Here is a 56713-nt window from a genome sequence, read left to right on the forward strand (position 1 = left end):
TCACCGCACCGTCGCCGACTCCTATGAACGGCTCGCCGCCGCGACCGCAGACCCGAACGAAGACTTCGCCCGGCTTAGATTGCTCCAAGCCGAAATCGGCATGCGGACTGATCGGCTGGTTGAGGCTGCAAGGTCATGCAAGCAGCCTCCGACGCAACCTCGCTAATTTTTGGACGAAGCAACGATGAGTGAACCTACCGGCGGTGACGATCCAAAGAACTTTGGCTTTATCCGACGTTACTCGCTCGTCGCATGTATGACGGTGGGCGCTGTCGGATTCCTCGGCGGGCTGGTTTTCATTCTTCCCGATGAGCGTGCGATCCTATCGGGGTTTTTTATGCTGGCGTCAGCGGTGGCTTTCGGTTCCGCGGCAATTGCGAGTCGTATCAGGTGGCCGATCACTATGACTGACGAATCTCCGGCAGTTGAAGAAAAGCGTTCGACGGCGTCAAAATTCTCGATTCGCGCCTGCTTGGTCGTTGGCACACTGTCCGTAGTGATAGGCATCACAATGCTATCCGCCAATCCAGCCATTTTCTCCGGTCAGTTAATCGCTAGCGCGCTGTGTTTTTGTGCTGCCCCTCTCGCATTTGGCCTCGTGGCAATTGCGACCCGGCTCAATTAATCCCTTAAGCAATAATCTCCCGGATCGGCTCCACGTGCTCCACGCCCACTAGCTTCTGATCGAGGCCGCTATAAAAGTAGCTGAGATGGTTGGGATCAAGGCCGAGCTGGTGTAGGACCGTGGCGTGCATGTGCTTGACGTGCAGCGGATTATCGACGGCCGCGGCTCCTAACTCGTCGGTGGTGCCGAAGCTCATGCCGCCCTTGATCCCACCCCCGGCCATCCACATCGTGAAGCCGTAGGAGTTGTGATCGCGACCGGTCCCCTTGGCATACTCCGCCGTCGGTTGACGCCCAAATTCGCCGCCCCACACGACCAGCGTTTCGTCGAGCATTCCACGCTCTTTCAGGTCTTGCAGCAGAGCGGCGACGGGCTGATCCGTGTTACCGGCGTGCTTCTCGTGATTCTCGACCAGATCTCCGTGGGCGTCCCAGTTGGCGTCGTTATGATTTCCGCCTGAGTAGACCTGAATGAACCGCACGCCGCGCTCGACGAGCCGACGGGCGAGCAGGCACCGGCGACCGAACGGCGCCGTGCGTTTGTTGTCGATTCCGTACATCTGCTGTGTGCGGGCGTCTTCGGAATCGAGATCGGCCGCTTCGGGGGCGGCGCTTTGCATCTCGTAGGCGAGTTCATATGAGGCGATCCGCGCGGCCAATTCGCTATTGTCCGGCCGTGTCGCGAGGTGCCGCCGGTTCGCGGCATTAATGGATTGGAGTAACTCCTGCTGCACTTGCGGAGAGACCCCTTTCGGCGGTTTCAGATCGAACAGCGGTGCCCCCTCGGTTTTCATCACGGTGCCCTGATAACTGGCGGGCATGTAGCCGCTCGACCAATTCTTGGCACCGCTGATCGGCCCTCCGGTCGGATCGAGCATCACCACGAAGCCGGGCAGATTTTTGTTCGCGGTTCCGAGTCCGTAATTGATCCACGAGCCCATCGCCGGAGAGCCCGACTGAATTTTGCCGCTGTTCATCATGAGCATGGCCGAGCCATGAATCGGCGAGTCAGCCGTCATCGAATGCAGAAAGGCGATGTCATCGACATGCTTGGCGACATTCGGAAACAGGTCGCTGACCCATTTGCCGCATTCGCCGTATTGATTGAATTTCCAGCGCGGTTCCACAATCCGTCCGCCGGTTCTGTGCCCGCCGCGACCGAACGTCTTCACGTTCGCGGTCTTGCCGTCCATTCCGTACATCGAGGGCTTATAATCGAACGTGTCGATATGGCTCGGCCCGCCGTACATGAAGAGGAAGATGACGCTCTTCGCCTTCGGCGCGAAATGGGGCTTCTTCTTAGCAAGCGGATGGGCCGACGCAGCCGAGGCCGAAGAAAAGAAACCGTCATCGGCCAACAGTCCGGACAGCGCCGCGGCGCCAAAACCGGCTCCGGTTTGCCACAGAAACTCGCGTCGCGTGCGATTGCAGAAGTTTTGCATGGTCTTAGTTCTTAAACATGAATTATTGGCGAGAGGTTGCGCTTTGCATTGCCGCATCGGGGGGAAGCTTTGCGTTCCACTCGATAACCAAATTGGTCAGTCGGTTCGTGACGTCGGGTCGCTGCGGTGCCAAATTATTCGATTCCCCCGCGTCGTCTTCAATCCGATAAAGCTGCGGTCGCTGGCCGTCGTAGTCGCACAGTAATTTCCATTCGCCGGACCGAACCGCGAGGTCAGGCAGATTCTTAAGGAACCGATAGTCCTTGCGATCAGGCGGACGTCTGAAAAATATTGGTCCGGATCGCGATTTCGCGTTCTGACCCAGTAGTGTTGCCGAAAGGTTTTCACCGTCGCGAAACGCTCCCTCCGAAACTTCGACCCCGGCAATGGCCGCCAGTGACGGTGCGATGTCGAGGGCACAGAGGACCGATGTCTGATCCCGTGTTCCTTGAGAAGACGGCGGCATCAGCCCCGGAGCCCACACGATCAGGGGAGAGCGAATGCCCCCTTCGAGTAGCGTCGCCTTAATACCGCGGAATGGCCCGGCCGTGCCGCAGTTCTGCTCGGGGCCGTTGTCCGAGCAGACGAGGATCACCGTGTTATCACGCAGCTTTGCGTCGCCGCGAATGCGATCCAATAGCGGAGCGAACTGGTTGTCCATTTCTTCGAGCACGGCGACGTATCGGTCGCGAGTCTCTTCGCTCCATCGCTCGGGCGAGGGAAACAGGGGCGTGTGAACATCGTCCGGCCAGACGTTGACGTAAAACGGTTGGTCCTTCGCTTGGGCAGCGCCAATAAATTGAATCGCAGCATCGGCAAAGCCGGATGTGATTTTGGAGCGGACACGCCACTCGACCGGGCCGCCGAGACGTTCGGCGTCCGACCAAATTCGTTTGCGGATCACTTCGCCGTTTGGTCCGGGACGCAGCGTGATCGGAAGCAGTTTCGGGCCGAGGCCTTCGAAGTTCGTCAGCGATTTGTCGAAACCGTATTGGCTGATCTGCGGGGCATCTTCGACGTCACGCTGCCCGCCGAGATGCCATTTGCCGAAGTGACCGGTCGCGTAGCCAGCTTGCTGTAAGAGTGCGGAAAGCGTCGGCACTTCGGGGTCAAGCCAATCGGCAATGCCGCGGCTTCGATTGTGTTTGCGGTGGGACAGATACGAGCCGATCCGGTCGCGTTGCGGATAGCGTCCGGTCAGGAATGCCGCGCGCGACGGCGAGCAGATCGGCGAGTTGACATAGAACTGTTCGAAGCGAATTCCCGCGGCCGCTAATTTGTCGAGCTGCGGTGTCTCGGCCATCTCGCTGCCAAAGCAGCTCAAGTCGCCCCAGCCCATGTCGTCGATCAATACGAATACAAAATTCGGCCGCTCCGCCGCCGAAGCGCCGGCGCACGCGATTAAGGCCAAACAAAATATAACGTATCGAAGCATCGCTAATTTCCGTTTAGCCGCGACCGTCAGGGATCGCTCCTTGGCGGTCGCGGCTAAACAATGTTAATCGAGATAAATAAATTCGTTCCGGTTATAGAGACTCAGGCAGAACAGCCGCAGGGCTTCATCCGATGTGAGTCCGTGTTCGGTTTCGAGCGTGTCGATCAATTTCAACCCGGCCTCAATTTCGTCCTGTGACGGCTCGTGACCGGAGACAAGTGCCAATCCCCGAGCGACCTGAGCGTGGGCCTTGTCGCCGCACTCGTCTCGCAATCGCTTGGCGAAGAAGCCCGCTTCACGATGCACGAACTCACCGTTGAGCAGACCCAGCGCCTGCCCCGGCTGCGTCGTGCGGAATCGTGCTTCGCAGCTTGAGTCGGTCTCGGGGAAGTCGAAATTCGCGAGCAGCGGCGGGATGAGCGATCGCTTCACGTGGATATAGATGCTTCGGCGGGCTTGTTCTTTCAGCGAAGAGTCACCCCAACCTTCGCCCGGCTTCGATTGACCCTGCATCACTTCATCGGAGATGTCGGGATAAAAACCCGGGCCGTACATTTTTAAATTGAGCCGCCCGTTTATCGCGAAAAGCGAGTCGCGAATCTCTTCAGCACTGAGCCGCTGCATATTAAATCGCCAAAAGAGGTCATTGGCGGGATCAGCTTTAAGGGCCTCTTCGCTACCGGCCGACGACATGCGATAAGTGTTTGAAGTGACGATCAACCGATGCAGCGGCTTCATCTGCCAATCACGACGGACAAACTCGGTCGCCAGCCAGTCAAGAAGTTTCGGGTGCGTCGGCGGGACTCCCAATTGACCGAAGTTGTTCGGGCTCCGCACGATCCCGCGGCCGAAGTGATGCTGCCAGATGCGGTTGACCATCACCCGCGAGGTCAGGCGGTTGTCGGGCGAGGTAATCCATTCGGCGAGCACGCGGCGGCGTCCCGAAGATCGGGCTCCCTCTTCGACCTCCGGCAGTTCCGGCAGGGCGGTCTCGAAAATCTCGGGAAAACGCGGAGCGACAGGATCTCCCTCGGCCTGCGGTGATCCGCGAAGCAGTACGTGCGTCGCTTCCGGCGTTGCGTCGCATTTCGCCACACTGAGGACCATCTCTCGGTCGGGCAGTTCCCGCCGCTGACTGCGAATGCTCTCGCGGTGCTCGACCAGTGAGCGATACTGCTCGGCTTCCGATTCGTTCAGATAGTCGCCGAGGTGCTTGTCGAGAACTTGCTTCCGCTTGCGGCCTTCGGTGGCTCTCTGCATAGGTCCGGGCATCTCATCAATGGCCCGCTCCTCAATCTTGACGATCTCCCGAGTGAGGCGTCGCTCTTCGTTGTCGAGCCGGGCGTAGGCCGCCTTGACCTCCTTCGGCGAGACGTCGGTCAGGCTGTTGATCGCGGGATTTTTGCCGCGGGCATAGGGCGTCAGGCCGCGGAAGAACGCGAGCATCCCGTAGTAGTCGGTCGCGGGGATCGGATCGATCTTGTGATCGTGGCAGCGGGCGCAATTGAGCGTCAGCCCCAGCAGGCCCTGTCCGGTGGTCGTAATCAGATCGTCAAACTGGTCATAGCGGGCCAGCAGCTTGTCAGCCGGCTCGTCATCGTATGTGCCCAGGCGATAGTAACCGGTTGCCGTGACCGTTTCGGGAGTGACCTCGTCGAGTTCGTCTCCCGCGAGTTGTTCCCGCACGAACTGATCGTACGGCTTGTCGGCATTGAACGAGCGAATGACATAGTCGCGGTACTTCCACGCAAAGGGCTTCGGGGCGTCTCTTTCAAAGCTGTTTGTCTCGGCGAAACGAACGACATCGAGCCAATGCCGCGCCCAACGCTCTCCGTAGCGAGGCGATGCGAGAAGTCGATCGACGACCTGCTCGTACGCGTCGGGTGATTCGTTCTCAAGAAATTGCTCGACCTCTTCCGGGGACGGCGGCAAGCCAGTCAGATCGTAATAGACCCGTCGCAGCAGTGCGGCTCGATCAGCGGGGGGGTTCGGGTTCAGCCCCGAATCTTCGAGCCGCTTGAGAATGAAAGCATCGATCGGATTGGCGACCTGTTCGGTGTTCTGCACCTCGGGAATCTCAGGCCGTTCAAGGGGCCGGAACGCCCAATGCTTCTCCCACTTCGCTCCTTCGGCGATCCATTTCCGCAGCGTGGCGATCTCCTCAGCGGGGACCGGATCGCCTTCCGGCGGCATCTTCTCGAACTCGTCCTCGGAGGTGATCCGCCGGATCAGTTCGCTCTCGCCCGGCTTGCCGGGCACGATTGCTGCGAGTCCGGAATCAGCCTCACCGAAGGCCGAATCTCGTTCGTGCAGGGCGAGTCCCGACTCGGCATCGTCCGGGCCGTGACATGCGAAGCACCGCCGCGCGAGAATCGGCTTCACATCACTGGTGAAGCTGACATCAGCCATCGCCAACGACGCTGATGATACGAATAACGCGAAAATTGAGAGGGCGCGCAACATGAAGTCGGGTCAGATAGAGAGCGACCGGGCGGGAGAAAACATCAATCTCAGTTTATCCAACGCCGCCGCGGATGCAAAATCGATCGCTCGGCCGTTCACCTCAGCCGTTCACCTCGGTCGTGCCGTCGGGCAGCCGCTTGAAGCCGGGCCCCGCGTTCTCCGGGGGCACCGCCAGAACACGAACCGACATCGGTTGTTCGCTGGCAATCCCCTGAATAGCGATCGCGGCGTAGGGGGGAGCCACTTCGTCTTCGCGTGGCTCCGGCAACACTTCAAATTCTATCGACAGGACTTCTTCAAACAGCTCGGCGAGCGATTGCAGGTTGAAATCGAAGCTTGCCGGCGAGATACGCCCGTCGTCCGGTCCGCCGATATATTCCGTCATTCCCAGATAGAGAGAAATATCCCAACCGGTCTCGGTCGGGTTGCACTCGAAGCCGACTCGGCCGACTCCTTTGGTGGGTTCGAAGAGCTCCGCGGCGGCATTGATCCATGCGGTCAGCCATTCGGGCCGAACATCCCGCTCCGCCTTGCGGCGACGGTACTCTTCAACCTGTGCGAGCAGATGATTGACGGTAAGGTGGGAGTGCGGCATGGGTGAGCGACAATGCAGCGGGTTCTCGGGCAGCGAATTCAGAGTCGGAGCCGAAAATGGCATCGGTCCTCCGACACTTGGTTCATCGGCAACCAGCAAAGGAACTTCGCAGCCGAACCTTTCGCACTCGCAGATTCTCAACGTCAGCAGGACGCATTACGTCGAGTATGAGGGGTGAGTTCCGGTTGTAGCGGTTGGGCGGGGCGTGCCACGGGAAATCCCCGACGCATCGCGCGAATCGGTCGGTCCACCTCACGTTCTTTGCAGCCGAATCCTCGGCCCTTACAATTTAGGTTTCCTCGTCCTATTGATCTGACGCCATGCACGACGCCATCTTCAAAGCCGATGTCCTTGTCGAAGCGATGAGCTACATCCGCCGCTTCCGAGGAAAGTATGTCGTGATCAAGCTCGGCGGTAGCGCGCTGGAGCAGGATGCCGCCGTCAAAAGCTTTCTGACCGACGTACTGTTCCTCGAAACCGTCGGGATGAAACCCATCCTGATTCACGGCGGCGGCAAAGACATTTCAAGGGCAATGGAGGCCGAAGGCTTCGAGCCGAAGTTCGTGCAGGGGCGCCGCTACACCGACCAAGGGGCGATGGAAATCGTGGCCCGCACCCTGACCGGCATCTCCGATCGACTTGCCGAACAAATCGAGTCGCTCGGCGGCAAGGCGATGCCGCTGCATTTCGGGACGTACAACAGCCTGATCGGTGAGCGTATCACGCTCCCGGGCGAAAATGGCGCCCCGATCGACCTCGGACAAGTCGGTCAGGTGGTCGACATCGCCGAACCGCTGCTGCGCGGCATTCTTTCGGAAGGCAAAGTCCCCGTGCTGCCGAGCGTTGTGCTCGACCGGGCCGGGGGCAAGCTTAATGTCAACGCCGACACGGCTGCAGCGGCTGTCGCGCGGTTGCTCAAGGCCGAGAAGTTGGTCTTCCTCTCGGACGTGCCCGGCATCTTCATGGATCGCAGCGAGCCGGAGTCGCTACTCAAGCATCTCAGTATTGATCGAGTCCGCGAATTAATTCAGCAGGGCGTGATCGACGGCGGGATGATTCCCAAGGTCGAAGCTGCTCTCGAAGCATTGGAAGCGGGGGTGGGCAAAGTCCACCTCGTCGACGCCCGCATGCCGCACTCGGTACTTCTCGAAATATATTCAGCCAGCGGCGTCGGCACCGAAATCGTTAAAGCGGCAAGTCCCCCCGTTTAGCCGCGTCCGACAGGAAGCGATCGCACTTATAATCCTATTCCATGCCCGACACCAGCACCCATTATCTAATCATTGAAGAGTCACGTTGTATCGACGCGCCGGCGGAAACCGTTTACGCGATCCTTGCCAATTACCGCGACCATCACCCCAACATTCTTCCGCCGCAGTTCAGCGATTTTGAAGTTCTCGAAGGGGGAGTTGGCGAAGGCACCGTGATACGCTTCGCCCTTAAGGTCTCAGGGCGAAAAAACTACGGAACGATGCATGTCACCGAACCCGATTCGGGACGGTTGCTCGCTGAAGCCGATCCAAAGTCGGGCCTCGTCACAGAGTTTCATGTGGAACCGGCCGGCGGCGAAGCGTGCGAAGTCACGTTCAAGACATACGGACGACGCAATGTTCAGATGCCCCGATTCCTCGCCCGGTTTGTCGAGCGATCACTCTCAAGTATCAACAGAAAAATATTGCGACCAATCTATCAGGATGAATTGAGGCTGCTCAACGAATACGCTCATAATTTGTCGGCCCAAACCCAACCGGATGAATAAGGAGGATTGCCATGAGCATCAGCTACGAGTCACTGGTCGGCTTTGAAAACGGCGCCCGGCGGATGCATATCCACCGCACCGAAATCCCCGACACCGCCGCTCACCCGCCCTATCAGCACGAGCACAAAGCGGAAGAAGCCTTCTATCTGCTCGAAGGCTCAGCCGAATACACCTTCGGCGGCGAGACAATTAAAGCCGGCCCCGGCGACACCGTCTTCATCCCCTCCGGCGTCTACCACGCCGAAATTAAATATCTCACCCCGTCAATGACTTATCTAACAATCCGCACGGTGGAAGAGGGAGATGAAGCGTGCTGCTGCGGGAAGGATCGGGAGTTATAAATCCCGAAGGGGTAGCACGGCCCAACCGGGCCGTGTCGCGCAGCGAAAAGAGGCGATAAACCATTGAGTCTGCATTCATAGTCGACTCACGGGAGTCCAGCCGTGACCGACTTCGGCGTCTTTAAGATCAATGTAATGTCTCTCTCGATCGCCTCCTGTGCCTGTCGGCACCCGGCCCGGATGGGCCGGGCTACCCGGTAACAAATGGAAGTGCAAAAGTTCTTTCGTGGGCAAAAATATTGCGTGGTGTGGCAGCAACCGAAGTTCGTCGATAGATACACCGGACGATTCCAACGATGGGGTACCAATCCGACTGGCTCTACAGGCTGATCGTACGAGAGATCAGCACGACGCTGGAGCGGGCAAAATCCGTGGCCTATGAAGCCCAGCAACCGGAGCGCATCTTGGTTTCTGAATACGCCGCAGCGGATTGGAGCTATCCTCGTTGCGTCGGTGAGCAAATTCGGCAGTGGGTGTTCGAAGGGAATGAACTCCATCCGGTTGATCCGAGTCACGCTATCTGCAACCCTGAGGAGGATGGCGTGTTTTTTCGTGAAGTGACATTTCAGTTTCACATCCGACCGGACCGCCGAAGAGTTGCCTTCACATATGCTTTCGGACCGCGACATGGTCACGGGGTGATATTTGACGTCCTCGGTCAAGGGCAAAGCGGGCGACTTGAGCAAAATCGTGAGATGCCGCAATGGGTTTCTTAATACCTATATATCAATTCGGCCCGTCCTGAGGCGCCAATTCTCTGAAACAACCAAACGGGGTAGCACGGCCCAACCGGGCCGTGTCGCGCAGCGACAAGAGGCGATCAACGAAAGAGTCTGAATTCATAGTCGACTGATGAAAATCGAACCGTGACCGACTTCGGCGTCTTTAAGATCAATGCAATGTCTCTCTTAATCGTCTCCTGTGCCTGTCGGCACCCGGCCCGGATGGGCCGGGCTACCCGAGGTGGAATAATTGAATGACGAACAGGCGGCGGGTGATCGACGATGAGCGGCACGTCCACTTTGTGACGACATCGTGCTACAAGCGGAGGCGGCTGTTCGACTCGAACTTGGCTCGTGATGCTGTGGTGAGCGTTCTTCGTGAGCAGTTGGTACGTCGCGGTGGGGTCTGCCTCGGATTTGTCATTATGCCGGATCATGCGCACCTGCTGGTGTGGTTCGATCAACCGGGGCATCTCTCCGCGTTTATGGACAAATGGAAGGAACTTTCGTCAAAGCAAATTTCGCAGATTCTCGCGACGCACTTTCGAAGGTATTTTGAACGTCTGCCTGAGGGTGACCCCGTCTGGCAGGCACGCTACTATTGCTTCAACGTCTTTTCGGAGGCGAAAACGGAAGAGAAACTAAACTACATGCACGACAATCCCGTGCGCGCGAACTTGGTCAAGCGGGCCATCGATTGGCGATGGTCCTCTGACCGGTGGTACGAAGATCGATCGAACGTCGGCGTGCCAATCAGTTGGCCGACAGGGTTGTTTGAGTGACAATCGATGATGGGTGGCCCGGCCCAACGCGGGCCGTGTCGCGCAGTGACAAGAGGCGATTTACGAGTGAACCTCGTTGCATCGAATGACCTCGTTCCGTCACCCATTTGATTTGCGGAGCTTCTTAGCGATTCTCCTGAACTGTTGATCGCCTCTTGTGCCTGATGGCACCCGGCCCGTTGGGCCGGGCCACCCAATTACTTTGAAGTTTAGAGCTTTTCCATGCCAACCGTCGAATCCCCCACGGCTGCCACGATCGAGCAGTTCGATCAGTTCGTGATCCCCAATTACCCGCGGTTTCCTGTCGCATTGGTGAGGGGGGAGGGTTCGCATGTGTGGGATGCGGACGGGAAGCGGTATCTCGACCTGTTTCCAGGTTGGGGGTGCAACATTTTGGGATACTCGCCGCCGCGGGTCGTGCAGGCGATTCAGGAGCAGGCGGCGAAGCTCATCCATGTGCCGAATACTTGGTACATCGAGGCGCAGGGAGAGTTCGCCGAGTTTCTGTGCTCCCGGTCGTTCGGCAAAGCGTTCTTCTGCAACAGCGGAGCCGAGGCCGCGGAGGCCGCGATGAAGCTCGCCCGGCTGCACACGCCCAAGGGCCGCTACAAGATCATCACCTTCGAGAAAGGCTTTCACGGACGCACGATGGCAGCCGTCACGGCCACGGCTCAGCCCAAATATCACGAAGGCCTCGAGCCGTTGATGCCGGGCTTCCTGTACGCCCCGCGGGACCTCGATGCGGTGCGAGAACTGGTCGACGAGGAGACAGCCGCGATCGTAATTGAACCAGTGCAGGGGGAAGGGGGCGTCAACATCCCGACCGACGACTTCCTCGCCGAATTGCGCGAAATCGCCGATGAGAATGGGTGCCTGTTAATTTTTGACGAAGTCCAAACCGGCATGGGTCGACTTGGCACTTGGTTTGGCTACCAGAAATGGAGCGTCGAGCCGGATATCTTCACGCTGGCCAAGGGAGTCGCCGGTGGGGTGGCCTGCGGGGCAATCGTATGCAAGGACGAGATCGCACCGTCGCTGCGGCCCGGGATGCACGCCAGCACCTTCGGCGGCAATCCTCTCGCGATGGCTGCCGGAGTCGCGACCGGACAGACGATCGAGGAAGATAATTTACTGGAAAACGTCGCTGAGATGGCGGAGCGCTTCCGATCCAACCTGCTTCCCCTTGTCGACGAATTGCCGATCGTGCGGGAACTGCGAGTGTGCGGCATGATGGTCGGGCTGGAACTGCTTGTTCCCGCCAAACCGATCATGCTGGCGTGCATGGAGCGCGGGTTGATCGTGAACGCAACGCAGGACGTCGTGGTGCGATTGCTGCCCGCCCTCAATGTGACCGCCGCGGAAGTGGACGAGGGCTGCGAAATCCTGACCGCCGTTCTGCGCGAACATGCGGAGACTGCGGAGTAGTTTTCGGCCCTGCGATTTACTTATACTGGCGATTTGCCCCCGACCCCGGTTCCCCCGGGGTCGTCCGCTTTTCCGACTCGATAATATGAAGCACCTTCTGACATTATTCGACTGGAGCCCCGACGAGATCACCGAGACGATCGCGCTCGCGGACGACCTCAAAAAGCAATGCGGCAACGGCATCCGCCCTCAGATGCTCACCGGTCAGGTTCTCGCTCAGGTCTATGACAAGCCCTCGCTGCGAACGCGGGTGAGCTTTGAAACCGCGATGCTGCAACTGGGTGGCGGAGCGACGTTCCTGACCAGCAAAGAGGCCGGCTGGACGGGCCGCGAATCGCTGCCCGATGTCGCGAAAGTGCTGAGTTCGTTCGTCGATGCGATCGTGATCCGGACGTTCTCACAGCAGCTCGTCGAAGATGTCGCCAAGCACGCCGCCTGCCCGGTGATCAATGGTCTGACGGATGACTATCACCCGGCGCAGGCACTGACTGACGTCATGACCATCAAAGAGTCGACCGGTACTTTGAAGGGCGTCCACCTCGCATTTGTCGGCGACGGCAACAATGTAGCGAAGTCGCTCGCGATCATCTGCGGCAAGCTCGGGATGAAGTTCACGCTTTGTGCTCCAGCCGAACATCAGTTCGACGATGCGTTTCTGAAGAAGCTCGGCAGCGAGTTACCTGACGCAAAATTGGACGTGACAAACAACGTGAAAGCCGCCGTCAAGTCGGCCGATGTAATCTACACCGATGTCTGGGCGAGCATGGGGCAGGAGGGCGAAGCGGACGACCGCAAGCAGGTCTTGGCCCCGTTCCAAGTCAACGGCGACGTCATGAAAGCCGCGCCGTCGGAATGCCTGTTCCTGCACTGCCTGCCGGCTCACCGCGGCGAAGAGGTCACCGACGACGTCATCGACGGCCCGCAAAGCAAGGCCTTCGAACAGGCCGAAAATCGGATGCACCTCGCGAAAGGGTTACTCGCTCGACTCTTGGGTTAGAAGCGAATTGAGCACCAATTATCGACGCGGGCCGAAGGTCGGTCAGATCCCGATCTTCGCGCCGGATTGCGCTTCCGTCTTGTTTGTCAGCCCGAATCGAGCCGCCTTAAAACGCGTTCACTGCAAGGCCGACAGCTTAAACAATCGCTGCAGTGTTGGCACGACCTGTCCTCACGTAGCACTCCCGGCCATCGCGACGGAATCGCAAAGGGCCGGGGCTGCGAATGGGGCGGGATGAGGTTGCACGAAATCGCCCCACCGGTGATGTGTCACTGCAGATATTGTGTGTTAACGGACTACTGCTCGAGATTGATCGCAAATCTCGCTTGGCCCTGCCAGCCCCGAGCAATTTCTTCTTAAAGCAGGTATTTTCTTTGGGATGACGTCCGCTGTGCGGCGTCTTCTTGTGTGGAAGGCTTTGCTGCGTACGGCGAGATCCCGTGAAGCACGATGAATTGAACGCGATTGTCAATCGGTTCTCTGCGTCGTTGCGACTGCTGGCGCTCCGCTACGATTCATCGCCGGACGACATCGTGCAGGAAGCATTCCTAAGACTGCTGAATTCTTCAACGCCGATCGCGGATCCCGGCCCCTGGCTGTTCCGCGTGACGCGAAATCTTGCGATGGATGCTCAGCGTCGGCAAAGAAGAACCAAACAACGGGAGAAGTTGGTGGCCCGTCCGATTGCCTTTGAGCAAGCCGCGGACGGTGACGGACCTGCTGCCGGGGAAGTCACCGTGGCACTGGAAAAACTGGACGACGAAACGCACCTGATTGTGGTGGCGCACCTCTGGGCCGAGTTGACCTTCGAGCAAATCGCATTCGAATCAGGACTGTCCGCGAGTACCGCGCACCGCCGGTACCAGAGAGGGCTGAAGCAACTACGACAAACCTTGGAGCAGTCATGCACTCTGATGAAATAGAAGGCTCTGGCGAACTGGAACCGTTTGAGAAACAGCTTCGCCGACTCCGCCCGATACGGCCGGACCTCGCGCTACCGTCGCCGATCTTAAAGAATTTGAAAGTCGATCGCGAACTTCGTCGCGAGCGAGCATTTTGGGTCGGCCTCACCGCGTGCAGTTGGCTAATCACGACCGGCATGCTGCTTTATATCGCACCGACGTGGACTTCAAGTAAGTCTTCGCAACCACCCACAATGGTTAAGACACCGACTCGCGATCCGGTTGAGACTCCGGCGACGGTCCCTGTCAACTCTGAAACAAAGAGGCAAGAGAATGTCTCGGCTGAGCCGATTGTATCATCGTTTATAAGGTATCAGCCCCCGAAAAAATTAAGCTCGATCTCCGACGGCGTGCTTTCGGTAGGCTCGCGACATCTTATCGGAAGCGAAGCCGTCGCAGATTTGATGGCTCAATTACCGCCTGTTAGCTCGCGAACGGTGTCACGATTTACTGGCACCGCCGTTGATGCTGAGCCGTTAAGAGTAGGGGCATCACGTTTCATTCGGTACCCAAAAGACGGGGATGTTGATTTCAATCTTTTGCTGATTGAGGAGAGCCTTTAATGCGACTCGCATTCCTTATCGTCGTCCTTGTCCCATCGTGGGCGTTCGCTGAACCCAATTTGAGGCAGGAAGATCCGAGAGTCGACTCGGCCGCCGAAGTAATTGAATTGAGTGTCGAGCCAGCCCCGCTGCCGAGCCCGCTCCTAAAATATCGCTTTTGGCCTTCTGCAGCCGAAACGCGACGAGGAAACGCCGCTCTTCCGATCGCGACCGCCACCGGGCAACACCAGATGCTTCAGGCGAATTGGATTAACGCGATCGGTACCGAGCGCGCTTGGTCTGACGACAAACACATCCTGTTGGCTGTCGAACGACTAAACGAATTGGATTGGGCCGAGGAGCTCAGTGTTGAAGACCTCAAGCTGGCAAGGCGTCTGATGGGGGCTTCAAGTCATCAGGTGTTCATTCCAATCGACGAAGCCGCGGGCAATGACTTCGCTGACTGGGGTCACTGGGATCTTGTGCGGAATGAGTCTTTGCAAAAGGTCATCGAGACACTCCTTCCGGTCCAGCAGGAATCTCGCTCAGTCGCCCGCTATCTCGAGCTGAAATTCCGTTTGGCAGTATATGAAGGCAATGTCCCAGAGGCAGTGAAGGCGCTGAGAACCCAGTTTCGGCTGGGTTACCACATCGCCAATTCCCCGTTTATCGTTTCTCGTTTGGTCGGCGCGGCAATTTGCTCTGAGGCTGTGGATGCGTGCCCCTACCTGATACAGAAAGGGGGGGGTAAAAACTTCTATTATGCTTTCGCAACGCTCCCTGACCCACTGATCGACTTTAAACCCGCCATTGAGGCTGAATTCGGCTTGGCCCAACGAGCTGCAGGGTGGCCGGACCGTGACAAATTTGATGATTTAAATGAAACGCAATGGCGGGCCAACTATCTCTCACGATCCCGTGATTTATTAGATGGAGGATACTCTAGCGGGTGGAATATCTCTGAATTGGCCCGTTCCAATTCCGCGCTCCGCAATTTGGAAGTCGGGTTATACGTAGGTCTGCGGGCGGCTCTGCAATATCCCCGAGCGAAAAAAATTCTCATCGACGAAGGAATTGATCAGGCCAAGATCGACGATATGCCCGTCGGCGAAGTCATTGCCCGTGTGCAGTACGAGGCCACTCAGCGGCTCTTGCAGGGCGAGTTGGCTAAGCTGTACTTGGCCCCTCATCGACATGAAACGAAAGCGCGAACCGGAATAAATTCTCTCACAGCTGCGGAGGCTTTCGTAACAATTCCACCGGCGATTCGGCTTCTATCTCCGGCGACGGCCCAAATCCGACACTCAGGTGTCCGCCTTGATGCGAAGATCGCGGCTCTAAAGACGATCGAAGCGCTGCGGGCTTATGCCGCGGCAGAAGGCAGTTGGCCGGAATCGCTCGACGATATCAAGATCGTTCCTGTTCCCGAAAACCCACGCACCGGCAGGCCTTTCTCATACCGTTTAGAGGGCGGGGTCGCCGTACTGGAGGCCGCCATTAGCAGCAGAGCAAAGTTAAACAAGGTCTACCGCCTGCGGCTGATCGATACCGAAAAGGAATCGGATTAATGCGTTGCCAGCGAACTATCTACCTGACTCTGCTGTGTTGTTTATCTTTGACCGCCAGCCGACGTTCAATAGCGGCGGACGGGCCGTGGTTTGTGCAACATCTCCCGCAACACACCGCTGCCCTCATCGAGGTTAATCTTGCTTCTTTAATCGAATCCGGAGACCTCAATTCGCTTTTAGAGCAATCGGGGCTGCCGGAAAATAAGACGCTCAACTCTAAGAATGCGCGGTGGCAAGCACCTATCGCACGAGATTACTTCAAGAATCAGATTGCAAATCTACTGGCATCTGCAGAAGGGTCCGACATCGCCAACGTCGTGGTTGGCGTGACATGGAATGAACGGGAATTCGATCTTCGCCGGTTCGTCATTGTCCGAGTAATTGAAAAGTCAAAGAGCGCGAATCCGGCAAGTAATGCCGCTAAGCAGCTCAGTGTTCGTCAAGGCCTCGACGGCGTATTCGGATTCCCCAAAGATATGCTCGGGGCTTTTCTGCCTGATCTGGAGCAGATCGCCACGTCAAAGACCGATAACGGAACAGTATATTATTTTGAAGACCCGTCGACACCGACGGGTGAGCGTGGGCCGAAAATTGTTTGGGACAAGAAGCTACCCACTCTCAAAGCTGAGCAGCTCTCTCAGTGCTTCACGGCTCTGGATGCAGTGCCGATTCGCGCCGGCTTCGTTGTGACTGCCGATCAGCAACGGGCTCTCCGCGAAATGCTTCCTGCATTTAACGGGTTATCGAATGCAATGGACGGGAAAACGGTAGCGAACGGATTTCAGGCGGCCTCATTCGGGTTACATCTGGCACCACTGCGGATCGACGTACTCGCACATGCGGAGTCGGGTCGTGCGGCTGATCAGTTCGCCGTCGCCCTCCAAGAAATGCACACCGCTGTTAAGAAACTCTTCCCGGAACAGTACGCGCTTCTCGTTGGGGATGACGGGCCGATTGAAGTCTCTCGTCCCGACGACACTGCTTTCACGCGGATCGCCTTACACCCATTACGGATGACGGCAGTCCGAGCGATGTTGCAAGAATTAAGCGCAAAAGATCTATATCGGCTTCGCAATCCCCACCTGAATCAACTCAAATTCATCGCGCTCGGGCTGCACAACTACTACGACAAATATAAGACTCTACCTCCGGCGGTCATTCGAACCCCGGACGGGACGCCGCTGTATAGCTGGCGGGTCGCGATCTTGCCTTTCCTGGACCAGCAGAAACTCTACGAAGATTTTCACCTTAATGAGCCGTGGAATAGCGAACACAACCTCAAGTTGCTTCCGCGTATGCCGGACGTCTATGCGGTCCCGCAAATCCCGCCAAAGCCGGGGGCGACCCCATTCCTCGCAGTCACGGGAAAAAACACAATGTTCGGTCAGCGAGACGGGGTAAAGTTCGAGGACGTGGAAGATGGTACGGCCAATACGATCGCCGTGGTCACGGTGGTACCGTCGGCAGTCGTACCGTGGACAAAGCCGGATGATTGGGAATTTGATCCGCAGCTTCCGTTTCGAGATTTAATTACAAAGGAGCGTAGCGTCTTCTCAGCCGCATTCACCGACGGGTCTGCTCGCAAAATTACCGAAGATCAATACAAGCACCCAGAGAGGCTGTTCCTGATTAATGATGGAAATCTGTTGGAATAGCAGATGTCTCCAGCTCGCTTCACCTCGTCAATGAGTGGCAGTGTTTTCTGGCCGAGCCAAATTTATCGGAACACTCGGGATCACTCTTGAAATAATTTCGCGCGAAGAGACGCATCAAAGAAACGAAGCGACCGACCTGCTTGAAGGTGCTATGCGTTTAATTGCCAGATTGTAAAGTTCAAGACGGCGGCAAAGCTGACCCACGCGAGGTACGGCATCATCAGCCAGCCGGCCATCATTGACCGCCCGAAGAAGGTCACTGCTGTTGCCAAGATCGTTGCCCATAGAACAATGATTTCGATAAATGCCCAGCCGGGCTGATGCATCCCGAAGAAAATCCAAGACCACGCAACGTTTAAAAGAAGCTGAATCGCGAAGAGGGTGAGCTGGATCGCAGCGGACCGAAAACCTTTCGGCTTCCACACCAGCCACGCGGCGACCGCCATCATCACAAAGAGCGTCGTCCAGACCGGGCCGAAAACGGAATTGGGCGGATTCCAAGAAGGTTTTTCGAGCGTCTGGTACCAGCCTGCGATCTCGGGGGTGGTTGCGATTGCACCGAGACTCCCCGCCCCAAGGCAGAGAAGAATGAAGAAGACAAGTCCTATCCAACGGACACTTTTCTTCATGTGTTGAAACTTTCACTACGTTTTTGATGGGCGACGAAGCTGAAAAGAAAAGAGGCTCTGAATTGGGGAGCAATCTCAACTAGCATGGGCGGTTAAGTTCATCGGCGAGCTAGACCATTCAGCGGAAAACGATCTCGAGCGGACGAAGCCAGCTCAGTCATTTTCGAAAAAAGGTAAGGACAGGCGTGCATCACTTCACGTGAAGTGACGTATTGGGAAAACACTCTGACGGAATTAGTCGACGACAGCACGGAACTCGCAGGATTAATTGTCGCCTTTATCCCAGCGAAAACTGCTTAATCCATTTAGTTCTCTGACGAAAACCTGATCCTTGTCAACCGCGACGTGGGCCCAGCATTGTTCGTCGCTGATCCTTCGCTCTTCAGCCAGCTCGAACTCTTGCGGGTTTGCTTTAATCAAGAGCAGTACGCCACGTTCGTCGAGTGCCAGGATTTGGTCGCCCTGTGCGATCAGGCTGCAGTATTTGCCGAATGGCTGCGATGTCCATTCGCGCTCGCCGCTCCGCAAGTTAAAGCAGGTGAAACGCTGGTTTTGCAGATGCAGGTAGACATGGTCGCCGATCACCACGGGGCTCGACATATAACCCGCAACATTGCTGCTCCACGCCTCGGTCACGTCAAATTTGTCGTCGGCCGAATTGATGTTGAACAGCCATGATTTATTTCGATAGGAACTGGTAAAGAACGAGTCGCCAAATTGCTGAGGCGTGAGGATGTTCATCCCGCGATAACTCGGCACGTTTTGCTCCCAGAGCACTTTACCGTTATCCGGGTTGACGCCCGCCAGCTTTTGACGCGTCTGCACGATCAACTGACGTTTGCCGCCGATCGTGCCGAAGGTCGGCGAAGAAAAGGCACTGTCGTATCGTCCCTCGCGATCTTCAAGTGTTTTCCAGACGATGTCACCGGTTGCCTTATCGACCTTAAGGAATGCGGCGCCGGCTTGAACGTAGAGGAATTGACCGTCGAGTAGAGGCGAACTTGCGAAACCGAAGGCGGGCAGGGGGGCGTCGAGCCGCTTCACGAAGTCTGCCTGCCATTGAATCTCGCCGGTCTTCGCGTCGAGTGAGACGAGTACGTCTCGCATTCCCGCCACAAACAAGCTGTTTCCGTCAAACGCGGGTGTCGCTCGAATCCAACTCCCATTCGCCGCGGCGAAGAACGGGACCGTCATCGCGCCGGGCCATTGTGTGCGCCACAATTGCTCTCCGGACTTTCGGTCGAACGCATAGGCCACTTCATTTTCCCTGTTCTCCGTCGCGGTCGTAAAGACCGTCGTTCTTGAGAGCACCGGCCCGGAGTAGCTCGGCGGCAACTCTTTGCGCCACACCGGGGCGAGCGTGTCCTCTCCCAGCGATTGCGGCCATTTATTGCCCGCCACGATTCCGTCACGATTGGACCCGCGCCATTGATTCCAGGTCGGTTTCTCTTCAGCACATGCCGAGGTCATCGACAGGGCGATTCCCAAGGCGACCGATAAAAAGTATTGAGGTTGATTTTTCATGACAATCACCGACATGTTCGGTTAGGAGGAGGAATTATTCGCATTGAGTGCGTGCCCGAGTCAGTCAATGGTTCTACTCGACCGGGCCGAAATGGCAATAGCGGCGCTTCCCGCGACAATACTTGTTGGGTGACATCGAATCCGAAGGGTGAGGCGGTCGCCGGGAACCGAGCGTCCATTGAGATTACCAGCGCTCCGAATCGCGCATCAGTCGAATCGCGCGGTTTAATCGCTCACACAGGAGACGGTCTTACTCAGGCTCCACTTCTTAGCGAAAGTGGATACCGAGTCGCTTCAGCGGCTCTTGATTAATTTTCGAATTCCCGCTTGAGCTGTGCAAAGTCGTCCTCGAGGTCGGGCATCGCACCTTCGCTCGACGCCACGAGACCGCCGATTCGATTCGCAAATCGTCCGACCTTCTCAAGCGGCCAGTCGTGCAGCAAACCGTAGACGAGTCCTGCGGTGAAAGAGTCACCGGCTCCGACCGTATCAGCGACTTCGACCTGCTTGCTCGGTGCGCGGTGAATCTCGTCGCCGCGTGAGAGCAGGCAGCCTTCGCTTCCGAGCGTGATCGCGACGATCGCGTTCTGCGATTCGGCGAACGCTTTCGCGAAGGGTTCGATTTCGCGTTCCGCCATTCCGAGCATCTCGGCGACGTCCGGCACTTCGTCCTCGTTTAATTTCAGGACATTGCAGAGCGTTGCCGAGGGCCGCATGACATCTGCCGAATTGTGCGGTGGGCGGAGATTGACATCGAACACCTTCAGGCAATTTTCGCTCCCCGCGTCGAGGCAGCGCTGGATCGTTTTTCGCGATTGCTCAGTGCGTTGAGCCAGCGAGCCGAAGCAGATCGCGTCCGCTTCTCGCATCAGTGCCAGCACGTCATCAGTCGCGTCGATGTAATCCCAGGCGACGTCTTCGTGGATCGAGTAGGCGGGGCCGGTATTAGCGTTGTGGACGGTGACGGTGCCGGTCGGATGAGTCTCATCCTGCTGCACGTATCGGCGTGAGAGGCTTTTGGTTTGAAGGTGATCCAGCAAGCCGTTGCCGCGCTCGTCACTTCCGACTCGGGACACAATCACGCCGCGCAGCCCGAGTTGATTGGCGTGGTAGGCGACGTTCGCCGGCGCGCCGCCGGGGCGTTCTCCGTCTTCGAAGATATCCCACAATAGCTCGCCAAGGCCGACCGCTACAGGTTTAGACCTGTCCATAATCGTGTCCCATAAAGTGATGATGCCCGGTTGAGATTCGGCCAATGCGGACCGACAATCAACCCAACGTTCCTACAACATGGGGGATACCGGGATGCACCCGACACTGATCTATATGACCGCCGGGAGTCGCGATGAAGCTCTGCGCATCGGACGGACGCTGGTCGAAGAGCGACTGCTGGCATGCGCGAATGTCTTCGACGGAGTCACGAGCGTCTTTCGCTGGGAGGGCGAAGTTCAACACGAGGGCGAAGCGGTGCTGATCGGAAAGTCGACCGAGGAGTTGGTCGAGCCGCTAACGGCTCGCGTGAGAAAACTGCATAGTTACGATTGCCCTTGCGTGGTCGCTGTACCGATCCAAGGGGGCAATGCGGCGTTTCTTGAATGGGTTTCGAAAGAGACCGAAATTTGATGGCCGTCAGATTTTGTCGAGTGCTCTGAGATCTTCTTCGGCGATCGGGCGGAACTCCGTCACCGCATCGAGCAGTTCTACCGGCTCATTGGCAACGAAGTAGAGACCGCGATAACGTCGTTTAATAAATCCCGATCGAAATTGATTGTTTAAGAATTCCAGCATCGGATCGTAAAAGCCTGCGGTATTGAGAATTCCGATCGGCTTGTGATGGATGCGAAGCTGCGCCCAAGTGATCGTTTCGAATAGTTCTTCGAGCGTGCCAAAGCCTCCGGGCAGCGTAATGAAAGCGTCGGACAGTTCCGCCATCATCGCCTTACGCTGGTGCATGTCATGCACGATCCGCATATCCTCGACGCCGGGGTGCTTAATTTCTTCCTGCGAAAGAAATTCGGGAATGATCCCGATGACATGTCCCCCGGCCTCCAGACAGGCATCCGCGACGGCCCCCATCATGCCGACGCTCCCCCCGCCGAAGACCAGCGTGATGTCCCGCTCGGCGAGCAACCCACCGACGGTCTTGGCGGCTTCAATATATCGCGGGTCGTCGCCGGGGCGGGAGCCGCAGTAGACGCAGATGGACTTCATGCGAAACCGCTCTTCTTCGCTTTATCGAACCAGTCTCTTTTCGTAGCCAAAGCCGCCAAGAAGAGTGATCGGTCTGGGGAATAGTCCCCGCGATTGAATCGCTCGATCGCTGCTTCAATACTTCCAATCATCTCGAAAGTGCTTTTCCGATCCAATCTTGCATTTCGATCGTAGTCGGCTATGTGGCGGCGATCTTGGCTCTCGACGAATATATGACTGATCTCTCGAATCGCATCCCCAATGTGTGGCCGAGTACGTTGGCTCTTAGGTCGGTTTCGAAATATCTCACAGACTCGTCGCATATCCGAATGTTGGTAACCTCGCGCAAAATAGTTTCGATATTCCCGTCTGTCGGGTTGGCTGCCTATTAAACCCCGACAAGACTCTTCAATGAGGAAATGAAATAAAGCACAATACGCCGCCGATTCCGCTCTACGAAGGTTTGCAGACTTCGGCCGACGTACATCGCACGAGGCAAGAGTATTTGCTTGTTCAAGTAAGTCGTGGTGAAGGCTCATTCGTCTTCAAGCGGTTGATCTTCTTCTCGATCGGAATAGAAAATCACATGAACTGAACCAGGCCAACCTTCGTCGTAGCAAAGATCGACTAGTTGCATTCGCAAATGGTTCGTGTCACTGCCTCTGTTCCTGATGTCGACGCCTTCCGGGATAAGATATCGGATTTTAAGGAGATCATCGTGCGAGCCATTGTAAATCGCACCGACGATGGCGTCGTTAGGATTTACGAAGAAGTCTGCTGGGACATCAAACCTCTCTTTTCCAATACGATCGACGATCCGCTTATAAGCTTCTTCCATGTGTGCAATCGCGGAAGAATGATTGACCGACATCTGTTCGCTCCTTATCGAACCCCTAATTCCCCATCGCCTCAGCCAGAATCTTACTTGTGCTTTCCCGCATAATCCGCGGGTCGACCATTTCGCCCTGTTGCAGCGTCGCGCGGACCTGCTTGCCGGAGATGAAGACCGGTTTTTCGTCCGGGTGGCGTTCCATCAGGTCGACGCGGCCCATTGATTCATAGTAAGCGGCGAAGCCGACCTTGACCGGCTGAATTTTTAAATCGCCGTTGAGGTTGTCGAAGATTTCGTGTGCATCGAAGTCGCCCCAGATGGCAGTTCCGTCAGCGTAGGGGGCGTCCGCGTGTTTGCGACCAATCACGATGTGCGTGTAGCCGAAATTCTGGCGGTAGATCGCGTGCATCACCGCTTCCGTCGGCCCGCCGTAGAACATTTTAATATCGAGGCCGAGCAGCATCACGCGGTCGGGGACTCCGCCGCCGACTTTCGCCCACAGCTCCGGATCGCTGTCGCCTTCGCCCATCGCACGGTCGGCAATCAACTTTTCATAGGTCTCCATCCGAATCTCGGCCGAGACGTCATCCCCTTTGGTTTCGCCGATGAGCGGGTTGAGAACTGCTCCGGCGTTCTTGCCGTCACGCAACAATTCTTCCAAGCCGTAGACGAGCGCGTACTCGTGAGCGCGGTGCAACGGGTTTCGCGTTTGAAACGCGACGACCGCGTCATAGCCGTTGGCGTCGACAACCGCTCGGGTCTCTAAGGGTGAGAGCACGTACTCCCCGAATGCCGGGTTCTTGGGCTGCGGCAGCGCCTGCAGTTCGCCGCCGAGCAGATGCGTCATGGCCGCATCATTCTTTAGGACCATGTCGGCCCCCGGGTGATCCGTCCGCTCGGTGCCGTAAACCGATTTCAGGTATTTCTCTTTGTCCCACTCAAACACGTCCGAAACGTCGAGCGTGCCGACGATTTCTTCTTCGGAATTGATCAGCGCGACCTTCTCACCCGACTCGATCCGCCCGGCTAGTTCGGCCGTGACCGGCAGTGAAAGCGGGATCGTCCACGCGTAAAGCTCACCGTTCGATTCGATCACCGACTCGTCCAGCACGCGGTTGTAAACTGCCTCTCCCATCGGGCCCGTCAGGGGGCTGAGCGTCCCATCGGCAATGCGATAGACCGTCGAAAGATCCGCCGCCGAAACTGGAACCTTCGTCAGGCCTTCGGCTTCCGACTTGAAGGCGTCGACCTTGTCGTCCGCGACGGTCCGGTTGATCAGTTCAGTCAGTCCGCCGTGCGGGGGGATCAGTGCGGCCACAGGTCATTCCTTTTCGAAAGCGCAAAACCGTGCGAAACAGTTGGTCAATTCCCAGCGCGGGAAGGTAGGCGACCGGGGGCGACGTTGCAAGGAAGGGGGCTGTCGCAGCGGAACCAATCGCTGAAGCAATGCGGCTGAATTCTTTTGACGCACTGCACAGGCATCTGTACCTTTGGATTGCTTTACGAATCGGCAATTCCGACGGAGTGTGTTAGATGGTTCGCCTGGAGATTGCGGCATCGGTCTTGTTCCTGATCGGCGTATTGCCAATCGCCTACGGCGACTCCGATACGCCGAATTCGTTGACCGTCTCCGGACGGGTCGTGCTCCCGGACGGTTCTCCCGCGGTGAGCGCCGAAGTGGACTTTCGACTTGCGTACCGCAAGCCGCTCACCGGGATTGTGTCCGATTCTGACGGCCGGTTCGAATTCGACACCGAGATCCGGCCTGCTGATCTCATACGGCATCGACTCACCGTGACGGCTCGACTACCGGGGTCGACGCCCCTGTGCGGCGACGTCCGTTTCCCGGCAGTCGTGGGTGAGCAGGCTGACGCGGCTCGCGCGACCGAAACGATCCGCAGGCGACTCCGTCAAATTGAAATTAGGCTCGAAGCGGCCAAGGTCGTGGTGCTCAATGTCGTCGACGGGGACGGCGTTCCTTGCCGCGACGCCCACGCCGGGGTGTTTGTGGCGGGAGAGACGGTCAGCCGTTTGACCGATGCGACAGGACGGGCGGAGATTCTGCTGCCGCAGGACGCTGTGGTTCAACAGGCGTTTGCGAAAAAAAGCGGCGTCGGTTTCGACTACCGCATTTTTCTGGACCAGAAGTCTGCACATCTCGGCTCGGTCACGGAGCCCCCGGATCTGTCAGAGCCGATCAATCTGCAATTGACTGCCGGTGAGCCGATCCGAGTTCGATTGACCGAAGTCGATGGTTCTCCGATTAAAGATGCCACCGTCCGCCTGTGGCTGCTCAAGAAGCCGAGCGAGATTGAACATTTTAATTTATCTTACCTGCACGAACTCGCCACCGAGAAGACCGATGTCGGCGGCGTTGCCACATTCGATTGGATTCCCGAGTGGCGCGATCGAAAGGTGCAAAGCCTGACTTTCTGGCCTACGGTGAGTAATGACTACGTCCGAACGCGGGGCGAGTATCTATTCGATTCCGCCGACGGAAATTTAACACTGGCCCTCCCGCGACTGGTTAAAGTTCAGGGACAACTAATCGATCAAGACGGGTCTCCCTACACGGGCGAACCCATGCTCGTTCAGGCGGACGGTGCAGATTACTCATTCGACGGACACCACGGAGGCGCTCTTTCCGATGAAAACGGGCGTTTCGAAGTCGGCCTCGCACCCGACCACATTTACATCATCGGTGCTTACAACGAGAAGTGGGCGACGGTTCCGTTCGACGGGTTGCCGGTCCTCTCAGGACAGCCGGTCCCCGAACTGAAACTTCAACTGACGCCTGCGACGCGAATTCATGGCCGGGTCGTCCGGAAGAAGAACCACGAGTTGCTGAAAGACCAGCAAGTCAATTTGACGCTTTCCGGCAAACGGCTCGACGAGTTGGACGGCGTGAAATTGCCGAACCCGGGTAACGTCAACTACGTCGTCGCGCCACGTCTTCACTGGGGAGTACGAACCGATGGCGACGGTCAGTTCGAATTCTTCGTCGGCCCGGGAGAATACACATTAAGGTCCGGAATCTCCGCGACTCAGACGGTGAAAGTCAACGGGGAAGAAAACGTCCGTTTCGATATTGAAGTCGAGCCGCGCGAGTATTCGTTGCTGAAAGGTCGGGTGCTCGTCGGCGATCAGGACGAGCCTGCTGCCAAGGCCCGCGTCGAGGTCGCATCGATCGACTTCGCCAATCGAACAGAGGCAAAGACGGATGATCAAGGACGATTCGCGATTCAGCGGACGCCCGCAAAGCTTCTTATCTATGCGGAACTGGCCGATAAGAATCTCTATGGTGTCGCTGCTGTCGGCGAAACGGAGTCCGAGGTTGTGATTCGCCTTAGCCCGGCTGCCTCAGCAACCGGAGTCTTGATCGAGACCGACACCAATAGTCCGGCGGCCGATCGCGATTTGATCTACGGTATCGAACTCAGGTCCGATGACGGCCTGATGTCCCATGAATTCGGGGCAAGCGTGAAAACCGATGCAGAAGGCCGATTCCTGCTGAATCACCTGGTTGTCGGCCAGACTTACAAAATTCAGCACACGATCGATAATGTTTATTTGCGGGTCACCACGGTCACGCCGGAATCATCCGAGCAAATCGACCTCGGGACTCTTAAGCTTCCCGAACCGTACCGGCCGCCGACCGAAAAGGAATACTTCACAAGACGTTTTAGCAGCCAGAAGAAGTCGCTTGACCGGATCAAGCAGGCAGCGCGGGATGCCCGGCTGATGAATGCCAATGCCGCGATCTTCATCGGGGACCCGAATGACGAGTCTGCGTTCGAGTTTTATAATACAATTCGAAAGGACGATCGTCTGAAAGAGATGCGGCAGGATTTTCGCTACACCTATCTGGATGTGACTCAAGAAGAAGTCGCAACGATACTTGGCGAATGGAACATCGCTCAGAACGACCCGATGAAGCCTCGTCTTGTGATCGTTAATGGCCTTGGCGAACCTGTGAACGAGGTCGTGCGACCTGAATATCTCGACGAAGGATTCGCCCCGGTCATCGCATTTTTCAAGCGGCATCGGACTCAGGCGAAAGATGCAAGTGTCCTTCTCGGCGAAGCTGTTTCCAAGGCGAAGGCAGAAGACAAACGCATCTTTCTGCACGAATCAGCTACGTGGTGCGGGCCATGTTTATTGCTCTCGCGATTTTATGACAAGCATAAGAAGATTTTCGACAAGCACTTCGTGCACGTTGTTATCGATGATCGATGGAAAGGTTCCGGCGAGGTGATGGACTCACTACGCGAAACCAGACGCGGCATTCCGTGGATCGCAATTCTCGATCAGGATCGCCAGGTCCTCGCGACGTCAGACGGCCCCGACGGCAACATCGGCTTCCCCGCTGGGGACGATGGGGTTCATCACTTCCTCGAGATGCTGCGGCGTTCGGCTCCGGGCATGAGCGAAGCGGATCTGAAAACGATTGAAGACGATTTATCGGGCGAGCCGTAGCGGCGAAATTTCGTGCTCCACGGACCGCTGAGGTGTTCTCATCTCTCAGCGAGGCGTTGCGCGGACTCCGACCAATTCAGCTTGTACCCGGCTTTCGCGCCTCTACCGGAGGCGGCATCAGATCGGGCGGCGCAACCAATTCAGATTGTTTGACGGGAGGGCCGCGTCGGACGTATCCACCGCCGGCGTTCTGCCTGCCGTCGATGTCGAATTGGTTGGCAAGTAGCAGCGTAAGCGATTGTCTTCCTGAACGACTCTTGATAACGACGTTCTTGAGATAATTTCGCTCGCCGCAGTCGCCGACTTCCAGAAACTCTCTGTCCGATTCCCGAACTCCTTCCTGCTCAACTGTAAATTGCCCGTTCCAGAAGATGAAGTCGAACTCGTCCGGGGAGACATCGTACTCAGCGACCAAGTAGTCAAATTCGCCCTCGGTGGCGTCACGAGCGATGACCGGGAAGAAGGCGAAGTTCCGGTCGCGGATGCGAAATGAGTAAAAAAGATAAGAGTAGGTCGCTGTCGATTTGGCAGAATGCTCGACGACCGTTGCCCGCTGGATCGGCCCGGTAAAGTTTGGAAGGAAATCCCGTTGCTGCCGAAAGCCATAGTTGCCATCGCTGACCGACGGGACGACGACGTCGCCGCCCGCCGGCGCGATAAAGACGAACGTACGCTCTCGTCGCCCGAACTGGTCTTTCCCGTTGAGTTCCCAGATTCCGTGCAATCTCCGGTCGAGAGACGTCTCGTTGAGATCGGTAGGAAGTTGATCAAAGAACTTCGGCATGCCGAACATATTAATGTCCGCCAGCCATGTGAGAGCGACCAAGGCGCACTTGAGCAATGATTCAGAAGCCATCCCTGTTCCTTCCGCTTGCCGTCCTTAATCCAAACTCATCGTCACCGTCTTGCTTTCGATATAATTCGACAGCGCCGCTTCGCCGAGTTCCCGGCCGAGGCCGCTTTGTTTGAAGCCGCCGAAGGGGGCGGCGGCGTCGAAGACGTCGTAGCAGTTGACCCACACGGTGCCGGCTTTAAGAGTGGCTGCGGCTTTATGGGCCTTGGCGACGTCTCGCGTGAAGACCGATGCGGCGAGGCCGTATTCTGTGGTGTTGCCGCGCTTAACGACTTCATCGATGTCGCTGAACTTCATGATTTGCATCACCGGGCCGAAGATTTCCTCGCGGGCGATTTTCATATCGTCTTTGACATCGGTGAAGACCGTCGGTTGGATATAATAGCCGCGATCTCCCTGACGCCCGCCACCGGTGAGACAAGTCGCACCTTCGCTCTTGCCCGACTCGATATAGCCCAGAATCTTATCGAACTGCGTCTTATCGATCTGCGGCCCCTGCTCGGTCGAAGGGTCGAACGGATCGCCGACTTTGCGTTCCTTCGACATGCCGACGAGTTTGTCGACCATTTGATCGTGGATGTCGTCTTCGACGAAAATCCGCGAGCATGCCACGCAGCACTGCCCTTGATTTAAATAGAGTCCGATGAAGGCCCCTTGCGCGGCCTGCTCTAAATCAGCGTCGGCAAAAATTAAGTTCGGGCTCTTGCCACCCAATTCGAGCGTGACCCGTTTTAAGGATTGCGCCGCGTTCTTCATGATCATTTTTCCGACTTCCGTCGAGCCGGTGAACGCGACCTTATCGATCAGTGGGTTGTCGACGACCGCGGCGCCGGCGGTCGGGCCGTAACCTGGGACGATATTAATGACGCCATCGGGAAATCCCGCTTCCTGCGCGAGGTCGGCCATTCTTAAACAGGTCAGCGGCGTTTGCTCGGCCGGCTTCATCACGATGGTGCAGCCCGCGGCCAGTGCGGGGCCCCACTTCCAAGCGGCCATCAGCATCGGGAAGTTCCACGGAATGATCTGCCCGGCGACGCCGACCGGCTCGCTCCGCGTGTAGCACATGTAGTTGCCGCGGATCGGGATCGTTTTGCCTTCGATCTTGTCGGCCCAGCCGGCGTAATAGCGGAGGCAGTCGATCACGAGCGGCAGATCGGCGTTGCGGCTGTCGCTGATCGGCTTGCCGTTGTCGAGCGTTTCGAGCGCCGCCAGTTCGTCGAAGTTGTCTTCGAACAGGTCGGCGAGCTTGTACATCAGCCGCCCGCGATCGCGGGCATCCATCTTCGACCACGGGCCGCTGTCGAAGGCCTTGCGAGCCGCTTTAGCCGCCCGATCGATGTCCTCGGCATCCCCCGCGGCGACATTCGCGATGATCTCTTCGGTCGCGGGGTTCATCGTTTCAAACGTCTCCCCGCTCGCGGCGTCGACCCATTCCCCGCCAATGAAACACTGGGTTTGCTTGATCTCCGGCGCGGTTTGCTTCGGTGCTTCGGCGATAGACATGGCGGCTCCTTGCGGGCGAAGGGATTGGATGATTCGGCAACCATTGATGCTATCCCGGCGAACCAACTTCCTCAACGGGCGTCGTTACTTCCATGACATCTGCGAGCGTCGGTATAAACTGACGGCGGTCACTCGCTCCCTTTCCTCACTCCCGGCTCATCAATATGCCCCTGCTCGGCGTCAACATCGATCACGTCGCCACGATCCGGCAGGCCCGCCGGACTGTTGAGCCCGATCCCGTATGGGCCGCAGCATTGGCGGAGCTCGCCGGGGCGGACGGCATCACGGTGCATCTTCGGGAAGACCGTCGGCACATTCAGGACCGCGACGTCCGAGTCCTTCGCGAAACGCTGCAGGTTCCGATGAATCTGGAGATGGCTTGCGAAGATTCGATTACCGACATCGCCTGCGAGGTCAAACCGGCCAAGGCGTGTCTCGTGCCGGAGAAGCGAGAGGAAGTCACGACCGAAGGCGGGCTCGACGTGCTCGGAAACATCGATCGCGTCCGTCACTGTGTCGAGCGACTGCACGAGGCCCAGATCGAAGTCAGTTTGTTCATTGACCCTGATGAGCAACAAATCGACGCCGCTAAAGAGCTCGGTGTCGCCGCGGTGGAACTCCATACCGGCACCTACGCCGAAGCGAACGAGGGATCACTTCGCGACCATGAATTGCATGTCCTCACCAAAGCCGGCAAGCACGCCCGGCAATGCGATCTGCTCCTGAATGCCGGTCATGGATTGACTTATCGCAACGTTGGCCCAGTGGCCCGCATACCGGAAATGCACGAACTTAACATCGGGCACAGTATCGTCAGCCGGGCGGTTCTGGTCGGGATGGAACGCGCCGTGCGGGAGATGAAGGAACTGGTCATGGTCGATTAGCGATCAACAGTCGGCTGAGCAGATTCAGCCGAGCAGCTTCAGTGCAATCGGCCGTCGCAAGAGCCGGAACCGCGATCATGATTGAACCGGCGGTGATGTTCAGCGATGATAATCTGCACAAGATTTCCGGTGACCGACGTCAGACTTCACTCGGCGAGCAACATGGCCTTCGTGGACCGTGATTGTCACAAAAAATTATCGAACTGCAGATCGCCTTGGGTGCTTCTGTGGCCCGCGCTATTGGCGTTGCTGTCTGTTTGCCACGCCGGCGACCCGGTCCATTTCGCACCGGGGCAACGCAATCAGTTGTCGGACCGTGAGGTCGAACTTGAACTAATTCTGAAGGAAGAATTGTCTGATGTCCGCGACGCTCGCTGGGCGTTCGAGGTAGACGGCACGGTCGTCCGGACAGGACGGTTCCGGTTTGAAGAGACGGTGAAAGAAGAGGGGCGCCCGACTCTTTCGGTGCAACTTCCGAAGGTCGAAGCGGGGCTGGTCGTCGATGCGACGCTGATCGTCTCTTACGCGGATTCAGCGGGATCGCACTCGTTCTCCCAACGTCTCAATGTCGTGGGGCCGGACGTGCTGTCGGGGCTTCGCGGCAAATTATCCGACGTGGGAGTCGCCGTTTACGATGACCTCGGTCAATCGCACGATGTGCTTGACGCTGAGGAACTCGAATATCGGAAGCTGCATTCGCTGTCGGGTGTCGGCGAGATCGAAGAGGGAATTCTGATCTTCGGCGAAAGGACCGAGTTCGCTTATCGTCAAAGTTTGAGTGAGGCCGCGATTGCTGCGACTCGAGCGGGAAAGCAGGTGCTGGTATTGCGGCCCTCGAGCGACGGTTTCCCATTAAGTTCGCTCATTAGAGAGACAGATGCCGACGAGCCCGTTCGACGTCATTTCAAGCAGGTCACTTTGGGGACGATATCCAATTTGCCGAGCAAGAAGGATTCGCTCGATGTCGCGTATTGGTCGCGAAACGACGGCAACCCTGGCTTTAATTTAGCCCTCATAAGGCGACGATTGATTGCGGTGCCGGACAACGAGGCCGACTGGCAAATATTGTCCGTTACTGGAAACGGGAAAAAGGGCGGGCATCTGATGCTGGTCGGTGTCCCGATCGTCGAGTCATGGGGCGATGCCTCGCCTCGATTATTGCTGCGTCGGCTGTTCGAAACCGCGCTCACTCAAATAAAGTTGCGTCGTGATGGCCGTTCGGAAAAAGTCGCGTTACGAAAAAACTCAGCTACCGGTTCGCCGGATGAGCCTGATCCCCACCGAGAAGATTAACCCTACCAAACTTAAAAGAGGATTTATCGCCGTGCTCCTAACAAGAACTCATACCGCTCAGTCAATGTTGGCAGCCGCAATGCTCTGCTTGTTCGCCGGTTATAGCAGCGCCGATGATTCGGCGGTCCGGACCGCGGTCCTCGGTTTTTCGGAACGAGGCGAAGACATCGCCGGCCACGGGGCGAAGCTCACCGATTTGTTATTCGCTGAACTCATACTCGTTCCGCAGGTGGAGTTGGTCGAACGTCAGGACCTCGCCAAAGCCGCCGACGAACTCGAGCTCAATCTTACCGGTATGGTCGCAACCGATAAGGCGGTGAAGATCGGACAGTTGAGCGGTGCAAAATTACTGGTGACCGGCTCGATCGTGCAGGTCGATGCCAAACTCGTTCTCGTCGCCAAATTGATCGGCACGGAAACGTCCCGCGTCTCGGGCGCCTCAGTTCGGGGACGACTGAGCGATGATTTCACCGAGCTCGCGGCGAAACTCGGTTCGGAGATCGGACGCGTGCTGGAGAAGGATTTGGCGAAGCTGGTCCCCAATGCGAAAGCTGAAAAAGATGTCGTCGCGGAACTGCAACGGGCGCTCAAAGGAAAGCCGCGGCCAACATTATTTATTGAGATCGCTGAGGAGCATGTCGGTCAGCGGACGGTCGACCCGGCCGCCCAAACCGAACTGACCCGCATCTGCGATGCACTTGGTTTCGAAGTCCTCGATCCCGAGACGGCCGACCGCTCCGAAGCCGATGTCGTGATCACCGGCGAGGCATTTTCAGAGTTTGCGGTACGCCGAGGAAATCTTGTGTCCGTCAAAGCCCGCGTCGAGGTCAAAGCGGTCGAGCGGGCGACCGGCAAGATTCTCGCTTCGGACCGCGAAAATAAAACGGTCGTTGATCTGGCCGAGCATATTGCCGGTAAGAAGGCGCTGGAACAGGCAGCGACCGAATTGGCTCGCCGCGTACTTCCCAAAGCCGTCGGCGCCAAGGATTGAACTCGTGCGTTTGACCGAACGAGTTAAAGCTTCATCGATGCCGGCCTCTCGGTCGGTGTCGCAGGCTTAGGACGGCTGACCGATCGTCAACTGACGGTCGGCATCCATTCGGATCGATACTCGCAGCCCCATAAGTCGCGGGCTGCGTCTGCATCTTGGAGATGACCAGTCTTCGAATCGATCTCAATCGGCGTCCCAGTGCGGTGCGCGATGTTCGCGAGATGGCAAAACAGGGCGCTGCGGTGTCCGTCACTGATCCCGCATTGCGGCGTTGCGTCACCCCTGATGCAGTCGAGAAAATTGCTCAAATGCGCGGTATCGCCCCGGTCGGCCTGATGCTCTTCGATTAATTTTCGATCGGGCCCGAACGCCTGGTAGCCCGCATCATTGACGACCAGCGTGCCGTCGGTACCGCGAAATTCGATTCCGACTTGTCCCTCCGGTTTGAGCGACGAACTCCAACTGATGCCCTCCCAAGTGATCATTTTCTCGCCGCACTGATAGTTCGCGACCATCGTATCGGGCGTTTGCTGGTCATCATCAAAACGAAGCTTTGAACCGGTGACGTTGACCTGCTCAGGAAAATCAATGTCCATCGCCCAGCGGCAGATGTCGAGCATGTGGACGCCGTTGTTGCCAATCTCGCCGTTGCCCCAGTGCCAGAAATTGTGCCAGTTGTAGTGCAAGATGTTCGGCCGATAAGGCTGAGCCGTCGCCGGTCCCTGCCAGATGTCGTAGTCGAGCCACGCCGGCGGACTTTCCGGAGTAGCCCGGCCGATCGAGGGACGCCGCCGGTAGTAATAAGACTTCGCGAACAGAATATCTCCGATGACGCCCTCGCGAATTCTCCGCACGACTTGCTGGTATAGGGCTCCGCTGCGTCGCTGCATTCCGACCTGGACCGCCTTTCCACTGTCCTTTGCGGCCGAGATCATCAGCTCGCCTTCTTCGGCCGTGTGACTGCAGGGCTTTTCGACATAAACATTCTTCCCCGCCTGGCACGCCGTGATGGTCGCTGCGGCGTGCCAGTGGTTCGGCGCGGCGCAAAGCAAGCCATCGATCGCGGGATCGTCCAGCGCCTCGCGATAATCTCGCACTCCCGTTGGACGGCGGTTCCCTTCATGTTCGGAGATGGCCTCGATACCGCGTTCGATTTGCCGTTCATCGGGATCGCAGACGTAAGCGATTTCGATGTTGGGCAGCTCTCGCAGCAGTGCCGCCAATTGAAGACCGCGGGTGCGGATGCCCATCAGAGCCAGAACGACTTTCTCGCCCGCATCACGCGACTCGGCTTGAGCAGGTCTTGGTCGAGCGATCCCGCTCATCGCGACCGCTGCGGCAGAGCCGGCTAGGAATCGGCGGCGATCGAAGCCTTGACGGAAGAGGTCATCAGTCACAAGGCGATTCCTTTAAAAAGACCATGTCGCGCGGAAAGCGAAACGTTTCACTCAGACTAGATGATTATCAGACTTCGGCAACGGAAATGCGATGGGGGAGCGTGTTAGACGCAGATTTTGCTCTTCGCGAGGCGCACCAGCGTTACGCAAGAATCTATCATGTATCAATCACAGACTCGCAGTTGAGAGAAAGCTGAGAGAAAGTTGATCGTTACAGGAGTCGCTCTGTCGGTGACCATCGGCAACCAAGACCCTCTAGTAGCGGTTTCAAATCGCCCGGCATACAAGCCCGAGGCGCAAGCCGTCGGGAAAATCGCTAGTTGATCGACCATCGGCTTGCGCCTCGGGCTGGTATAGCAATCACTTCTCATTTGTTAGTACCAATCGATGAAGTTATTGCGTTCGACATCGGACGATTGAGTGAGTTATTCAGTCAGCCCGTCGAGCAGCTCCCAAATGCTTTTTCCGCGCCGTCATGCCAATGGCAGGAAGAAATCCTTTCAAAATCAATGACTTGGCACCCCTTGGCAACTGTTTCCGCGAAAGTCGAATTTAAAGAACGAATAATGATCAATTGATGTCCAGCAGTGTCTCTGGACCGACTCGCAGTAAAAAGTCAGTCTCTTCGCGACTTAAACCTATTGATAGTAAGTTCTCTTCCATTCGCCGCATCGTAGTTGCCGACCCGACAAAGTGTGTCTGGTCGGCGGACCACGGAATCAGGTCGTCACCGACCTCAATGGTTTGTCCACCGAGTGTATAGCGCCCCGGCCCTAACCCTGCGGCCGAAATGGCGTCTGAGACGACAATGCAATTTTCTATTCCGGCCAAATCTAGATAGTTCTTCAAGGCAAAGAGCGGCACGTGGGCTCCGTCTGCTATAAAGCTGATCTTAATCTGATCTGAAAGCGACAGGACGCGTTGCACGATATTGTCATGCCGAGGAAGTTCGGCCGGGCATCCGTTCCCAAGGTGAGTAAACATCGAAAGACCGGCATCGATCGCCCCACGAAGTTCATCGAGTGTGGCGTTACTATGTCCGGCGGCAACGGCGATCCCTTGCTCAGAAAGCCAGCGGGTCGTTTTGAATCCGGCGTCGCATTCCGGCGCGAGGGTAACGATTTTTGTAAGTCCGCCCGCGGCCTCCAAGAGCTGCTGCATCACCCCGCAATCGGCCGGTCGGGCGGCCGATTGCGGATGAGCGCCGATGTATCCGGGATTGCGGTTTAAGAACGGACCTTCGATGTGAACGCCTGCAATCGTTTGCTTGGCATTTTCACTAATCAAGCGACCGGCGACGATTGCCGAAAGCCGATCACACATCGTGTCGACGTCATCGGTGATGATCGTGGCGAGAATCGATTCGACGCCATCACGTCTTAATGCAACGCACGCTTCGTGAAGGCGTTCGGCAGTCAGCCCGTCGGAATTAAAGTCTACCCCGGCATATCCATTCACCTGCAGGTCGACGTAGCCCGATTGCTCTTTCATTATTGGTCCGTCGTCATCTGGGGGTTGAGATCGCTTGCGGCTGCGTGATCAAGCATCAGATGCATGTTCGCGTGAGTTTGCAGAATCGACGCCGGCACATTGGGCGATACCGGACCCTCGACGCTGTTGCGGACTGCTGCGGCTTTTCGCGAGTCAGGCACGCTGCACACAATTAAATGAGACCTTAATATTTGCTGAACCGACATGCTGATCGCCCGGGTCGGCACTTCATCGAGGGACTCAAACCAGCCTTCCCCAAGTTGTTGTCTTCGGCAGGCGTCGTCCAGATTAACGATGATGTAAGGCTCCTGCGTATTAAAGTCGGCCGGCGGGTCGTTGAAAGCGATGTGGCCGTTTTCTCCAATCCCGATAAAGGCGACGTCAATCGGATGGGCCTTGATCGCGTCACCAGTTCGCCGCCGTATCTGATCGGCATCGCCGTCGCCCGAGAGGAAATAGAACTCTGCGAGTGTCACTTGATCGACGAATCGCTCTTTCAGGTACCGGCAAAAGGATGCCGGATGTGATGAGGAAAGCCCGAGATATTCGTCGAGATGAAATCCGGTGACCCGCGATCAGTCGATATTGGACTCGGCGACGAGGTGCTCCAAGACCTCAAATTGCGACGAACCGGTCGCAACGAGGATGTTGGCAGAGCCACGGTTTGCGATTGCCGAACGGATCGCTTCAGTACCGAGTCGGGCGGCCGCGGCTCCCATTTCCTCGCGGTTCGGGTATATCGAAAGGTTCATTAACAACTCTTTCTTAACGATCTCAAAAGTGTTAACGACGGTGTCAGATCAAAGAGTAACGGTCAACCAAATCTTCCAAGCGGTGCGGGCCGCAAGCATTGTTGTGACGACGCACGCAATTATAGCGACGGGGATGATCCAACTCGGTCGCTTTGATTTTTCGAGCACGATGCCGAGGTATAAGAGCGTTAACGCGAGGACCGGACCCCCCAAAACGGTTAAGGCCTGTGCAAAAATGATCACGTCGACCTTATTGACGGCCCCGACCTGCATGGCTGAGGCGAACAGAAAACCCGCCAGTAGTGCGGCAACGGTGCATCGTTTTGCCGGGCGCCCATCGATTGAAGGATTCCAGCCGAATCCATCCGCAAGCAGCGTTCCTCCGATCATGGCATTGACCAGAAATGAACTGAAGGCTCCTGCAAAAATACCGACGGAAAACAGCACCGTGGCGAACAGCCCGAACAGCGGTTTTAGTTGAGCAGCGACGTCGGCAGCCGATTTCAGCTCGCTTGCAGCGACCCGGCCGTGCAGCACCGCAGCCGACGTCACCATGATCATTGCCGAGGCCAGCACTAAGACGGCGATACCGATCGCCGAATCAGCCAGTCCGCGCCGCAATTCAGTGGATGTCCAACCTTTCTCCCGCACGAGGTAGGATTGATAAAATGCTCCGGCAATCGAAAAGGTGGTGGCAATCATCCCCTGAGTCGCCCACCACGGATCGATGATCGTCCCCTGTTCGACCGTCGGAAAAAAGTCTCCGGAAATGCCGTCCGGTATTGAGGGGATCAATCCGAATGCGACCTGTGTGATCGAAGGGGCGGCGAAGATGAGATTTATTAAGAAGCCGATGATCATAATTGCGATCAGCAACTTCATTAACTTTTCAATGTGTGAGTACAGGTCGCGAGATAGCATTAAGACCGCAATCACACATGCGTTGAGCAATCCCAGGAGCATTAACACGGAAGCAAAAGAATTTGCACCGAAAAACGGTTCGATTCCCGCCAGGACAGCGGTGTTGTTGCTCGATTGGAAGCAGGCGACAATCAGGAACAGCGTGAGACCAACAATAGCCGCCGCCGGACGACCCAGTCGAGAAGCCAGTTCCCCGCAGAGCGTATTGCTGAACGATTGCCCCAACACGGCCGATGTCGCCGTCGTCGCCGCCATTAATAACCCAGCGGCAGCGAGCATCCACAGGAGTTCGTAACCATATTCGCACCCGACCTTCGAACTGGTGAGTATGCTGCCGGGTCCAAGGACGACCGCGGCCACGATCAGTGCCGGGCCGATCGCGCCAAGCCAAGTTCGCTTCGGGGTATCAGTGTCGGACGGCGGCGAAGAGTTCATCGACCACGATTTGAAAATTGGTGCGGCAACGGAGTGTTTGCTTGAGACCCCCGAGAGCGTACCACAATCGTCGACTCGCGACACGTCGAACGGTGCGGAACAAACCCGACCGCGATGTTCACATAAGAGAAGTCCAAATGGCAATCGGCATTCGGAAGAGTGAGGTGCTCTGCGGTGATTCGGAGAACACGTCAGTGAAGACGATTCAATTCTTTGGATTATCTACTTAGAAAAACATGCGGTGGTCGTCAGTATGATGGCCGGCGCATGCACGAAATTCGAGGTCGCGGGGCTGAGTCGGTCTTTAGAAGCGAGGTTGAAGCCGTTAGGCTAAAAGCACTCCGCATTCGCTCGCCCACTATCGTGATCACACCGTGAAACTATTTATTGCGGAACTGAATTAAGCGCAGGATAGCGGCTATCTCATCTGTTTGTCAGGATGGGTTCTTGTTCAGCGGGTTGGGCTCGGGCTTCAAGGTGATTCGAAGCGAGGGTAGGAAGAATGGCGAGCGACACGCGGCGTGACTCTGCGAAAGTGGGAGTGCGAATGATCGCGCTGGCAGTCGCCATATTTTGGGTCTGCCGGGGTGTGTGTGATCTTGGCGACTACGTCGCCGAGCGTGGAACCGGGGCGTGGAACGTGTCCGGGATTGCCCCGTATCCGGGGGGGAACACTTTCACTCCCTCCATTTACCCGACAACTTATGCTTTTGGGTCGTATGATGGTAGTGGTTGGCTACCGCACAGCGGCAATTATTGGTTTAGCCGCGCGGCCACGTGTGGACTTGGGATTTTGGTTTCCGTTGTTGTCTGGATCGCCGCGCCGCTTCTGGCTCGGCTGATCATAACGGGACAGGCGGACTCCCAGCCGTCACCTTCGGGCTATCGGCCGACCACCGTCGATCTGTTGACGTTGGCGATTGCGTGCGTCGGACTCTGGTTGCTCAAAGAATCGTTGGGCGCGATGATGCTGCAAATTCAATTTAGCATGATTTCCGGCGGCACCCCCATGTGGACTCCGTACTCAACGGGAGTCCTGACCGGCCCGCTGACAACCGGAATGAAACTAACGTTTTCGATCGTTCTGATCTTAACATCCAACCTCTTAGCGCGACTTACGACAAGTGCCTGGGCGGGAATTGCGACCGTTATGAATTTGCAGAGCCATTCAGATTCGCCATGAACCTAAATGAATATATTTTAAGCGTGATTGCATAGAGAAGGGAATCGATCTTATAACGGTTCTCACCGCCGGCCTATTCTTCCTACTTGTGATTAAATTTAAGCAGTCCAATGGCAACCAATGACGAAATCACACCCATCGGCATCGGGACGCTCGCCTACCGCGTCGCTGCTGTTGTGCTCTTCATTATTTGGATCAATTCGGGGGTCGGCAGCCTTTCGCAGTGGATTGTCTATTACGTCGAAGAACGACTTTCTAATTCGTCCGGCCAGGAAGCCGATTTTCTGATTGTCACATCACGGTCCACATTATTTTGGACGGCGAGGGGCCTCGCCGTCGGGATCGGCGGAATCTCCGCGATTATGCTTTGGATCGTCGCACCTTGGATCGCGCGAGTCACCTTGCCGGGGCAAGAAGAGCTATCATTGAAGCTCGTTCGCATCGGGCACTGCGAATTGGTCACGCTCGCGATCGGGTTTGTCGGGCTGTGGCAAATGAAACGAGGTGTCGACGCCCTGATCTACTACCTGCATTACCAATTCGATAGTGGCGGCGGACAGTATCTGATGCCGGATGACGGACTTTGGGGCGTATGGCCGATCGCCCTTCACTTCTTCTTGGCCGTCGGATTTCTGATTGGTGCGCCGGTGTTTGCGAAACTGCTTGTCGGCCTGTGGCGGAAAATCTCAGCGTCGACCGGATTCTGAGAGCTCCCATACGATTTTTCGAAGCATCAAACCATCTGCAAAGTCGCTCGCTTCCCTTCTTTGATATTCCAAGAGTCGATAGAGTCCTCGAAACGAATTTCTCTCGGACCGGAAGCGGAAATGCTGGACCTGAATTTCATCTGCGACAATCGTGAGGCCGTCGAACAGAACTGTCGCGATCGCGGGGTTAAAGCCGACGTCGGCGAGGTCGTTCGCCTGCGGGACGAGCGAAGGGATCTGATCACACGTGAAGAAGAGCTGCGTCGCGAGCAAAAGGAGACCTCGGCCAAGATCCCGAAAGCGACCGCCGATGAGCGCCCGGCTTTGATCGAGCGGGGAAAGTCGATGCGCGGCCAGATTTCGGCGATCGAGGAACAGCGGAAAGAGGTCGAGCGTCAGCTCTACGAAACGCAGGCGTTGATTCCTAATCTGACCCATGCTGACACGCCGATCGGTGGTGAAGACGATGCGAAGGTTTTGCGGACGGTCGGCGATCCGCCTGAATTCGACTTCAAAGCCCTCGACCATGTCGAACTCGCCGAGAAGCACGACCTGATCGACTTCGAGGCAGGAGCCCGCGTGGCCGGCAGCGGCTTTTACTTTTTGAAGAATGAGGCGGCGCTGCTGGAACTGGCACTGATGCAGTACGCCGTGCAGCACGCCGTCAAAGCGGGCTTCACGATTTGCACGACGCCCGACCTCGCCCGCGATGACGTCCTCGCCGGCATCGGCTTCAACCCGCGAGGCGATGAGACGCAAATCTATTCGGTGCAGGGGAGCGATCTGAGCCTCGTGGCGACCGCGGAAATCACGCTTGGCGGGGCCATGCGCGATCAGGTCGTCGACACATCGTCACTGCCAAAGAAGGTGGCCGGCATTTCACACTGTTTTCGTACCGAAGCCGGGGCCCACGGCAAAGCGAGCCGGGGTATTTATCGGGTCCACCAGTTTACGAAGGTCGAACTATTCGCCTTCACGGCGCCTGACCTCGACGTTTCGAATCAGATGCACGCGGAAATCCTCGCCGTTGAGGAGGCGATTTTTCAGGGGCTTGGAATCCCGTATCAGGTGGTCGACATCGCCACCGGCGACCTCGGCGGACCGGCCTATCGTAAGTTCGACATCGAAGCCTGGATGCCGGGACGCGGCGATGCCGGAGAGTACGGGGAAGTGACGAGCGCCTCGAATTGCACCGATTATCAATCGCGCCGGCTCGGTATCCGCTGCAAACAATCCGACAAGAAGGGGACCGAGTTCGTCCACACGCTCAACGGCACCGCCGTGGCGGTCACGCGAGCACTCATTGCCGTGCTGGAGAATAATCAACAGGCCGACGGCACGATCTCAATCCCCGAGGTTCTCCGCCCGTGGGTGGGAAAAGACAGGATCGGCTGAACAAACTCGGCCAATCTTCTTTACGCGACCAGTCACACGGGTTGAAGATCACGGCTCGATCGGAAATACTGAACCGTTCGGCCGGGCGAACGACTTCTCTGCGAACCTTCATGGTTTAGCAAGAGTCCATCACCCGACCCAGCCTCATCGCGGTCAACATCAAGCCCCTATAGCTCAATTGGCAGAGCAACTGACTCTTAATCAGTAGGTTCTAGGTTCGATTCCTAGTGGGGGCACTCAGAAAGTTCGGCAGTCAGTTCGGACTGATCAAACTCATAAAGCCTTCAATTCCCTGTGTTTTGTGGGCTTTTTTTGTGATCGGCGGCCTCCCGCGTGCGTTTCCGATGCATAGGATTCCCGATGTTCCCACGGCAAATGGGAACAATTTGGGAACTTCGTTCCTCCTGCATTGGGGACCAATTCAATGGCATCGTTGGAGCAACGCAACGGTCGATTTTCGGTCATCTTCCGCTTCGAAGGTCGGCGGTACAAGAAGTCGCTCGGCACCAAGTCGATCGGCACGGCCGAGTCTCGCCTGACGCGGCTCGAAGAGACGATCCGTCTGGCTGCGTCCGGTCGATTGGACGTACCGGGTTCCGCAGACGTGGCGACGTTTCTGCTGTCGGATGGGAAGCGAGGCGATGGTTCAGAAGCCAATAAGCGAACCACAACGACGCTGTCCGCACTATTCAGCGACTACTTCGACCAACTCGCGGACGGCACGCTCGAAGCATCGACACTACTCACGATGCAGATACACGGTCGGCATCTGAAACGCGTGCTCGGCTCGCGGCGTGTGGTCCCCGTCCTCGCTTCCTCGGATTTGCAGTGCTACATTGATCGCCGAAGTAAAGAAACTGGTCGACGCGGCAAAAGGGTCTCATCCACAACGATCCGCAAAGAGTTGGCGACCCTCCGACAGGTCTGGAATTGGAAGTTCGGCGACGCAACCGGCAACGAATACGTGCTGCCGAAAACCTCGTCGCTGCGATTCCCCAAGAGTGACGAGCGACAGCCTTTTCGCACCATCGAGCAGATCGAAGAGCAAGTCCGACTCGGCGGCCTTCAGGACGCTGACGCGGCCGACCTGTGGGAGTGCCTGTATCTTCGGACGAAGGAAATTTACGAACTTCTCGATCACATTCGGGATCATGCCACCAAGCCGTGGCTGCACCCAATGGCGGCCACGGCCGCACTGACCGGAGCGCGGCGAAGCGAGTTGCTGCGAGCCGAAGTTCGCGACGCGACAAACGGGACGCTGCTGATTCGAGAGAAGAAACGATCGCGGGGTCAGAACACGTTTCGAAGCGTCCCGATCTCGACGAGACTTCAAACCACCCTTAACGACTGGATGAAGACGCGACCGAAGGGGAAGCACCTCTTCAGCGAAAACGGAGCCGCTGTCTCAAAGCACGTCGCCCACGACCAGCTGCGAAGAGCTATCAAAGACAGTCGCTACGCCAACATGCCGGGTTGGCACTGCTTCCGTCACAGCTTCATTAGCAACCTCGCCTCGGAAGGCGTCGATCAACGGATCATCGACGAGTTCGTCGGGCACTCGACCGAGGCCATGCGGAAGCGATACCGGCATCTGCTGCCGGAGCGGACGACGGCTGCTTTGGCCAGAGTCTTCGCGTGAGGCGTCTCCGATCGACGGCCACAATCAACAATAAAAACGCCCCCGACAGTCGCAACTGCCGGGGGCGTGTTCTTCATTCGGCGAGACACAGAAAGTTCCGGGCCAGCTACTTTTGCTTGGTTCCCTGCTTCTGTCCGCCTTGGCCCTGCGATTGGTCGCCGCTCGTCTCGTGAGAATCGCTACCGTTGGTCATTTCCGTTCTCCTTGTCGCGAAGTACCAATGAGTGAGTGACAGCAATGTCGATGATAGACTGTCACTCGATCGAGTGTAGAGTAATCGAGTGACGGAGTTTCTGCTACATGAATGACCACGATCGAGGAAAAATTCGGAAAAATCGTCCGGCAGCTCCGGGAACAGCAGGGGCACTCGCAAGAGGGCTTCGCCTCTCTCGCGGGAGTGCATCGCACCTACATGAGTTCCATCGAGCGCGGAAAGGTTCAAGTCAGCATCCACGTCGCCCAGAAGCTGGCTGACGCCTTGGGGATGCCGCTCAGCAAGGTCTTCGCTCAATTGGAGAAGCTGCCGTGATCTAAGGCAGTGGCTTACGTCTTCAGCAAGCCGTCAACGCGAGCGTAATACTTCTTGAGTGTGTCTCGCGATCCCAGGAACAGAATCAAAGCAAGGCCTAGAGCGAGTCCATCGACAATCGAGACTTCGAACTCGCTTTCAATGTCTTCGAGTCGCCTGATCAGGTAGGCGGCTATCACGGCGACAAGCGAATTAGCGTAAAACTGGTAGTATCGGTACTGGTCCTCGACGATCCGCTCGAACGCGGCAATCTGGCTCTGCAGCTTGGAGAAATCCCAATTCGGGCGACGAACACCGGTCGCGTGATGGATGGAATCCACGAGCATCCACCTCACCGTGCTCACGAGCATGCCCAGTCCGACGGAGGCTATCGTGCCGTACATGAAGCCGCCGAACGAAAGCACTTCTTGTCCCGTCCCGGCCACCCACGCCCGCACGACATCCGAGAGCGGCTGCACTGCCCACAAAACGATGAAGCCGGGCAGCAAATAAGCAATCAAGTAACCGAAATTCTGAGTCGACACACTTCGCATCCTTCGAATTTCGACTGATTCGCCCGGCATGGCAACCGTTGACTCAGGACAATTCTGCGGCCACTCGCGCCATAAGCGAGATTTCAATCAGCCTGTCTTCGGAGCCGGGCGTCTCGGGGTCTTCACCCCGGCTTGAGGCCCCGAGACGACTGGTTCCGAAGGCTCCACCGCTTCTCTCACTTCGCGTTCCCGCTCCACCGTAGCCCCTGTCTTTGGAGAGGGCCGTTGAGGGTCTTCACGCTGAACCCGCGGCGAAGCCGTCCACTTAATCTCTCCTGTGGAAAAACTACCAGGCCAATCGTAACCTTGTTGCGCCACTCCCCCACCCGTGCTACCGATGAAGAGATGACGCGATGACGCCCGCGTCTGATTCCTCGGAGGCCCATGACAAAAACGATCGCAGTCCTGAACCAAAAAGGCGGTGCCGGCAAGACGACCATCGCCACCAACATCGCCCACGCACTGGTGCGAGACGGCTTCGCGACACTCCTCGTCGATGCCGACCCGCAAGGCAGCCTCAGAGACTGGAACGCCGTCAACGGCGGCGAATTGCTCCCCGTCGTCCGCCTCGACCGCGAAAGCCTCGCCAAGGACCTCGCGAACATCGCCGACGGCTACGACTTCGTCGTGATCGACGGTGCCCCGCAAATCGCCAAGCTCTCCGTCGCGGCTGTGAAAGCGGCTGACCTCGTGCTGATCCCGGTCCAGCCCAGCCCCTACGACATCTGGGCCTGTGCGGACCTCATCGACATTTTGGAAGCCCGGCGAGAGATCACCGACGGCAAGCCGAAAGCCGCGTTCCTGATCAGCCGCGCGATCCGCAACACCAAGCTCTCGGTCGAGATCGTCGAAGCCCTGAACACCTACGACATCCCGATCCTGAACGCCCACACGACGCAGCGGGTCATTTACCCGACCGCGGCAGCCGAGGGCGGAACCGTTTTCTCGATCGATCCCAAAGGCCCCGCGGCCCGCGAGATCATCGCCATTCAACGCGAACTCATGGAGGTATTGCATGACACTGACCACGAAACCCGACCGCCCCGACACCGAGCAGAAGCGAGCGGCACTCGCTGAGGCCATCAGGGACGAAACCACACGCCTGAACGTGCTGATTCCGGAGCGTCTCCACAAACGACTTCGATTGCAAGCCGCCGCGGAACAGAAAGGCACGACAATCGGCCAAATCGTCGCCCGCGCCGTCGAAGACCACCTCGACGGCATCCAAGGTGAAGCGGGCTTCACATGAAGCCCGCGACCGATGACGCACCGCGTCGCCGTATTCCCCGCACGGCCAACCGCATTTCCCTCGCCGCCGAGGAAATCTTCCACGCCCCCTACCCCGAACCGGACGAGATGGTGTTCCTGGCCCGCAACCTCGTGCAGGTCACGCTCCCGCACAGCGATCCCGGCGACGTTCCCGTGTGGGGCCGCACGAACGGCAATTTAACGCTGACGATCAAGCCCGACTGGACGCTCGACCCGCAGACGAACCAGCCGACCTGCCTCGGCCTCCCCTACGGCACGATCCCGCGCCTGCTCCTATTCTGGATCACGACGGAGACGCTCCGCCAGAAAAGCCGCAAGATCACACTCGGCGACTCCCTCTCGGGTTTCATGCGAGAACTCGACCTGACGCCGACCGGCGGCCGGTGGGGTTCGATCCCCAGACTTAAGAAACAGATGGAGCGTCTGTTCCGCGCGAAGATCAGCTTCGAAGAACGCCGAACCGACGGCGAACTGAAAGGAACCCGATGGCTCGACATGCCCGTCGCCCCGCAAGGCGAACTGTGGTGGAACCACCAACAACCCGACCAAAGCAGCCTATTGGGCAGCTGGATCGAACTGGGCGAAGCGTTCTACGACTCAATCCTCGCCGCCCCCGTTCCCGTCGACCTGCGTGCCTTACTGGCTCTGAAGAACTCCCCGCTCGCCCTCGACCTCTACGCGTGGTCGACCTACCGCACCCACCGCGTAAACCGCAGCGGCCGCAAGGCCTTCATCCCATGGCGCGGCCTCGCCAAACAATTCGGCGGCGACTACGCGAATGTGAAAGACTTCAAGCGAAAAGCGAAACAGGTACTGCGAAAGGTCCAGGCCGTCTATCCCGGCCTCGTGCTGGAAGACCGTGACGGCGGGTTTAATCTCTGCCCCGGTAGAACGGCAGTGCGAAAGTCGGCAGCCGAAACATTTTGATTCGGGCGACGGTCCTGTGATACAATAATAGGAAAAGGAGAATGACGATGCAGATCACACTACCCGACGACCCGCGGATCGCCGAAAGAGCGATGGCTGCGGGATTTGCCAATGTGGAAGATTACGTCCGGCATCTCGTGGCACAAGACAAACCCGAAGGCCCCAAAGTTCCCGCTCACGAACTCCCCTACGAGGAGTGGAAGAAGCAATTCGATCAGTTGACGGCGATGGCAAAGCCGCGAAACGCGACTCTCGACGATAGTCGGGAAGCGATCTATGGGCCACGGATTCGTCAGATCATGGGCGTTGATGAACATCCTGCTTGACACCAACACGATCGCACGGATTGCCGAGGAGGACAGTCCGCGGCACGAAGTCGTCAAGCGAGCCATCGACCGGCTTCGTAGCGACGGCGAAACGCTGCTCCTCGTCCCGCAAGCCATCTACGAGTTCTGGGTTGTGGCGACTCGGACGAAGGCCGTCAACGGTCTTGGGATGACGACGGCAGCGACAGCCGCGTTCGTCGAACAGTTCAGGGCCACATTCACGATCTTGCCAGACGACGACGCCATTCTTGATCAGTGGCTCGATCTGGTCCGCGATCACGGCATTACCGGCGTGAATGCCCACGATGCCCGATTGGTCGCAGCCATGCGGTGTCACGGCATCACGGAGATTCTTACATTTAACGACAAAGACTTCCGCCGCTATGAAAACGTGACCGTAATCAAGCCCGACGGAGTCATCACGAAATCGAATTAAGAAATCAGACGGGCCGGAACCCGCCTGAGAGAATGACAACGATCATTCATCATTGACTTTAAAGGTGACCCCCAGCACGTAGTCCGCCGCCTTTTGCGCCTGAGCCGCCGCTTGCACGACGAGCTTCTTATCGCCTCGCAGCTTCTTGAGCCAGCCGTCGACGTAGGCCGCCGTGTTTTCGATCGTTGCCGTGTCGATGCCGCAGTGTCCGCAGAGAAATGCTGCCCCGACCTCGGCTACCAGTTCTTCTTTGCTGTAGCTGGCCGACCCGAACGGACTTAATTCTCGGACGCCGTCACGATCGAGCCGCGTGGTGTGACCCGTCGCGTGGGTTAGTTCGTGAAACAACGTAGCATAGTAGTCCTCGGCCGTCTCGAAGACCTCGCACTTCGGCATCTTGATAACATCAGCCTTGGGAGCGTAACAGGCCCGCCCGCCTCCGATTTCAATCTTCGGAGCATTCGGCATATTCTCGACAACTTGCTCGCACGCAAGGATCGGTTCAAACTCGGCCTCTTCCGGTTCTTCGACAACCGGCACCTTCGCGCCGGGCAAATCGCACTGCGTCACGTGAAACACACGGTAGTATTTTAAGAGCGGCAATCGCTCGATCTCGTCCGTTTGAGGGTCCCGCTTTTCGAGCCACTTCCAAAAGACAACGGGAACGGACTTTTCACCCTTGCGGACTACCCCGCCGAGTTGCTTGGCCTGTTTAAACGTCAGCCAATAGGGAGATTCATAGCCGAGACAGCCGAGTAGAAAAGCATTAATGCCGCGGTAGGCTTTACGAGAGATGAGATTCTGCGGGGCGTGCTCGGCGGATCGCCAAGGTTTGTGCCAAGGGACGGTGCCCTGTTCCAAGAGTTCAATGATGCGGTCGGTAATGAGTTGATAAACGTCGGCCATGAGAGTTGCTCCTGAGTGAGTTCGAGTTGTCCTGCACCCAAGGCAGAGGACAACTTGAACTTGCGACGGAGCGAGCGGCCCACGTATTTATCACCGCTTTGGATCATCGTTCGCGATCATGAGATCGGTCCTTTCGTCGCTGCAGCAAATCGTCCCGCATCCGGGCCTCAAAATCGTCTTGGAGTTTGTGCCCGAGATCTATCGGCGTTTCTTTAACGTCGGGGCGAATCTCTTCTGCGGGGACCTCCTTCGCTTTCGGCCGTCGTGGCCGTTTCTCACGCGGCGGCTTTTCCCCGCCGGTTCGGCGACGACGTGACTTTCGCTCCTTGCTTTCGGTCAACTGCTCGTGCCACCGGTGCTCGACGCGATCGTAGCCGACCCGTGCTAATGCCGATTGGCGTTCGTTGACCAGTTCTCGCCGTTCTCGCTTGAACGTTTCGGCCTGTTTCGCCTGCCGTGCCTTCATGGCCGCCGCTTTTTGGGTATAAGACTGGCGGGCCGCCTTAATCTGACGCGTCTCGTCCGCCCGAAGCCGGTCCGCCTTTTCCTGTTCGAGCTTTCGCTGCTTCGCTCGCAGGTAGGTTTTCTCCGTAGCCTGCTCCTGTTCGAGGGCCGTTCGTCGAGTCACCTCAGACGTAAGCAAATTAAAAATGTTCTTTAAGGCCCCGCGTCGCGGACGACCGTCGGAACCGAGGGCCGCCTTCCAATCGATCAACCGCCATGCGTTGGCGATGCTGCCGCGGAGTGCCTGCTCGTTTTTCTGGAACTGCCGACGATCAGCGGCCTGCCTCTTATGCAGTTCCGCCCAGAACGACTTATGAGCTTTGCGAACCTCGGTCTTATGCTGCCGGATCGCCTGGTCGGTCGACTTCCGAATTCGCCGAATCCGCTCGTCGTGAACCTCTTTTAATCGATCACGAGGCCGCCGGTGCCGTTCCTCCTGCGCCGCCCGCTTCTTCTCGAACTCCGCGAGTTTCTGCCGATGCTCTTGTGCGAACGGCGATAGCTGGGGGTGCCGCTCAACCGCCCGGTCGAGTTCGAACAGATTCCGAGACTTTTTCTTCACCGGTTCGGGCGTCTCACCAGCCTGCCGGTCTTCCCAATGCCGCGAACGCCGACGCACGATCGGTTCGCCGTGATGAGCGATCTCATGCTCCAAAGCGAACTTCGATAGCTTCTCCCGCTCCTTCCAATTCTTTTTCAGCCGTCCGTCGTCGCCGATCAGATTCACGATGACGTGACAGTGCGGATGCTCGGTATCCGAATGCGCGACAATTAATGCCTGATGCTCGTCCGCCCCGATTGACCTTAATGCCTCCGTTGCCGCCGAAACCATTTGACCGCGATCGAGGCCCTGAGCCTCGGCCTCGTCACGCCGCCATCCGAGCACGAGATGCCCGACCGGCTTTCCGTTCTTTCGACCGCCCAGCCCGACGCCGGCTTTCGCCTTCAGTTCGTCCTGCATGTAGTGACGGGCGGCCATCACCCGCCACGCCACGTTCGGATTCGAAGTCGCCAAGTTGCGGGTCTCGACAAAGTCGACCCGCTCGGAAGTCTTCTTCCCCGCGTCGTGCAGACAATACTGCGCGAGTCCCTTAAACGAACGGCCGCGGGTGATCTCAACGAACATCGCCGATCGCGACTTTCGTCAACGCCTCCTCCAACTGCCGACGAAGCTCTTCCCAGCTTTCCCGCTGCGTCCGACCGGCATGCAGATTCCGCACGGCCTGATTCAGGTTGTTGCCAATCGCATTAAGTTCATAGAGCAGCCGCGGATCGCACCGGCCGCTGCCTTGCGGCTTATGCCCGGCAATCAACCGGCGGACGTACTCCGCTTCCGACAGCCCGGCGGTGCGGGCATCGTCGGTCAGCTTCTGCTTTTCGGTGAGCGACAATCGAGCGCGGACCTCTTCGGTCCGAAGCTCTTCGACCGTCTTCCGCGGCCGACCGATCCGGTGTGGCCGGAAGTCGCGTTTCGCCGAACGATGTGCCTGTGCCATTTTCTCCTCACTTTAAATTTCAATTCATCTAGCGAAGCCCAAGGACGTTCCTTGGTCTTCATGTAGCGAACGCCGGTCGGCCCGCCCGGTGGCGGCGCTCCTCGTTGGGTTCTTAGGGAACGCGAAAGTTCCTTAAGTGGGTCGAGGGCATCGCCCCGCCAGATGAGCGAAAAAAGACCCGGTGGGGTCTTTGAGAGCGATTTTTCCGTCCCGGAAAAAACATCTGGCTAATCTCAGTTACGGAAATTAATCACAACCAGAGCGTGCGGGTCAACGAATGAATTGAGTCCACGAACACGCTCGTTGCCTTAACATGGGTATTGCACCCACGGCACATGGCATGACGCCCAAAAATAATCCGATTCCTGCCCATTCACCGTGCCGAGCCTCGAATACGAATGCGTGCAAAAACTATTCTTTAGATTGGTGATGCAGTTTCGGCAGTCTTAAAATACTCATAGACGACCGAGCGACTGACGCCGAGTACCTGAGCGATTTCTTTCGGCCGCAGGCCGCGGTCGCGGAGTTCGACCGCGCGGCTGGGATCAGCTTTGGTGGCTCCCTTCTTGCGACCGTGATTCCGGTAGACGCCGCGGGCTTTTGCCGCGGCGATGCCTGCCGCCTGTCTTTCGCGGGTGTGTTCCAGTTCCATCTCGGCGACGCCGAAGAGAACACCGGCCACGATGCGGCCGATCGAGCCGCTCAAATCGAGTTGCTGAGTGACGCTGATGATCCGAACGCCCTGCTCGCACCAGTCGGCTAAGATGTTGATCCCGTCGCGCTGTCGACGGGAAAGGCGGTCGAGTTTCCAGACGACAACCGTCTTGACCTCTCCGCGAAAGATAGCGACTTGAAGTTCTTCAAAGGCCGGTCGCTCCAATCCCGTGCCGCTTTCGACCTCCCGGTACCACCGGACCGACTTAAGCGGTACGTTCTGGCCGTCAAGCCAACGCTCAATTTCGGTGATCTGGCTTTCGAGGTTCTGGCGATGCGTCGAGACGCGGACATAGCAAGTAAGCACGGAAAGAATCCTTTTGGTTTTCTATCAGGCTCGCCCAAATTGTCGGTCACCTCAATACGCCGCGGCTCTCTTCGCCTTTTCAGCTATGGATTGTTTTGCTTTCCATAAGAACGGGTTTGTCCGACTTGAGGTACACGTCTAACCGGACACTGACTTTAAAGAAACGACGAACCGAAATTCGCGGTATTGAAACGAACTCGCGGGCGGGACTTCAAACCGGACAGCTTGGGCTAAACTTCGTCCTCGTTCCACAGGCCGATCGATCGTTGCTGCGGGTTCGTCATGATAAACGCGTGGGCTTCGACGACGACCTGAATGATCGACATCAGGTCGTCGACATCGAAGTTCTCATCGTCGCGCTGGCCCGATGTCAGACCGACGCTCAGCGACACGCCGCAAAGGGGCGTCGGGGTTTCGTAGACGGTCGCGCGCACGGCCCGACTGCGAAATGTCTTCAGGGGGATTTTCTGGTTGAATGCCGACATAGTTGGGACTCCTTTCCGATGGGTGGCCGGACGTTAGAAACTCCCACGCGGAAGCGCCACCTATTCGGCCGGGGCCTTATTCAGCGACCATCCGACCCCAGAGTCGAATGCGTGGCGGGTTTCTACGCCCGGAAGGCCGACGTGGCCTTCTAGACGACCTTAGCGCGTGCCGGTCCCCCGCGCAAGGTTTTTCGACCTGGCAGGAGACTGTCGTTGAAGTGTCATGCGACCGTATGACCGACGGTGAAGAATTGCGGAAGCCGTTGTCAGCAATGAGCCTGATCTTCACGGGCGATCGCCACCGAAGTCTCGGCGTACGCGCGGATAGTCAGGTCGGCAATCGCCATCAGGTCCTGCATCCCAAAGTCACTTTCGATCGCGATGTAAGGTCGATTCGGATTGGCGGAAGGGGTGAAGCTGACACTGAAGGTGATTTTTCCGTCGGCGGTGATGTTCTTCCAGACTTCCGCTTTGACGCCGCGTTCGCGGAAAGACTTGAAGCGTGTTCGCTTGATCCAATATGTCATGAGAGATTCCTTTCTCGAAGTTAATGAATTGTGGTAGCAGTGCAGCGTGCTACCGATGACGCATTCGTCACCGGTAGCGTTGCCGCGATGGGTTATTCCTGGCTGTTGGAGTCCGCGTCTTTCTTGCGAAGTACGCTGACGTGATCGTGGGCTTTGGTCGCCAGATGGGCGAGGACCAGAAGATCGCTTTCATTGAAGCTCTTCGAGTCGTGGTAGCCGTCCTCGGATTTGTAAGTCCGGCTGAACTCGATGCTGTAGAAGTCGCCTCGCTGTGAAGAGTTCTTCCAGATGGTGGCTTTAAGGCCGCCCCGTTCTCTGAGAGTGGTGATCGGTGTATTCTTGATTTGTGTCGCCATAGTCGCTGCTCCTTTTGTGTTGTTGACCTGCTCACCCCGTGCCAGGCAGGGTTCAAAACACGAAAGAGCAAGACCGGCGACTTCTGACAAATAGCATTGAAGCAACTCGCTCACGATTCGGTCTCCGCCACGGTCAGCAGAAAGTCAAGCAAAGCGCGATGAGTTCGGGCATCCCGCTCAACAATCGCTAGAAAAAGGCTTTCGCGACTCGGCACAACCGATGAAGCGACATCATCAAGCGGTTTGATTGCCCATGCCTTTAGGCCGATCTTGGCCACCTTGTCGGTGGCGGCGACGACAGCGTCTAAGTAGGTAGCGGAGTAGGCTTGCCTCGCGCCACACATGCCGATGCAAATCGCTGCGTGTCGCTCTTGGTCTTTAACGGCGTAATGCGTCACGACATAGCCAATTGCTTCGTCGCTTTCGTCGAACTTCAGTACTGCGGAAAACCGATCGATCTTGAGCAATCGAGCAACGTCAGCCTTGGCCTGCTCGAAGAACTCCCGCGCTGCCTCAATCTCAAAGCGACTAAAAAAATCTAGACTTCCCAATTGCCAACCGAGCGGGATACCGAACCGTAGTGGTTCCAACTCGTTAAACCGGATCAGCTTCGAAAGCTCGCCCGGAGCCTTCGAAGCCATTCGATCGATCAACAGCCGTTGCGACTTGATTGCTAGTTCGGTGTCGGCGTTCGGCAGCTTCACGTCGGCGATGCGGTTTAACGGCACTCCAAGCGCGAACGAAATCGCATAGAGCTTTTCCGTTTCGGTCGACGCGATTTTTCCCTGCTCAAGCCGCGAAATCGTCGACTGATCGACACCGGCTTCCGCCGCGAGGTCGCCCTGCGTGCGAAGTTCGGTACGAGCAAGCCGCAGGGCCTTGATGGCCTTACCCACGGGCCGCAGCGCGGCCGGATAATCGCCGCCAAAGATCGTGCGGAGATTTTCGACGATGCGCTCGAAATCTTCGTCGTAAGTCCGGGAAGGGGCCATGCGGCAATATGCATCGGGTGCATAAAACGTGTTTCGACGGCAGTGATCGCAAAGCGAATGATGCTCGCAACTGACACCGCCTAGTTTCGCATCCGACGCGGAGAAGACCAATGCCTGACGACCGCACATTTCGCAACGCCCCGTCAGCCGGGCCGGAATTCGAGCAGGCCCGGAACGGATTGCCTGCCGAAGCCGAGCATGAAATCGATCAAGACCTCGCGACGCCCGCCCCCGAAATGCACCTGCGGCCCGGCGGACACTTGGAGCAGTCGGTTCATGAGGAACTCGACTCCGCCGCCCGGAATAACATTCAGGCCGCACGGGACCGGTTCGCCGACGGCATCGGCGAGGACGGTCAACCGCTTGATATTGAGCAGGTGCCGGGAGCCGCCCTCGATTACGAAGCGTGGCTCGATCGGACGGCCGATGAGATGGAGCGGAACATCCGTGACCGCTTCAACCACGCCAATGAACTCGAACGCGACTGACGGTCGCGGAAGGGAACGAACATGGATTTCTCGACCGAGAAAATCGAGCACGCACTGCGGGAGGAATTAACCCCGCTTGACGCCGAGGCGGAGCAACTACGGGCACGGCTGCATCACATCGACGAGCAACGAAACCGCCTCAACGCGGCACTGGCCGCATTAGCCGGTGGGGGCGGCTCTCGACCGCGAAAGCGTCCCGCCAAACCGGCCGCCACGAAAGCGGAAGTCATCGACATCATCGCCGGTCTGCTCCGCGAGCAACCGGCGCTGCCGGTCGACGAACTGCAGAAACAAATCAAAGAAAAGCTGACGAAGGAGCTGGGACGGAGCCTCAACGGCTTCGCCCTGCGGTTTAAAGAGGCCACGGCCGATCGGAGATTTCAGCGAAGCTCCGACGGCTTAATCAGCCTCTCCTGAAAGTCTGATCTGACAATTTCATCCACAGTCCGGCCGGGCCTCTATAGGTCTTAAAGGTAGAGTCTAAAGGATGGGGTGACTCATTATGCGTGGCGAGGGGTGACCGTTTATGCGTGACAATTTTCAAATCCGTCAAGATTACCATCGATTCGCGAGGGGGTGACCGATTATGCGTGGACAACATCAACGATACAACGGGTTTTCCACACCCGAGCTTGACGTGGGTTCCCGAGCCGACGAGGCGATCGAACGGCTCGATGACCGCTTGCGGTCGATCGAGGAGAAACTGATCGCGCTCATTGAGCAGCGGGTGCCGCAGGCTTACTACTCGACCGCCGATGCCGCAAAGCTGCTCGGCAAGGCCGAATTCACGTTCCGCGAATGGTGTCGGCTCGGCCGGGTCCACGCTGAGAAAAGGCAGTGCGGACGCGGCCGCGCCAAGGAATGGATTCTGTCAAACGACGAATTAATGCGGGTCAGATCGGAAGGATTACTTCCGATCGACCCTTAAACCACTTCAATTGCAATGCGTTCCCGACGCAACTCGTTAGAGCCGCAAATTCAACGCTTTTTTCGGGTCGGCAACAGTATTCGACACCTTAAAACTTCACCGGTTGGCAATGTCGCCAAACAATTCTTTCCTCGATTAGGAGTGCGGAACAATGAGCCAGCAGAAAGCCACGAACGACGCGATCCGGGATGTGACGGCGGGTAAAGCCCCCGCCAACAATCCGAATTGGACCGCGCAAGAGCGTCAGACCTATAACGCGGTCTATAACCAGAACAAGAACTCCACGAAGTGATGTCCGTTGCAGGCCCGTCCCGCCCGGGCGGGACGGGCCTTTTCGATGCTCTTAATCGATGGAGAGACCAATGATCCTTGTTGACAACAGCCTCGGCGGTGATCCAAGAATCTATCGCAATCGAAAAGGCACTTTCTGGCGGATCGCCGCCAAGCGGCAGGGGCGGACCGCAACCGCGTTCACCATCGCCCTATTGCCCGCGATGTTCTTCGCCGCGTCCTCGGCCGACTCGATGGAGGGTGATTTATCGCCGCTCCTGATGTTCGGCTTCTGCTTATTCGGCCTGACCCTGATGATCCGCTCAATGATCCCCGACGTGGCCATCACGATCGATAATAAGAGAATTAAAGGCCCGCACGGCTCGGTGAAGCTAAGTGAAATTACGGCGGAAGGTTTGGGCGTCATTGCACTGCCAATGGAGATTCGGCAGCCGAACGGCAAGGTGAAACAGGCCGGATCACGCATCGTTCTGACCTGGGGCTTTCAGCACTCGATGGTGCAAAAGATTGTCGACCTGCCGCTCGATCACGATCTCGAACTAGCCCGAAAAGTCCGCGCAGCCATCTTGCTCGTACTTCACGGTGGAGACGAGAACCGCATCTACGCGCAGGCCCCCGGCATTCATGCCGTCGGCTCTTAATTAACGAACTCAAAGAAAGGGAAAAAGAATATGTTGAATCGCACGCAACCGCCGGCGTTTCTGGCGGACCTTCCGCGCGGGACGCCCGGCACGGCCCAGCAGGGGCCGCGTCAATCGCAGGAATTCGCATCACTCAAGGAAATTCAGACGAGACTGGCCTACGATCGCGACGGCGTTTTTCTCGGCATCGTCGACGCGGCCATCAAGCACGATCCCAAAGCCCGACCCGGAGCCGATCCCCGCTATGCGGCCGGATCACCTAAGAACTTCGTCGGCGTGAATGACGATCGGCATGTCTTCACCGTCGCATCGAGCCGCTCTGGGAAGGGGCGTTCGGTCTTAATTCCGAACCTGCTGATGTACCCGCATTCGACGATCGCGATCGATCCGAAGGGCGAACTTGCAACGGAGACGGCCAACCACCGCCAATCGAAACGCGGCAATGATGTCGTCGTGCTCGATCCGTTCGGCGTCAGCCAAGGATGCGAAAAACTCCGGGGCGGGTTTAATCCGTTCGACGGAATCATTGAACGAACCTTAATTGAGTCGAGCATTCTGATCGCCGATGCGCTCGTCGTGGATGAGCGGGATGGCAAGAACGTCCATTGGTCGGAAGCCGCGAAGTCGTTTCTGCGCGGGCTTATCGTGCATGTGAAGACGGGTGCCAAATTCGAGGGGCGACGGCATCTGGGCACCGTCCGCGAACTCGCCAGCATGGCGGAGTCGGGCGGCAGCAAGGATAAATTAAGTGATGTCGCCTCGGGAATGATCGCCAATGATGTCGCGGATGGCTTTGTGAGGCGGTCCGCCTATGACTTTTTCACGAAGCCGGACAACGAACGTGGCGGAGTCCTGTCGACACTGAACCGGAATCTAATGTTCTTAGACCTGCCGGAGATTAAACGTTCGGTGATCCAGTCGTCTCTGTCGCTGTCCGCCCTTAAGAAGAAACCGACGACCGTCTATTTATGCCTTCCCGCCCGGCACATGGCCACCTGCAGCCGTTGGCTGCGACTATTAATTAACCTCACGATCCAAAGCATCGAGATGACGCCCGCCAGTCCGAACATGCCGGGACGGGTCTATATGTTGCTCGACGAAATGCCGGTGCTGGGTCGGATGGAATCGATCGTCAGTGCCGCCGGTGAGGTGGCCGGTCACGGCCTGCGGATGCACTATGTGTTCCAAGACCTGACGCAGGCCAAAGACATCTACGGCGACCGCTGGCAAACCTTCGTTGCCAACTCCGGCGTCGTGCAATGCTTCTCGGCCAACGACATCTTTACGGCCGAGTGGATCTCCAAACGCCTCGGCCGCACGACCGTCGCCTACAGCGAGCGCAGCGGAGCCTCCGGCATGGCCCTCGCCAGCCAACCCTTCGCGGGCACGGGAAGAACCGAAACCGTCGACCTCCTCGCCCCGCACGAAGTGATGCGCTACTTCGCCCGCGAAGATCGCCACCTGCGGCAACTACTACTCATCTCCGGCCAACCGCCGGTCGTGTGTCAGAAGGCTTACTACGATAAAATCGGAAGTCTCCTTTGAGTTGCTCGGGAGAAAGTCCGAATTTGTCGACCAATCCTGTTTAAGCAAGTCCAACTTAAGAAATTGCAGATTTTAGGCCAGATTGACGTTTTGAGCGTAGTGGGGA

Annotated in this window: 58 protein-coding genes, 1 tRNA gene and 1 pseudogene (1 of these 60 cut by a window edge); 35 read left to right on the forward strand and 25 right to left on the reverse strand. The window is 57.4% G+C overall.

Going from position 1 to position 56713, the window contains the following annotated elements:
* Window positions 1–166, forward strand: the end of a protein-coding gene (locus Pan189_RS09755; protein ID WP_310821310.1) for a hypothetical protein. Its footprint begins 197 nt before the window's first position; the window shows 166 of its 363 coding nt (coding positions 198–363); its start codon lies beyond the left edge, outside the window; it ends in the stop codon at window positions 164–166.
* Window positions 167–184: 18 nt separating this feature from the next.
* Window positions 185–625 carry a hypothetical protein gene (locus Pan189_RS09760; RefSeq protein WP_145363732.1) on the forward strand — a complete coding sequence of 147 codons (441 nt, stop codon included), beginning with the start codon at window positions 185–187 and terminating at the stop codon, window positions 623–625.
* Window positions 626–629: 4 nt separating this feature from the next.
* Here the strand turns inward: Pan189_RS09760 and Pan189_RS09765 are convergent, their stop codons facing one another.
* The 4 genes from Pan189_RS09765 to Pan189_RS09780 all read right to left on the reverse strand — a co-directional run bounded on the left by Pan189_RS09765 (window position 630) and on the right by Pan189_RS09780 (window position 6622).
* Complete coding sequence (locus tag Pan189_RS09765) at window positions 630–2066, reverse strand: DUF1501 domain-containing protein (RefSeq protein WP_145363733.1); 1437 nt, start codon at window positions 2064–2066, stop codon at window positions 630–632.
* Window positions 2067–2088: 22 nt separating this feature from the next.
* Window positions 2089–3501, reverse strand: coding sequence for a sulfatase-like hydrolase/transferase (locus tag Pan189_RS09770; protein ID WP_145363734.1), 1413 nt, complete (start codon window positions 3499–3501; stop codon window positions 2089–2091).
* A 63-nt stretch (window positions 3502–3564) separates the two neighbouring features.
* Window positions 3565–5964 (reverse strand): PSD1 and planctomycete cytochrome C domain-containing protein, encoded by a 2400-nt coding sequence (locus Pan189_RS09775; RefSeq protein ID WP_310821311.1) that lies wholly within the window; start codon window positions 5962–5964, stop codon window positions 3565–3567.
* 100 nt (window positions 5965–6064) lie between these two features.
* Window positions 6065–6622 (reverse strand): hypothetical protein, encoded by a 558-nt coding sequence (locus Pan189_RS09780; RefSeq protein ID WP_145363735.1) that lies wholly within the window; start codon window positions 6620–6622, stop codon window positions 6065–6067.
* A 257-nt stretch (window positions 6623–6879) separates the two neighbouring features.
* Here Pan189_RS09780 and argB point away from each other — a divergent pair, with 257 nt between their 5' ends.
* The 11 genes from argB to Pan189_RS09835 all read left to right on the forward strand — a co-directional run bounded on the left by argB (window position 6880) and on the right by Pan189_RS09835 (window position 17312).
* Complete coding sequence (argB, locus tag Pan189_RS09785; RefSeq protein WP_145363736.1) at window positions 6880–7770, forward strand: acetylglutamate kinase; 891 nt, start codon at window positions 6880–6882, stop codon at window positions 7768–7770.
* Window positions 7771–7811: 41 nt separating this feature from the next.
* On the forward strand, window positions 7812–8318 hold the full coding sequence (locus Pan189_RS09790; RefSeq protein ID WP_145363737.1) for an SRPBCC family protein: 507 nt from the start codon (window positions 7812–7814) through the stop codon (window positions 8316–8318).
* Window positions 8319–8329: 11 nt separating this feature from the next.
* A complete protein-coding gene (locus Pan189_RS09795; protein ID WP_145363738.1) occupies window positions 8330–8659 on the forward strand; it encodes a cupin domain-containing protein in 330 nt (109 codons plus the stop codon).
* 296 nt (window positions 8660–8955) lie between these two features.
* Window positions 8956–9375: a hypothetical protein gene (locus Pan189_RS09800; RefSeq protein WP_145363739.1), complete on the forward strand. Its 420-nt coding sequence runs from the start codon at window positions 8956–8958 to the stop codon at window positions 9373–9375.
* 260 nt (window positions 9376–9635) lie between these two features.
* Window positions 9636–10163 carry an REP-associated tyrosine transposase gene (locus Pan189_RS09805; protein WP_145363740.1) on the forward strand — a complete coding sequence of 176 codons (528 nt, stop codon included), beginning with the start codon at window positions 9636–9638 and terminating at the stop codon, window positions 10161–10163.
* Between the two features lie 222 nt (window positions 10164–10385).
* Window positions 10386–11588, forward strand: a complete 1203-nt coding sequence (locus Pan189_RS09810; RefSeq protein WP_145363741.1) for an aspartate aminotransferase family protein — start codon at window positions 10386–10388, stop codon at window positions 11586–11588.
* Window positions 11589–11673: 85 nt separating this feature from the next.
* Entirely contained in the window at window positions 11674–12585 is a 912-nt protein-coding gene (gene argF / locus Pan189_RS09815; protein WP_145363742.1) for an ornithine carbamoyltransferase, read from the forward strand.
* Window positions 12586–13025: 440 nt separating this feature from the next.
* Entirely contained in the window at window positions 13026–13508 is a 483-nt protein-coding gene (locus Pan189_RS09820; protein ID WP_310821312.1) for an RNA polymerase sigma factor, read from the forward strand.
* Window positions 13490–14110: a hypothetical protein gene (locus Pan189_RS09825; RefSeq protein ID WP_145363744.1), complete on the forward strand. Its 621-nt coding sequence runs from the start codon at window positions 13490–13492 to the stop codon at window positions 14108–14110. Before Pan189_RS09820 ends, Pan189_RS09825 begins: the two co-directional genes overlap by 19 nt.
* 230 nt (window positions 14111–14340) lie before the next feature.
* The gene (locus tag Pan189_RS09830) at window positions 14341–15657 is read left to right on the forward strand and encodes a hypothetical protein (protein WP_145363745.1); all 1317 of its coding nucleotides are present in this window, start codon (window positions 14341–14343) and stop codon (window positions 15655–15657) included.
* The gene (locus Pan189_RS09835; RefSeq protein WP_145363746.1) at window positions 15657–17312 is read left to right on the forward strand and encodes a DUF1559 family PulG-like putative transporter; all 1656 of its coding nucleotides are present in this window, start codon (window positions 15657–15659) and stop codon (window positions 17310–17312) included. Before Pan189_RS09830 ends, Pan189_RS09835 begins: the two co-directional genes overlap by 1 nt.
* A 149-nt stretch (window positions 17313–17461) precedes the next feature.
* On the opposite strand, the gene Pan189_RS09840 is transcribed toward Pan189_RS09835, so the two are convergent.
* The 3 genes from Pan189_RS09840 to Pan189_RS09850 form a co-directional block, all read right to left on the reverse strand.
* A complete protein-coding gene (locus Pan189_RS09840; protein WP_145363747.1) occupies window positions 17462–17941 on the reverse strand; it encodes a TspO/MBR family protein in 480 nt (159 codons plus the stop codon).
* A gap of 264 nt (window positions 17942–18205) precedes the next feature.
* A complete protein-coding gene (locus Pan189_RS09845; RefSeq protein ID WP_310821313.1) occupies window positions 18206–19465 on the reverse strand; it encodes a PQQ-binding-like beta-propeller repeat protein in 1260 nt (419 codons plus the stop codon).
* Between the two features lie 308 nt (window positions 19466–19773).
* The gene (locus Pan189_RS09850) at window positions 19774–20676 is read right to left on the reverse strand and encodes a carbohydrate kinase family protein (protein ID WP_145363749.1); all 903 of its coding nucleotides are present in this window, start codon (window positions 20674–20676) and stop codon (window positions 19774–19776) included.
* 94 nt (window positions 20677–20770) lie between these two features.
* On the opposite strand from Pan189_RS09850, the gene cutA reads away from it, so the two are divergent.
* Window positions 20771–21088, forward strand: coding sequence for a divalent-cation tolerance protein CutA (gene cutA / locus Pan189_RS09855; RefSeq protein ID WP_145363750.1), 318 nt, complete (start codon window positions 20771–20773; stop codon window positions 21086–21088).
* A gap of 6 nt (window positions 21089–21094) precedes the next feature.
* Here cutA and Pan189_RS09860 read toward each other — a convergent pair whose 3' ends face one another.
* From Pan189_RS09860 to Pan189_RS09870, 3 genes are all read right to left on the reverse strand, one after another.
* Window positions 21095–21676, reverse strand: a complete 582-nt coding sequence (locus tag Pan189_RS09860) for an LOG family protein (protein WP_145363751.1) — start codon at window positions 21674–21676, stop codon at window positions 21095–21097.
* A 514-nt stretch (window positions 21677–22190) separates the two neighbouring features.
* Entirely contained in the window at window positions 22191–22526 is a 336-nt protein-coding gene (locus Pan189_RS09865) for a hypothetical protein (protein WP_145363752.1), read from the reverse strand.
* 22 nt (window positions 22527–22548) lie between these two features.
* Entirely contained in the window at window positions 22549–23805 is a 1257-nt protein-coding gene (locus Pan189_RS09870) for a sulfate adenylyltransferase (RefSeq protein WP_145363753.1), read from the reverse strand.
* A 215-nt stretch (window positions 23806–24020) separates the two neighbouring features.
* Between Pan189_RS09870 and Pan189_RS09875 the strand changes: the two genes are divergently transcribed.
* Window positions 24021–26963: a thioredoxin family protein gene (locus tag Pan189_RS09875; RefSeq protein WP_145363754.1), complete on the forward strand. Its 2943-nt coding sequence runs from the start codon at window positions 24021–24023 to the stop codon at window positions 26961–26963.
* A gap of 76 nt (window positions 26964–27039) precedes the next feature.
* Here Pan189_RS09875 and Pan189_RS09880 read toward each other — a convergent pair whose 3' ends face one another.
* Both Pan189_RS09880 and Pan189_RS09885 read right to left on the reverse strand, forming a co-directional pair.
* Window positions 27040–27819, reverse strand: a complete 780-nt coding sequence (locus Pan189_RS09880) for a hypothetical protein (RefSeq protein ID WP_145363755.1) — start codon at window positions 27817–27819, stop codon at window positions 27040–27042.
* 24 nt (window positions 27820–27843) lie between these two features.
* Window positions 27844–29319 (reverse strand): aldehyde dehydrogenase family protein, encoded by a 1476-nt coding sequence (locus tag Pan189_RS09885; RefSeq protein WP_145363756.1) that lies wholly within the window; start codon window positions 29317–29319, stop codon window positions 27844–27846.
* Between the two features lie 164 nt (window positions 29320–29483).
* On the opposite strand from Pan189_RS09885, the gene Pan189_RS09890 reads away from it, so the two are divergent.
* The 3 genes from Pan189_RS09890 (at window position 29484) to Pan189_RS09900 (ending at window position 32487) form a co-directional block, all read left to right on the forward strand.
* Window positions 29484–30203 (forward strand): pyridoxine 5'-phosphate synthase, encoded by a 720-nt coding sequence (locus tag Pan189_RS09890; protein WP_145363757.1) that lies wholly within the window; start codon window positions 29484–29486, stop codon window positions 30201–30203.
* A 219-nt stretch (window positions 30204–30422) separates the two neighbouring features.
* On the forward strand, window positions 30423–31496 hold the full coding sequence (locus tag Pan189_RS09895; RefSeq protein ID WP_145363758.1) for a hypothetical protein: 1074 nt from the start codon (window positions 30423–30425) through the stop codon (window positions 31494–31496).
* 31 nt (window positions 31497–31527) lie between these two features.
* Window positions 31528–32487: a CsgG/HfaB family protein gene (locus Pan189_RS09900; protein ID WP_310821315.1), complete on the forward strand. Its 960-nt coding sequence runs from the start codon at window positions 31528–31530 to the stop codon at window positions 32485–32487.
* Window positions 32488–32573: 86 nt separating this feature from the next.
* Here the strand turns inward: Pan189_RS09900 and Pan189_RS09905 are convergent, their stop codons facing one another.
* The 4 genes and pseudogenes from Pan189_RS09905 to Pan189_RS09920 all read right to left on the reverse strand — a co-directional run bounded on the left by Pan189_RS09905 (window position 32574) and on the right by Pan189_RS09920 (window position 37483).
* Window positions 32574–33884: a Gfo/Idh/MocA family protein gene (locus Pan189_RS09905; RefSeq protein WP_145363760.1), complete on the reverse strand. Its 1311-nt coding sequence runs from the start codon at window positions 33882–33884 to the stop codon at window positions 32574–32576.
* A 570-nt stretch (window positions 33885–34454) separates the two neighbouring features.
* The gene (locus tag Pan189_RS09910; protein ID WP_145363761.1) at window positions 34455–35375 is read right to left on the reverse strand and encodes an N-acetylglucosamine-6-phosphate deacetylase; all 921 of its coding nucleotides are present in this window, start codon (window positions 35373–35375) and stop codon (window positions 34455–34457) included.
* A pseudogene (locus tag Pan189_RS09915) lies at window positions 35375–36127 on the reverse strand (glucosamine-6-phosphate deaminase). Before Pan189_RS09915 ends, Pan189_RS09910 begins: the two are co-directional and overlap by 1 nt.
* A 48-nt stretch (window positions 36128–36175) precedes the next feature.
* A complete protein-coding gene (locus Pan189_RS09920; RefSeq protein WP_145363762.1) occupies window positions 36176–37483 on the reverse strand; it encodes an NRAMP family divalent metal transporter in 1308 nt (435 codons plus the stop codon).
* Window positions 37484–37985: 502 nt separating this feature from the next.
* Between Pan189_RS09920 and Pan189_RS09925 the strand changes: the two genes are divergently transcribed.
* The 6 genes from Pan189_RS09925 (at window position 37986) to Pan189_RS09950 (ending at window position 42936) form a co-directional block, all read left to right on the forward strand.
* Complete coding sequence (locus Pan189_RS09925; protein WP_145363763.1) at window positions 37986–38666, forward strand: hypothetical protein; 681 nt, start codon at window positions 37986–37988, stop codon at window positions 38664–38666.
* A gap of 110 nt (window positions 38667–38776) precedes the next feature.
* Complete coding sequence (locus Pan189_RS09930; RefSeq protein WP_145363764.1) at window positions 38777–39373, forward strand: hypothetical protein; 597 nt, start codon at window positions 38777–38779, stop codon at window positions 39371–39373.
* Window positions 39374–39493: 120 nt separating this feature from the next.
* Entirely contained in the window at window positions 39494–40768 is a 1275-nt protein-coding gene (serS, locus tag Pan189_RS09935) for a serine--tRNA ligase (RefSeq protein ID WP_145363765.1), read from the forward strand.
* Between the two features lie 163 nt (window positions 40769–40931).
* Window positions 40932–41004: transfer RNA gene (locus Pan189_RS09940), tRNA-Lys, on the forward strand.
* A 188-nt stretch (window positions 41005–41192) separates the two neighbouring features.
* A complete protein-coding gene (locus Pan189_RS09945) occupies window positions 41193–42407 on the forward strand; it encodes a tyrosine-type recombinase/integrase (protein WP_145363766.1) in 1215 nt (404 codons plus the stop codon).
* Window positions 42408–42711: 304 nt separating this feature from the next.
* Window positions 42712–42936, forward strand: coding sequence for a helix-turn-helix domain-containing protein (locus Pan189_RS09950; RefSeq protein WP_145363767.1), 225 nt, complete (start codon window positions 42712–42714; stop codon window positions 42934–42936).
* Between the two features lie 14 nt (window positions 42937–42950).
* On the opposite strand, the gene Pan189_RS09955 is transcribed toward Pan189_RS09950, so the two are convergent.
* Window positions 42951–43460, reverse strand: a complete 510-nt coding sequence (locus Pan189_RS09955) for a hypothetical protein (protein WP_145363768.1) — start codon at window positions 43458–43460, stop codon at window positions 42951–42953.
* Between the two features lie 393 nt (window positions 43461–43853).
* On the opposite strand from Pan189_RS09955, the gene parA reads away from it, so the two are divergent.
* From parA to Pan189_RS09980, 5 genes are read left to right on the forward strand one after another with little or no spacing between them, the layout of a single operon-like run.
* On the forward strand, window positions 43854–44546 hold the full coding sequence (parA, locus tag Pan189_RS09960; RefSeq protein WP_145363769.1) for a ParA family partition ATPase: 693 nt from the start codon (window positions 43854–43856) through the stop codon (window positions 44544–44546).
* The gene (locus Pan189_RS09965; RefSeq protein ID WP_145363770.1) at window positions 44485–44718 is read left to right on the forward strand and encodes a hypothetical protein; all 234 of its coding nucleotides are present in this window, start codon (window positions 44485–44487) and stop codon (window positions 44716–44718) included. Before parA ends, Pan189_RS09965 begins: the two co-directional genes overlap by 62 nt.
* On the forward strand, window positions 44715–45665 hold the full coding sequence (locus tag Pan189_RS09970) for a replication protein RepA (protein WP_145363771.1): 951 nt from the start codon (window positions 44715–44717) through the stop codon (window positions 45663–45665). Before Pan189_RS09965 ends, Pan189_RS09970 begins: the two co-directional genes overlap by 4 nt.
* Window positions 45666–45712: 47 nt before the next feature.
* Window positions 45713–45991 (forward strand): hypothetical protein, encoded by a 279-nt coding sequence (locus Pan189_RS09975; RefSeq protein ID WP_145363772.1) that lies wholly within the window; start codon window positions 45713–45715, stop codon window positions 45989–45991.
* A complete protein-coding gene (locus Pan189_RS09980; RefSeq protein WP_310821319.1) occupies window positions 45975–46427 on the forward strand; it encodes a type II toxin-antitoxin system VapC family toxin in 453 nt (150 codons plus the stop codon). Before Pan189_RS09975 ends, Pan189_RS09980 begins: the two co-directional genes overlap by 17 nt.
* A 42-nt stretch (window positions 46428–46469) precedes the next feature.
* On the opposite strand, the gene Pan189_RS09985 is transcribed toward Pan189_RS09980, so the two are convergent.
* From Pan189_RS09985 to Pan189_RS10020, 8 genes are all read right to left on the reverse strand, one after another.
* Window positions 46470–47333: an ArdC family protein gene (locus Pan189_RS09985; protein ID WP_145363774.1), complete on the reverse strand. Its 864-nt coding sequence runs from the start codon at window positions 47331–47333 to the stop codon at window positions 46470–46472.
* A 103-nt stretch (window positions 47334–47436) separates the two neighbouring features.
* On the reverse strand, window positions 47437–48963 hold the full coding sequence (locus tag Pan189_RS09990; RefSeq protein WP_145363775.1) for a relaxase/mobilization nuclease domain-containing protein: 1527 nt from the start codon (window positions 48961–48963) through the stop codon (window positions 47437–47439).
* Window positions 48953–49333: a plasmid mobilization protein gene (locus tag Pan189_RS09995; RefSeq protein WP_145363776.1), complete on the reverse strand. Its 381-nt coding sequence runs from the start codon at window positions 49331–49333 to the stop codon at window positions 48953–48955. Before Pan189_RS09995 ends, Pan189_RS09990 begins: the two co-directional genes overlap by 11 nt.
* A gap of 418 nt (window positions 49334–49751) precedes the next feature.
* A complete protein-coding gene (locus Pan189_RS10000) occupies window positions 49752–50354 on the reverse strand; it encodes a recombinase family protein (RefSeq protein ID WP_145363777.1) in 603 nt (200 codons plus the stop codon).
* Between the two features lie 230 nt (window positions 50355–50584).
* Window positions 50585–50839 carry a hypothetical protein gene (locus tag Pan189_RS10005; protein WP_145363778.1) on the reverse strand — a complete coding sequence of 85 codons (255 nt, stop codon included), beginning with the start codon at window positions 50837–50839 and terminating at the stop codon, window positions 50585–50587.
* Window positions 50840–51105: 266 nt separating this feature from the next.
* Window positions 51106–51366, reverse strand: coding sequence for a hypothetical protein (locus tag Pan189_RS10010; RefSeq protein ID WP_145363779.1), 261 nt, complete (start codon window positions 51364–51366; stop codon window positions 51106–51108).
* 92 nt (window positions 51367–51458) lie between these two features.
* Window positions 51459–51722, reverse strand: coding sequence for a hypothetical protein (locus Pan189_RS10015; protein ID WP_145363780.1), 264 nt, complete (start codon window positions 51720–51722; stop codon window positions 51459–51461).
* A 110-nt stretch (window positions 51723–51832) separates the two neighbouring features.
* Window positions 51833–52714 carry a helix-turn-helix transcriptional regulator gene (locus Pan189_RS10020; RefSeq protein WP_310821320.1) on the reverse strand — a complete coding sequence of 294 codons (882 nt, stop codon included), beginning with the start codon at window positions 52712–52714 and terminating at the stop codon, window positions 51833–51835.
* Window positions 52715–52824: 110 nt separating this feature from the next.
* Here Pan189_RS10020 and Pan189_RS10025 point away from each other — a divergent pair, with 110 nt between their 5' ends.
* The 6 genes from Pan189_RS10025 (at window position 52825) to Pan189_RS10045 (ending at window position 56607) form a co-directional block, all read left to right on the forward strand.
* Entirely contained in the window at window positions 52825–53202 is a 378-nt protein-coding gene (locus Pan189_RS10025) for a hypothetical protein (RefSeq protein WP_145363782.1), read from the forward strand.
* Between the two features lie 21 nt (window positions 53203–53223).
* Window positions 53224–53619 (forward strand): hypothetical protein, encoded by a 396-nt coding sequence (locus Pan189_RS10030; RefSeq protein WP_145363783.1) that lies wholly within the window; start codon window positions 53224–53226, stop codon window positions 53617–53619.
* 169 nt (window positions 53620–53788) lie between these two features.
* On the forward strand, window positions 53789–54130 hold the full coding sequence (locus tag Pan189_RS10035; protein WP_310821322.1) for a hypothetical protein: 342 nt from the start codon (window positions 53789–53791) through the stop codon (window positions 54128–54130).
* Between the two features lie 151 nt (window positions 54131–54281).
* A complete protein-coding gene (locus Pan189_RS21350; protein ID WP_310821323.1) occupies window positions 54282–54422 on the forward strand; it encodes a hypothetical protein in 141 nt (46 codons plus the stop codon).
* 70 nt (window positions 54423–54492) lie between these two features.
* The gene (locus Pan189_RS10040) at window positions 54493–55062 is read left to right on the forward strand and encodes a hypothetical protein (RefSeq protein WP_145363784.1); all 570 of its coding nucleotides are present in this window, start codon (window positions 54493–54495) and stop codon (window positions 55060–55062) included.
* Between the two features lie 30 nt (window positions 55063–55092).
* Complete coding sequence (locus Pan189_RS10045; RefSeq protein WP_145363785.1) at window positions 55093–56607, forward strand: type IV secretory system conjugative DNA transfer family protein; 1515 nt, start codon at window positions 55093–55095, stop codon at window positions 56605–56607.
* The last annotated feature ends 106 nt before the right edge of the window (window positions 56608–56713 follow it).

The sequence above is a fragment of the Stratiformator vulcanicus genome (assembly GCF_007744515.1).
GTDB lineage: Bacteria > Planctomycetota > Planctomycetia > Planctomycetales > Planctomycetaceae > Stratiformator > Stratiformator vulcanicus.

Coding starts and splice junctions, on each gene's coding strand:
- Pan189_RS09975 (WP_145363772.1), top strand. CDS start 45,713: ATGCAGATCACACTACCCGACGACCCGCGGATCGCCGAAAGAGCGATG.
- Pan189_RS09925 (WP_145363763.1), top strand. CDS start 37,986: ATGGCGAGCGACACGCGGCGTGACTCTGCGAAAGTGGGAGTGCGAATG.
- Pan189_RS09930 (WP_145363764.1), top strand. CDS start 38,777: ATGGCAACCAATGACGAAATCACACCCATCGGCATCGGGACGCTCGCC.
- Pan189_RS09825 (WP_145363744.1), top strand. CDS start 13,490: ATGCACTCTGATGAAATAGAAGGCTCTGGCGAACTGGAACCGTTTGAG.
- Pan189_RS09865 (WP_145363752.1), bottom strand. CDS start 22,526: ATGTCGGTCAATCATTCTTCCGCGATTGCACACATGGAAGAAGCTTAT.
- Pan189_RS09980 (WP_310821319.1), top strand. CDS start 45,975: ATGAACATCCTGCTTGACACCAACACGATCGCACGGATTGCCGAGGAG.
- Pan189_RS09910 (WP_145363761.1), bottom strand. CDS start 35,375: ATGAAAGAGCAATCGGGCTACGTCGACCTGCAGGTGAATGGATATGCC.
- Pan189_RS09890 (WP_145363757.1), top strand. CDS start 29,484: ATGCCCCTGCTCGGCGTCAACATCGATCACGTCGCCACGATCCGGCAG.
- Pan189_RS09920 (WP_145363762.1), bottom strand. CDS start 37,483: ATGAACTCTTCGCCGCCGTCCGACACTGATACCCCGAAGCGAACTTGG.
- Pan189_RS09860 (WP_145363751.1), bottom strand. CDS start 21,676: ATGAAGTCCATCTGCGTCTACTGCGGCTCCCGCCCCGGCGACGACCCG.
- Pan189_RS09790 (WP_145363737.1), top strand. CDS start 7,812: ATGCCCGACACCAGCACCCATTATCTAATCATTGAAGAGTCACGTTGT.
- Pan189_RS09805 (WP_145363740.1), top strand. CDS start 9,636: ATGACGAACAGGCGGCGGGTGATCGACGATGAGCGGCACGTCCACTTT.
- Pan189_RS09765 (WP_145363733.1), bottom strand. CDS start 2,066: ATGCAAAACTTCTGCAATCGCACGCGACGCGAGTTTCTGTGGCAAACC.
- Pan189_RS09795 (WP_145363738.1), top strand. CDS start 8,330: ATGAGCATCAGCTACGAGTCACTGGTCGGCTTTGAAAACGGCGCCCGG.
- Pan189_RS09880 (WP_145363755.1), bottom strand. CDS start 27,819: ATGGCTTCTGAATCATTGCTCAAGTGCGCCTTGGTCGCTCTCACATGG.
- Pan189_RS10035 (WP_310821322.1), top strand. CDS start 53,789: ATGCGTGGACAACATCAACGATACAACGGGTTTTCCACACCCGAGCTT.
- parA (WP_145363769.1), top strand. CDS start 43,854: ATGACAAAAACGATCGCAGTCCTGAACCAAAAAGGCGGTGCCGGCAAG.
- serS (WP_145363765.1), top strand. CDS start 39,494: ATGCTGGACCTGAATTTCATCTGCGACAATCGTGAGGCCGTCGAACAG.
- Pan189_RS09780 (WP_145363735.1), bottom strand. CDS start 6,622: ATGCCATTTTCGGCTCCGACTCTGAATTCGCTGCCCGAGAACCCGCTG.
- Pan189_RS09850 (WP_145363749.1), bottom strand. CDS start 20,676: ATGGACAGGTCTAAACCTGTAGCGGTCGGCCTTGGCGAGCTATTGTGG.
- Pan189_RS10030 (WP_145363783.1), top strand. CDS start 53,224: ATGGATTTCTCGACCGAGAAAATCGAGCACGCACTGCGGGAGGAATTA.
- Pan189_RS09770 (WP_145363734.1), bottom strand. CDS start 3,501: ATGCTTCGATACGTTATATTTTGTTTGGCCTTAATCGCGTGCGCCGGC.
- Pan189_RS09800 (WP_145363739.1), top strand. CDS start 8,956: ATGGGGTACCAATCCGACTGGCTCTACAGGCTGATCGTACGAGAGATC.
- Pan189_RS10015 (WP_145363780.1), bottom strand. CDS start 51,722: ATGGCGACACAAATCAAGAATACACCGATCACCACTCTCAGAGAACGG.
- Pan189_RS09840 (WP_145363747.1), bottom strand. CDS start 17,941: ATGAAGAAAAGTGTCCGTTGGATAGGACTTGTCTTCTTCATTCTTCTC.
- Pan189_RS09810 (WP_145363741.1), top strand. CDS start 10,386: ATGCCAACCGTCGAATCCCCCACGGCTGCCACGATCGAGCAGTTCGAT.
- Pan189_RS09835 (WP_145363746.1), top strand. CDS start 15,657: ATGCGTTGCCAGCGAACTATCTACCTGACTCTGCTGTGTTGTTTATCT.
- Pan189_RS09760 (WP_145363732.1), top strand. CDS start 185: ATGAGTGAACCTACCGGCGGTGACGATCCAAAGAACTTTGGCTTTATC.
- argF (WP_145363742.1), top strand. CDS start 11,674: ATGAAGCACCTTCTGACATTATTCGACTGGAGCCCCGACGAGATCACC.
- Pan189_RS10025 (WP_145363782.1), top strand. CDS start 52,825: ATGCCTGACGACCGCACATTTCGCAACGCCCCGTCAGCCGGGCCGGAA.
- Pan189_RS09950 (WP_145363767.1), top strand. CDS start 42,712: ATGACCACGATCGAGGAAAAATTCGGAAAAATCGTCCGGCAGCTCCGG.
- Pan189_RS09885 (WP_145363756.1), bottom strand. CDS start 29,319: ATGTCTATCGCCGAAGCACCGAAGCAAACCGCGCCGGAGATCAAGCAA.
- Pan189_RS09985 (WP_145363774.1), bottom strand. CDS start 47,333: ATGGCCGACGTTTATCAACTCATTACCGACCGCATCATTGAACTCTTG.
- Pan189_RS09845 (WP_310821313.1), bottom strand. CDS start 19,465: ATGAAAAATCAACCTCAATACTTTTTATCGGTCGCCTTGGGAATCGCC.
- Pan189_RS10020 (WP_310821320.1), bottom strand. CDS start 52,714: ATGGCCCCTTCCCGGACTTACGACGAAGATTTCGAGCGCATCGTCGAA.
- Pan189_RS09995 (WP_145363776.1), bottom strand. CDS start 49,333: ATGGCACAGGCACATCGTTCGGCGAAACGCGACTTCCGGCCACACCGG.
- Pan189_RS09970 (WP_145363771.1), top strand. CDS start 44,715: ATGAAGCCCGCGACCGATGACGCACCGCGTCGCCGTATTCCCCGCACG.
- Pan189_RS09830 (WP_145363745.1), top strand. CDS start 14,341: ATGCTTCAGGCGAATTGGATTAACGCGATCGGTACCGAGCGCGCTTGG.
- Pan189_RS10040 (WP_145363784.1), top strand. CDS start 54,493: ATGATCCTTGTTGACAACAGCCTCGGCGGTGATCCAAGAATCTATCGC.
- Pan189_RS09775 (WP_310821311.1), bottom strand. CDS start 5,964: ATGTTGCGCGCCCTCTCAATTTTCGCGTTATTCGTATCATCAGCGTCG.
- Pan189_RS09945 (WP_145363766.1), top strand. CDS start 41,193: ATGGCATCGTTGGAGCAACGCAACGGTCGATTTTCGGTCATCTTCCGC.
- Pan189_RS09965 (WP_145363770.1), top strand. CDS start 44,485: ATGACACTGACCACGAAACCCGACCGCCCCGACACCGAGCAGAAGCGA.
- Pan189_RS09875 (WP_145363754.1), top strand. CDS start 24,021: ATGGTTCGCCTGGAGATTGCGGCATCGGTCTTGTTCCTGATCGGCGTA.
- Pan189_RS10045 (WP_145363785.1), top strand. CDS start 55,093: ATGTTGAATCGCACGCAACCGCCGGCGTTTCTGGCGGACCTTCCGCGC.
- Pan189_RS09990 (WP_145363775.1), bottom strand. CDS start 48,963: ATGTTCGTTGAGATCACCCGCGGCCGTTCGTTTAAGGGACTCGCGCAG.
- Pan189_RS21350 (WP_310821323.1), top strand. CDS start 54,282: ATGAGCCAGCAGAAAGCCACGAACGACGCGATCCGGGATGTGACGGCG.
- Pan189_RS10005 (WP_145363778.1), bottom strand. CDS start 50,839: ATGTCGGCATTCAACCAGAAAATCCCCCTGAAGACATTTCGCAGTCGG.
- Pan189_RS10010 (WP_145363779.1), bottom strand. CDS start 51,366: ATGACATATTGGATCAAGCGAACACGCTTCAAGTCTTTCCGCGAACGC.
- cutA (WP_145363750.1), top strand. CDS start 20,771: ATGCACCCGACACTGATCTATATGACCGCCGGGAGTCGCGATGAAGCT.
- argB (WP_145363736.1), top strand. CDS start 6,880: ATGCACGACGCCATCTTCAAAGCCGATGTCCTTGTCGAAGCGATGAGC.